56 protein-coding genes (1 of these 56 running past the window's edge) are annotated in these 57,671 nt (G+C 47.5%); 20 read left to right on the top strand and 36 right to left on the bottom strand.

Going from position 1 to position 57,671, the window contains the following annotated elements; all coding sequences use genetic code 11:
• The 12 genes from mazG to thiS all read right to left on the bottom strand — a co-directional run.
• Nucleotides 1-698: the 5' portion of a nucleoside triphosphate pyrophosphohydrolase gene (gene mazG, locus ACN0VA_RS08375; protein ID WP_417820705.1), read on the bottom strand. It extends 133 nt beyond the left edge of the window; the window shows 698 of its 831 coding nt (coding positions 1-698); the start codon lies at nucleotides 696-698; its stop codon lies beyond the left edge, outside the window.
• A gap of 635 nt (nucleotides 699-1,333) precedes the next feature.
• Nucleotides 1,334-2,107 (bottom strand): MBL fold metallo-hydrolase, encoded by a 774-nt coding sequence (locus tag ACN0VA_RS08370; RefSeq protein WP_417820704.1) that lies wholly within the window; start codon nucleotides 2,105-2,107, stop codon nucleotides 1,334-1,336.
• Nucleotide 2,108: 1 nt separating this feature from the next.
• Nucleotides 2,109-2,888 carry a TatD family hydrolase gene (locus tag ACN0VA_RS08365; RefSeq protein ID WP_417820703.1) on the bottom strand — a complete coding sequence of 260 codons (780 nt, stop codon included), beginning with the start codon at nucleotides 2,886-2,888 and terminating at the stop codon, nucleotides 2,109-2,111.
• A gap of 17 nt (nucleotides 2,889-2,905) precedes the next feature.
• Complete coding sequence (gene metG / locus ACN0VA_RS08360; RefSeq protein ID WP_417820702.1) at nucleotides 2,906-4,633, bottom strand: methionine--tRNA ligase; 1,728 nt, start codon at nucleotides 4,631-4,633, stop codon at nucleotides 2,906-2,908.
• Between the two features lie 41 nt (nucleotides 4,634-4,674).
• Nucleotides 4,675-5,790, bottom strand: coding sequence for a DNA polymerase III subunit delta' (locus tag ACN0VA_RS08355; protein WP_417820701.1), 1,116 nt, complete (start codon nucleotides 5,788-5,790; stop codon nucleotides 4,675-4,677).
• Nucleotides 5,787-6,425, bottom strand: a complete 639-nt coding sequence (gene tmk, locus ACN0VA_RS08350) for a dTMP kinase (protein ID WP_417820700.1) — start codon at nucleotides 6,423-6,425, stop codon at nucleotides 5,787-5,789. Before tmk ends, ACN0VA_RS08355 begins: the two co-directional genes overlap by 4 nt.
• The gene (locus ACN0VA_RS08345; protein ID WP_417820699.1) at nucleotides 6,425-7,573 is read right to left on the bottom strand and encodes a D-alanyl-D-alanine carboxypeptidase family protein; all 1,149 of its coding nucleotides are present in this window, start codon (nucleotides 7,571-7,573) and stop codon (nucleotides 6,425-6,427) included. Before ACN0VA_RS08345 ends, tmk begins: the two co-directional genes overlap by 1 nt.
• A gap of 1 nt (nucleotide 7,574) precedes the next feature.
• On the bottom strand, nucleotides 7,575-8,552 hold the full coding sequence (locus ACN0VA_RS08340; protein WP_417820698.1) for a septal ring lytic transglycosylase RlpA family protein: 978 nt from the start codon (nucleotides 8,550-8,552) through the stop codon (nucleotides 7,575-7,577).
• Between the two features lie 66 nt (nucleotides 8,553-8,618).
• Nucleotides 8,619-9,812, bottom strand: coding sequence for a lytic murein transglycosylase (locus ACN0VA_RS08335; protein WP_417820697.1), 1,194 nt, complete (start codon nucleotides 9,810-9,812; stop codon nucleotides 8,619-8,621).
• A 99-nt stretch (nucleotides 9,813-9,911) separates the two neighbouring features.
• Nucleotides 9,912-10,640, bottom strand: a complete 729-nt coding sequence (locus tag ACN0VA_RS08330) for a type 1 glutamine amidotransferase (protein WP_417820696.1) — start codon at nucleotides 10,638-10,640, stop codon at nucleotides 9,912-9,914.
• A 24-nt stretch (nucleotides 10,641-10,664) separates the two neighbouring features.
• Nucleotides 10,665-11,444 carry a bifunctional sulfur carrier protein/thiazole synthase protein gene (locus ACN0VA_RS08325; protein ID WP_417820695.1) on the bottom strand — a complete coding sequence of 260 codons (780 nt, stop codon included), beginning with the start codon at nucleotides 11,442-11,444 and terminating at the stop codon, nucleotides 10,665-10,667.
• 3 nt (nucleotides 11,445-11,447) lie between these two features.
• Nucleotides 11,448-11,651 (bottom strand): sulfur carrier protein ThiS, encoded by a 204-nt coding sequence (gene thiS, locus ACN0VA_RS08320; RefSeq protein ID WP_188664037.1) that lies wholly within the window; start codon nucleotides 11,649-11,651, stop codon nucleotides 11,448-11,450.
• Nucleotides 11,652-11,789: 138 nt separating this feature from the next.
• On the opposite strand from thiS, the gene aroQ reads away from it, so the two are divergent.
• The 4 genes from aroQ (at nucleotide 11,790) to aat (ending at nucleotide 14,843) form a co-directional block, all read left to right on the top strand.
• Complete coding sequence (gene aroQ / locus ACN0VA_RS08315; protein WP_417820694.1) at nucleotides 11,790-12,233, top strand: type II 3-dehydroquinate dehydratase; 444 nt, start codon at nucleotides 11,790-11,792, stop codon at nucleotides 12,231-12,233.
• Between the two features lie 18 nt (nucleotides 12,234-12,251).
• Nucleotides 12,252-12,707: an acetyl-CoA carboxylase biotin carboxyl carrier protein gene (locus ACN0VA_RS08310; RefSeq protein WP_417820692.1), complete on the top strand. Its 456-nt coding sequence runs from the start codon at nucleotides 12,252-12,254 to the stop codon at nucleotides 12,705-12,707.
• Nucleotides 12,708-12,719: 12 nt separating this feature from the next.
• Nucleotides 12,720-14,063 carry an acetyl-CoA carboxylase biotin carboxylase subunit gene (gene accC / locus ACN0VA_RS08305; protein WP_417820691.1) on the top strand — a complete coding sequence of 448 codons (1,344 nt, stop codon included), beginning with the start codon at nucleotides 12,720-12,722 and terminating at the stop codon, nucleotides 14,061-14,063.
• Nucleotides 14,064-14,162: 99 nt separating this feature from the next.
• Nucleotides 14,163-14,843, top strand: a complete 681-nt coding sequence (aat, locus tag ACN0VA_RS08300) for a leucyl/phenylalanyl-tRNA--protein transferase (RefSeq protein ID WP_417820690.1) — start codon at nucleotides 14,163-14,165, stop codon at nucleotides 14,841-14,843.
• Here the strand turns inward: aat and ACN0VA_RS08295 are convergent.
• The 5 genes from ACN0VA_RS08295 to ACN0VA_RS08275 all read right to left on the bottom strand — a co-directional run bounded on the left by ACN0VA_RS08295 (nucleotide 14,765) and on the right by ACN0VA_RS08275 (nucleotide 18,493).
• Nucleotides 14,765-15,184, bottom strand: coding sequence for a DUF2155 domain-containing protein (locus ACN0VA_RS08295; protein WP_417820689.1), 420 nt, complete (start codon nucleotides 15,182-15,184; stop codon nucleotides 14,765-14,767). The genes aat and ACN0VA_RS08295 overlap by 79 nt on opposite strands.
• Nucleotides 15,181-15,645, bottom strand: a complete 465-nt coding sequence (locus ACN0VA_RS08290) for an outer membrane lipid asymmetry maintenance protein MlaD (protein ID WP_308419095.1) — start codon at nucleotides 15,643-15,645, stop codon at nucleotides 15,181-15,183. Before ACN0VA_RS08290 ends, ACN0VA_RS08295 begins: the two co-directional genes overlap by 4 nt.
• A gap of 18 nt (nucleotides 15,646-15,663) precedes the next feature.
• On the bottom strand, nucleotides 15,664-16,131 hold the full coding sequence (locus tag ACN0VA_RS08285) for an MlaD family protein (RefSeq protein ID WP_417820688.1): 468 nt from the start codon (nucleotides 16,129-16,131) through the stop codon (nucleotides 15,664-15,666).
• 100 nt (nucleotides 16,132-16,231) lie between these two features.
• Nucleotides 16,232-16,585: an NADH:ubiquinone oxidoreductase subunit NDUFA12 gene (locus ACN0VA_RS08280; RefSeq protein WP_188664023.1), complete on the bottom strand. Its 354-nt coding sequence runs from the start codon at nucleotides 16,583-16,585 to the stop codon at nucleotides 16,232-16,234.
• Between the two features lie 96 nt (nucleotides 16,586-16,681).
• Nucleotides 16,682-18,493 (bottom strand): putative bifunctional diguanylate cyclase/phosphodiesterase, encoded by a 1,812-nt coding sequence (locus tag ACN0VA_RS08275; RefSeq protein ID WP_417820687.1) that lies wholly within the window; start codon nucleotides 18,491-18,493, stop codon nucleotides 16,682-16,684.
• Nucleotides 18,494-19,145: 652 nt separating this feature from the next.
• On the opposite strand from ACN0VA_RS08275, the gene ACN0VA_RS08270 reads away from it, so the two are divergent.
• From ACN0VA_RS08270 to ACN0VA_RS08260, 3 genes are all read left to right on the top strand, one after another.
• Nucleotides 19,146-22,808 carry a vitamin B12-dependent ribonucleotide reductase gene (locus ACN0VA_RS08270; RefSeq protein WP_417820686.1) on the top strand — a complete coding sequence of 1,221 codons (3,663 nt, stop codon included), beginning with the start codon at nucleotides 19,146-19,148 and terminating at the stop codon, nucleotides 22,806-22,808.
• Between the two features lie 151 nt (nucleotides 22,809-22,959).
• On the top strand, nucleotides 22,960-23,430 hold the full coding sequence (locus tag ACN0VA_RS08265) for a RidA family protein (protein WP_417820685.1): 471 nt from the start codon (nucleotides 22,960-22,962) through the stop codon (nucleotides 23,428-23,430).
• Complete coding sequence (locus tag ACN0VA_RS08260) at nucleotides 23,351-24,568, top strand: GNAT family N-acetyltransferase (protein ID WP_417820684.1); 1,218 nt, start codon at nucleotides 23,351-23,353, stop codon at nucleotides 24,566-24,568. The genes ACN0VA_RS08265 and ACN0VA_RS08260 overlap by 80 nt, the downstream gene beginning before the upstream one ends.
• 4 nt (nucleotides 24,569-24,572) lie before the next feature.
• Here the strand turns inward: ACN0VA_RS08260 and ACN0VA_RS08255 are convergent, their stop codons facing one another.
• The 5 genes from ACN0VA_RS08255 to ACN0VA_RS08235 form a co-directional block, all read right to left on the bottom strand.
• Entirely contained in the window at nucleotides 24,573-25,667 is a 1,095-nt protein-coding gene (locus tag ACN0VA_RS08255; RefSeq protein ID WP_417820683.1) for a CaiB/BaiF CoA transferase family protein, read from the bottom strand.
• A 98-nt stretch (nucleotides 25,668-25,765) separates the two neighbouring features.
• Nucleotides 25,766-28,090 (bottom strand): ATP-dependent Clp protease ATP-binding subunit ClpA, encoded by a 2,325-nt coding sequence (gene clpA, locus ACN0VA_RS08250; RefSeq protein WP_417820682.1) that lies wholly within the window; start codon nucleotides 28,088-28,090, stop codon nucleotides 25,766-25,768.
• Nucleotides 28,091-28,119: 29 nt separating this feature from the next.
• Nucleotides 28,120-28,449, bottom strand: coding sequence for an ATP-dependent Clp protease adapter ClpS (gene clpS, locus ACN0VA_RS08245; protein WP_188664008.1), 330 nt, complete (start codon nucleotides 28,447-28,449; stop codon nucleotides 28,120-28,122).
• A gap of 173 nt (nucleotides 28,450-28,622) precedes the next feature.
• A complete protein-coding gene (locus ACN0VA_RS08240) occupies nucleotides 28,623-29,348 on the bottom strand; it encodes a phasin family protein (protein WP_417820681.1) in 726 nt (241 codons plus the stop codon).
• A gap of 141 nt (nucleotides 29,349-29,489) precedes the next feature.
• Nucleotides 29,490-30,158, bottom strand: coding sequence for a hypothetical protein (locus tag ACN0VA_RS08235; RefSeq protein ID WP_417820680.1), 669 nt, complete (start codon nucleotides 30,156-30,158; stop codon nucleotides 29,490-29,492).
• Nucleotides 30,159-30,278: 120 nt separating this feature from the next.
• On the opposite strand from ACN0VA_RS08235, the gene ACN0VA_RS08230 reads away from it, so the two are divergent.
• A complete protein-coding gene (locus tag ACN0VA_RS08230) occupies nucleotides 30,279-31,469 on the top strand; it encodes a serine hydrolase (RefSeq protein ID WP_417820679.1) in 1,191 nt (396 codons plus the stop codon).
• Between the two features lie 68 nt (nucleotides 31,470-31,537).
• Here ACN0VA_RS08230 and pgmG read toward each other — a convergent pair whose 3' ends face one another.
• The 7 genes from pgmG to ACN0VA_RS08195 all read right to left on the bottom strand — a co-directional run bounded on the left by pgmG (nucleotide 31,538) and on the right by ACN0VA_RS08195 (nucleotide 40,004).
• On the bottom strand, nucleotides 31,538-32,917 hold the full coding sequence (gene pgmG, locus ACN0VA_RS08225; protein WP_417820678.1) for a phosphoglucomutase/phosphomannomutase PgmG: 1,380 nt from the start codon (nucleotides 32,915-32,917) through the stop codon (nucleotides 31,538-31,540).
• A 66-nt stretch (nucleotides 32,918-32,983) separates the two neighbouring features.
• Nucleotides 32,984-34,300 (bottom strand): UDP-glucose dehydrogenase family protein, encoded by a 1,317-nt coding sequence (locus ACN0VA_RS08220; protein WP_417820677.1) that lies wholly within the window; start codon nucleotides 34,298-34,300, stop codon nucleotides 32,984-32,986.
• A gap of 21 nt (nucleotides 34,301-34,321) precedes the next feature.
• Entirely contained in the window at nucleotides 34,322-35,197 is an 876-nt protein-coding gene (gene galU, locus ACN0VA_RS08215) for a UTP--glucose-1-phosphate uridylyltransferase GalU (RefSeq protein WP_417820676.1), read from the bottom strand.
• A gap of 87 nt (nucleotides 35,198-35,284) precedes the next feature.
• Nucleotides 35,285-36,724, bottom strand: coding sequence for a hypothetical protein (locus ACN0VA_RS08210; RefSeq protein WP_417820675.1), 1,440 nt, complete (start codon nucleotides 36,722-36,724; stop codon nucleotides 35,285-35,287).
• Entirely contained in the window at nucleotides 36,717-37,190 is a 474-nt protein-coding gene (locus tag ACN0VA_RS08205) for a DnaJ domain-containing protein (RefSeq protein ID WP_417820674.1), read from the bottom strand. The genes ACN0VA_RS08210 and ACN0VA_RS08205 overlap by 8 nt, the downstream gene beginning before the upstream one ends.
• Before the next feature lie 7 nt (nucleotides 37,191-37,197).
• Nucleotides 37,198-37,950: a division plane positioning ATPase MipZ gene (locus ACN0VA_RS08200; protein WP_417820673.1), complete on the bottom strand. Its 753-nt coding sequence runs from the start codon at nucleotides 37,948-37,950 to the stop codon at nucleotides 37,198-37,200.
• Complete coding sequence (locus tag ACN0VA_RS08195; RefSeq protein WP_417820672.1) at nucleotides 37,947-40,004, bottom strand: molybdopterin-dependent oxidoreductase; 2,058 nt, start codon at nucleotides 40,002-40,004, stop codon at nucleotides 37,947-37,949. Before ACN0VA_RS08195 ends, ACN0VA_RS08200 begins: the two co-directional genes overlap by 4 nt.
• A 104-nt stretch (nucleotides 40,005-40,108) precedes the next feature.
• Between ACN0VA_RS08195 and ACN0VA_RS08190 the strand changes: the two genes are divergently transcribed.
• From ACN0VA_RS08190 to ACN0VA_RS08175, 4 genes are all read left to right on the top strand, one after another.
• Nucleotides 40,109-40,519, top strand: a complete 411-nt coding sequence (locus tag ACN0VA_RS08190) for a hypothetical protein (RefSeq protein WP_417820671.1) — start codon at nucleotides 40,109-40,111, stop codon at nucleotides 40,517-40,519.
• A gap of 21 nt (nucleotides 40,520-40,540) precedes the next feature.
• The gene (locus tag ACN0VA_RS08185; RefSeq protein ID WP_417820670.1) at nucleotides 40,541-41,659 is read left to right on the top strand and encodes an NAD(P)/FAD-dependent oxidoreductase; all 1,119 of its coding nucleotides are present in this window, start codon (nucleotides 40,541-40,543) and stop codon (nucleotides 41,657-41,659) included.
• A gap of 11 nt (nucleotides 41,660-41,670) precedes the next feature.
• A complete protein-coding gene (locus ACN0VA_RS08180) occupies nucleotides 41,671-42,738 on the top strand; it encodes a hypothetical protein (RefSeq protein WP_417820669.1) in 1,068 nt (355 codons plus the stop codon).
• 89 nt (nucleotides 42,739-42,827) lie between these two features.
• Nucleotides 42,828-44,459 (top strand): acyl-CoA synthetase, encoded by a 1,632-nt coding sequence (locus tag ACN0VA_RS08175; protein WP_417820668.1) that lies wholly within the window; start codon nucleotides 42,828-42,830, stop codon nucleotides 44,457-44,459.
• A gap of 18 nt (nucleotides 44,460-44,477) precedes the next feature.
• On the opposite strand, the gene ACN0VA_RS08170 is transcribed toward ACN0VA_RS08175, so the two are convergent.
• The 3 genes from ACN0VA_RS08170 to cobD form a co-directional block, all read right to left on the bottom strand.
• On the bottom strand, nucleotides 44,478-44,720 hold the full coding sequence (locus ACN0VA_RS08170) for a hypothetical protein (protein ID WP_417820667.1): 243 nt from the start codon (nucleotides 44,718-44,720) through the stop codon (nucleotides 44,478-44,480).
• A 68-nt stretch (nucleotides 44,721-44,788) separates the two neighbouring features.
• Nucleotides 44,789-44,992, bottom strand: a complete 204-nt coding sequence (locus ACN0VA_RS08165; RefSeq protein ID WP_188663977.1) for a hypothetical protein — start codon at nucleotides 44,990-44,992, stop codon at nucleotides 44,789-44,791.
• A gap of 73 nt (nucleotides 44,993-45,065) precedes the next feature.
• The gene (gene cobD, locus ACN0VA_RS08160) at nucleotides 45,066-46,067 is read right to left on the bottom strand and encodes a threonine-phosphate decarboxylase CobD (protein WP_417820666.1); all 1,002 of its coding nucleotides are present in this window, start codon (nucleotides 46,065-46,067) and stop codon (nucleotides 45,066-45,068) included.
• Nucleotides 46,068-46,368: 301 nt separating this feature from the next.
• Between cobD and ACN0VA_RS08155 the strand changes: the two genes are divergently transcribed.
• The 3 genes from ACN0VA_RS08155 to ACN0VA_RS08145 all read left to right on the top strand — a co-directional run bounded on the left by ACN0VA_RS08155 (nucleotide 46,369) and on the right by ACN0VA_RS08145 (nucleotide 49,205).
• Complete coding sequence (locus ACN0VA_RS08155; RefSeq protein WP_417820665.1) at nucleotides 46,369-47,418, top strand: Glu/Leu/Phe/Val family dehydrogenase; 1,050 nt, start codon at nucleotides 46,369-46,371, stop codon at nucleotides 47,416-47,418.
• Between the two features lie 159 nt (nucleotides 47,419-47,577).
• Nucleotides 47,578-48,618 carry a Fe(3+) ABC transporter substrate-binding protein gene (locus ACN0VA_RS08150; RefSeq protein ID WP_417820664.1) on the top strand — a complete coding sequence of 347 codons (1,041 nt, stop codon included), beginning with the start codon at nucleotides 47,578-47,580 and terminating at the stop codon, nucleotides 48,616-48,618.
• A gap of 206 nt (nucleotides 48,619-48,824) precedes the next feature.
• Nucleotides 48,825-49,205 (top strand): PilZ domain-containing protein, encoded by a 381-nt coding sequence (locus tag ACN0VA_RS08145; RefSeq protein WP_417820663.1) that lies wholly within the window; start codon nucleotides 48,825-48,827, stop codon nucleotides 49,203-49,205.
• Here the strand turns inward: ACN0VA_RS08145 and ACN0VA_RS08140 are convergent.
• On the bottom strand, nucleotides 49,141-49,575 hold the full coding sequence (locus ACN0VA_RS08140) for an Lrp/AsnC family transcriptional regulator (protein ID WP_417820662.1): 435 nt from the start codon (nucleotides 49,573-49,575) through the stop codon (nucleotides 49,141-49,143). The two genes, ACN0VA_RS08145 and ACN0VA_RS08140, sit on opposite strands and share 65 nt — an antisense overlap.
• A gap of 94 nt (nucleotides 49,576-49,669) precedes the next feature.
• Between ACN0VA_RS08140 and ACN0VA_RS08135 the strand changes: the two genes are divergently transcribed.
• The 3 genes from ACN0VA_RS08135 (at nucleotide 49,670) to ACN0VA_RS08125 (ending at nucleotide 52,816) form a co-directional block, all read left to right on the top strand.
• Nucleotides 49,670-50,632, top strand: coding sequence for a nucleoside recognition protein (locus ACN0VA_RS08135; protein WP_417820661.1), 963 nt, complete (start codon nucleotides 49,670-49,672; stop codon nucleotides 50,630-50,632).
• Nucleotides 50,633-50,695: 63 nt separating this feature from the next.
• The gene (locus ACN0VA_RS08130; RefSeq protein ID WP_417820660.1) at nucleotides 50,696-51,628 is read left to right on the top strand and encodes a response regulator; all 933 of its coding nucleotides are present in this window, start codon (nucleotides 50,696-50,698) and stop codon (nucleotides 51,626-51,628) included.
• A 60-nt stretch (nucleotides 51,629-51,688) separates the two neighbouring features.
• Nucleotides 51,689-52,816, top strand: a complete 1,128-nt coding sequence (locus tag ACN0VA_RS08125) for a THUMP domain-containing class I SAM-dependent RNA methyltransferase (protein ID WP_417820659.1) — start codon at nucleotides 51,689-51,691, stop codon at nucleotides 52,814-52,816.
• A 4-nt stretch (nucleotides 52,817-52,820) separates the two neighbouring features.
• Here ACN0VA_RS08125 and ACN0VA_RS08120 read toward each other — a convergent pair whose 3' ends face one another.
• A complete protein-coding gene (locus ACN0VA_RS08120) occupies nucleotides 52,821-53,240 on the bottom strand; it encodes a DUF1489 family protein (RefSeq protein WP_417820658.1) in 420 nt (139 codons plus the stop codon).
• Between the two features lie 153 nt (nucleotides 53,241-53,393).
• Between ACN0VA_RS08120 and ACN0VA_RS08115 the strand changes: the two genes are divergently transcribed.
• Together ACN0VA_RS08115 and ACN0VA_RS08110 are read left to right on the top strand one after the other, a co-directional pair.
• Nucleotides 53,394-54,167 (top strand): substrate-binding periplasmic protein, encoded by a 774-nt coding sequence (locus ACN0VA_RS08115; protein ID WP_417820657.1) that lies wholly within the window; start codon nucleotides 53,394-53,396, stop codon nucleotides 54,165-54,167.
• A 179-nt stretch (nucleotides 54,168-54,346) separates the two neighbouring features.
• Nucleotides 54,347-55,993: a SulP family inorganic anion transporter gene (locus tag ACN0VA_RS08110; protein WP_417820656.1), complete on the top strand. Its 1,647-nt coding sequence runs from the start codon at nucleotides 54,347-54,349 to the stop codon at nucleotides 55,991-55,993.
• On the opposite strand, the gene ACN0VA_RS08105 is transcribed toward ACN0VA_RS08110, so the two are convergent.
• Nucleotides 55,977-56,654 carry a DUF445 domain-containing protein gene (locus ACN0VA_RS08105; RefSeq protein WP_417820655.1) on the bottom strand — a complete coding sequence of 226 codons (678 nt, stop codon included), beginning with the start codon at nucleotides 56,652-56,654 and terminating at the stop codon, nucleotides 55,977-55,979. The genes ACN0VA_RS08110 and ACN0VA_RS08105 overlap by 17 nt on opposite strands.
• 46 nt (nucleotides 56,655-56,700) lie before the next feature.
• A complete protein-coding gene (locus tag ACN0VA_RS08100) occupies nucleotides 56,701-57,603 on the bottom strand; it encodes a hydroxymethylglutaryl-CoA lyase (RefSeq protein ID WP_417820654.1) in 903 nt (300 codons plus the stop codon).
• Between the last annotated feature and the right edge of the window lie 68 nt (nucleotides 57,604-57,671).

The following is a 57,671-nucleotide window of genomic DNA, read 5'->3' as shown; positions in this document are numbered from 1 at the left end:
GACCGCAACGCACTGTCCGGGTCCACATCTGCCCAACGCGCCAAATTGACGACTGTAAACAGCAAGTCACCGATCTCATCCTTGATCCGATCTTTGGACGGTTGGACGTGATGAACCTCCTCTTCGACCTCTTGCAATTCTTCCCGGATCTTATCCAGAACCCCATCTACGTCTGGCCAATCAAAGCCAACCCGAATGGCACGTTTTTGTAATTTCAACGAACGGGTGAGGGCGGGTAAACCACCCGCAACACCATCCAACGCAGACGGAATATCCTGTCCGGCCTGCATCGCTTTTTCTTTGCGTTCACGTTCTTTCTGCTGTTCCCATGCAACGGTTTGCGCATCCGCTGTTTCAATGACTTCATCCCCAAAAACATGCGGATGACGCGATACCATTTTGTCCGCAATGGATTTTGCAACATCATTGAAATCAAAAAGATTTTCATCCTTTGCCATCTGCGCATGAAACACCACCTGCAACAGTAAGTCACCCAATTCTTCTTGCAGGTGAGGCCAATCCTTATGCTCAATCGCATCAGCAACTTCATAAGCTTCTTCAATTGTGTGCGGGGCAATTGTTTCAAAGGACTGCTCAATATCCCAAGGGCATCCGTCTTTTGGGTCACGCAATTTTGCCATGATCGCCAACAGGCGAGACATCTCGCTCTCAAAAGAAGAGGAATCAAATTTTGTCACTTTTAAGCTCCCGACACAAAAAGACTGAGGAAATTTGAATAGGCACCATGCCTGAGAACGTCCTCGCAAGAAAGTCGAAAATAGCAAAAATCAAACAGATCAAGCACGGAGCCAAGCCACAAACAAATTAAAGCTAAGCGCAGAAAATTGCGTCTATTTGAAGCACAACCAGCAAATGAGCACGAAGTTAAAGTAACTTATCCGCAGGGGAGCTATCATCAGAATTTCTCGAACCTCATCTTTCCCCACATATCTTTTGTCGCATAATATATATTATGTATTATTTTAATACATAATATTTTTCATATGGTTAGTTGGTATTAGCAGCATTCTTACCGTCAGTTAAATCTTGGATATCTTTTTAATATTTTTTGGCGTTTTGTCGTCAGGACGTGCTTTAAGATTTCTACTCTTGCGCTGTCTTGCCTTGCATGCGCGCTGATAAAACAAACGGACCTGAAGACAAATATCGCGCCTTTTGAAACAAACACACTCAATAAAACTTAGGGAGATTGACTCAATTTCATGAGTCTGTCGTAGATATAAAACACAACAAAAAACGCCCCTATTTTCACAGGGGCGTTAAATAGAATCAGTTTGTTGATTCTAATGATTTCGGATTCAGTTCCTTGAATCTAGACGTCGATAACCAACCCATCAAAACAAGGCTGGATATGTTTAGGCAACGTCTCTGACAGCGCGTTATAGTCCAACCCGCTGCCTAAATGCGTCAAAAACGCCTTCTCAGGCGCAATGTCTTTAACCCAACGCACCGCCTTTTCGACGTCCGCATGGGTCGGATGTGGTGCATCAACCAGCGTCCCAATCACCCAAACCTTGATCCCACGCAGTAAATCAAAACTTTCCGGTGGCATATTCACCACGTCCGTCGAATAAGCAAAATCCCCGATCCGATAGCCGATCGTCTCGCAATATCCATGATCCTGCACGATCGGCATAATCGATTGCCCGTTGATCTCAAACGCAACGCCACTTTCCACCACATGCGGCTTCAGGACCGGCTTATAAAAAACATCCGCCCCCGGTGCCAATGGTTCCAGAACATAGCCAAATCGTTGTTGAATATGATCCAGCGTTTCCTGATTAAGATAGATATCCAGCACTTCGTTCTGCGTGCGGTTTACGCTGCGCAGGTCATCAATGCCATGTAAATGATCCGCGTGACCGTGGGTATAAAGAACCCCGTCAATACGCGTGTAATCCTTATTTAAAAGCTGCTGGCGTAGATCAGGAGATGTATCTACTAGTAGAGATAGGGACTCATTTTCCACAAAAATAGATGGCCTAAGCCGCCTGTTTTTCGGATTATCAGGATCACACTTGCCCCAATAAGGCCCGATCCCGGGAACACCGCCTGAAGGGCCACATCCAAGGATCGTTACACGCATATCAGCCTCGTTTCGCTTTGGAAAAGAGTGTGAAGTAATTGTCCGTACTCTGTTTGGCAAACTCTTCTTCGCTTAGCCCTTTGATCTCGGCAACCTTGGCCGCTGTAAAGGCCGTATAAGCCGGTTCGTTTCGTTTTCCTCGCTTGGGGATCGGGGCAAGATACGGTGCATCCGTTTCCACCAACAAGCGGTCCACAGGAACGTTCTTAATTGCCTCTCGTAGTTCTTCTGCCTTCTTAAACGTCACGATGCCGGAAATAGAGATATAAAACCCCATCGAGACAACACGTTGGGCAAACGCATCCGATGCCGAAAAACAATGGATTAAACCACGAAACGGTGCCTTGTTATATTCTTCTTCAATAATGGCAAGCGTGTCTTCTTCGGCATCGCGGGTATGAACAATGACCGGCAGGTCCAACTTTCGCGCAGCCTCAATATGCGTGCGAAACTGTCTTTGCTGGATCTCGCGTGGACTATGTTCATAAAAATAATCCAGCCCGGTTTCGCCAAAACCAACAACCTTTGGATCACTTGCCCAGTGAACCAACTGGTCGACCGTCACTTCCGGTTCGCTATCGGCGTTATGAGGGTGAATACCAACCGTACAAAAGATATTGTCATGCGCCTTGGCAATCGCATGGACCTGATCAAATTTCGTCACATGGGTGCAGATCGTCATCATGGTTTTGACACCAGCCTCTTCAGCACGTGCTAAAACCGCTTCAAAATCTTCCTGAAATTCAGGGAAATCCAAATGACAATGGCTATCAACTAACATCTTTTTCGGTTGCAGGCTCAGACTTGCGTCAAAGCCCCCTTCTCTTTCGCTTTTTCCAGATCGGCGGAATTCAGCTCATCCAGCTTGCCGTCTTTAAATTCAATTTCAAAAACAGTTTCTTTATTTTTCGGGTTCTGACGAAGTGCCCGTTTGATAAAGAACGTACCGTCCTTGCCCTCATAGGTCTTTTCCAATTCTTCATGGTCAATGAAGCGTGGGAAAACGCCTTCGGGTTTTTCAAGCTTGGTTCCGGCCATTAAGGCCCCTGCCTCACCACACGCTTCAAAATTGCGGTTTTCAGGGGCAATTTCCAGCAAGCCTAACATTTTGTCCATGCTGGTCGGCATAAAGGGTTGCAAAACCAAAGCGACGTTGCGGATCGTTTCCGCCAAGACATATAAGACCGTCGCCATACGATCCGGGTCTTCTTTTTTCAATTTCCACGGTGCTTGCTTATCCACATAAGCATTCGCGGCACGGATCACCAGCCAAATGGTTTCAATCGCATCATTAAAGGCTTGCACATCAATTTTTTCGCGCACACCAGACACCAGATTATAGGCCTGAGCAATCATCACCTGATCCTCTTCGCTATAAGCCCCCGGTGTGGGAATGGCCTCGTCACAATTTTTGACAATCATGGACAAAACACGCTGGGACAAATTGCCCAGATCGTTGGCCAATTCGCTGTTCATGCGTGTAACCATTGCAGAATGGGCAAAATCCCCATCATTGCCAAACGGAACTTCGCGCAGCATGAAATAACGCACTTGATCCAAACCGTATTTATTGACCAGATCGATCGGATCAATCACATTGCCAAGCGATTTGGAAATTTTCTGACCTTCGTTGGTCCACCAGCCATGCGCAAACACACGCTTTGGCAAGGGCAAATCTGCCGCCATCAGGAATGCAGGCCAATAAACTGCGTGGAAGCGCAAGATATCTTTACCCACCATATGCACATCTGCCGGCCAGTATTTTTTATACTGTTCTGCTTCTTCATCGGGATAGCCAACCGCCGTCATATAGTTGGTCAGCGCGTCCATCCAGACATACATGATATGATCATCATCACCGGGCACCGGAACGCCCCATTTAAAGGTCGTTCTGGAAACGGAAAGGTCTTGAAGCCCTCCTTTTACAAAACTAATCACTTCGTTGCGACGCGATTTCGGCAGAATAAAATTCGGGTTTTCGTCATAAAACTTCAGAAGCTGGTCTTCATAGGCGGATAATTTGAAGAAATAACTCGGTTCTTCCACCCATTCCACTTCTGCACCGGATGCTTTGGCAACACGGGTGCCGTCCGGTTTCTTTTCCAATTCGTCTTCGGTATAGAACGCTTCATCGCGCACCGCATACCAACCTTCATAACCGCCAAGATAAATATCCCCGCGTTCCTGAAGGCGGGTCCACAAGGCCTGACAGGCTTTCTTGTGACGTTCTTCTGTTGTGCGGATAAAATCATCATTGCTGTAGCCCATAAAGGCCGCCAAATCGCGGAAGTTTTGCGAAACGCCATCAGTGAAAGATTTAGGGTCTACGCCTTTTGCATTGGCAGATTTTTCGACCTTTTGACCGTGTTCGTCCGTACCGGTCAGAAACTTTACATCAAAACCATCCAAACGTTTGAAACGAGCCATCACATCGCAAGCCAACGACGTATAGGCGTGACCAATATGCGGTTTATCATTCACATAATAAATCGGCGTTGTAATGTAAAACGGTTTAGATCCCGACATGGGGTTCTCCTGATTATAAAGTCAAACGTTTGAATAGGCGTTTATCTTTTCATTGCCCCTTCAAGAGCAAGAAAAGATGTCAGCAGGGCTTGCTTGCGATCCAGATTACCGCTTTGTGCCTGATCGAAGTTGGTGGATATTTTTTCCCACACATCCATCAATTGGGTTAAATCCGCACTTTGCAGGACACGGATCATCAAAGCGTCTTCGCTGTCACTCAGGCCCAGCCCTGAGGTCTTACCCCGTGCCCCTTGCGAGATCAAGCGTCCTAACCACCAGCACAACAAGTCCCCCATCGTGCGAAAGGCATCATCAGCCCCCGCGCGTGCCATCTTGTCCCCCAGCTTATGCAAGGCTTCCACGTCCAATTGCGGCAAGGTTGAAAGCAGTTTCAACAGCTCTGAATGTAGTTCCAAACCGCCTTCTTCATATAAAGAAAGTGCCCGACCAAAGCTGCCTTCTGCCAGTTTTGCCAAGCCTTGCGCATCTTCACGTGACGAATCGGGGGCATGCTTGCCCAACAGATCAATCAAAATATCATCACTTAGGGGATTAAGGTGTAACGTACGACACCGCGAACGAATGGTCGGCAACAAACGTCCGGGATTGTGGGCCAACAACAATAACACGGCCTGTTCCGGCGGTTCTTCCAGAACTTTCAAAACAGCATTGGCTGAATTTCGGTTCATTTCATCAGCGGCGTCAATAATGACGACCCGCCAGCCGCCTTCAGCAGATGTTTTCCCCAAAAAGGAACCGACACCGCGCACACGATCCACACCAATCACACCCTTGAAACGATTTTTCTTTTCATCAAATTCGCGTTCAATCGTCATGACATCGCCATGTGCGCCAACCGCAATCCGGCGAAACACCGGATCTTGCGGATCGACATACAGGCTTTCAGGTTCCGTCGTCGCTAATTCCTCACCAAACAGCCCTGCCCCTTGGTCATCGCCGCCCGGGCGACCATATTTCAGCAAAAAGCGGGCAAAGCGATAGGCCAGCGTTGCTTTACCAATCCCGCGCGGCCCGGTCATTAACCATGCGTGATGCATACGACCGGAATTATAGCTTTCCAGCAATGTCTGTTCCGCCTCGAAATGGCCTAACAAATCCGGGGTGCTGCGCGGGGTGAGCTTTTCCGGCTCACTCATGGCAAGGTCACTCCAAGGCGTGTTTGAACATCACGACGGATATCGGACTGAATTTCATTAATGGATTGTGTCGCATCAACGACGCAACAACGGTTTTGTTCTGCCTTGGCAATTTCCAGAAAACCTGTTTTCAATTTTTCGTGAAAATCCAAAGCCATTTTTTCATAACGGTCTTCTGCATCACCTCGTCCAAGGGCACGTTGCAACCCTGTTTTTACAGGCAGATCCAAAATAAAAGTCAGATCAGGACGATACCCGTCAATCGCTATATCCCAAAGGTCATATAGAGATTTTAAAGGCAAGCCATGTGCATATCCCTGATAGGCAATGGTCGAGTCTGCAAAACGATCCGAAATCACCCAAGCCCCACGTTCAATCGCAGGCCAAACGGTTTTACATAAATGATCTCGTCGTGCGGCAAAGTTAAGCAAGGCCTCACTCATCCCGTCCCAACGTCCCGCATCACCCGTCACCAGTAACTTACGGATTTCTTCCGCACCCTGACTGCCACCGGGTTCGCGCGTCAACACGACTTCAAGGCCAGCTTGTTCAAGGGATTCTTTCAGCAGGCGGACCTGTGTACTTTTGCCCGCCCCTTCGCCACCTTCCAGGGTGATGAAACGCCCTTTGGTCATCAGCCGGTTACGCCCCAGATGATGGATTTAAGTGCAGCGCCCAAACGTCCAACAAAGCCGAGACGCCCCGCGTCTTCTGCGGCATAAAGCGGAATTTCAATGTTTTTTGTATCCGGTGCGCTAATCACGACCTTTGCCAGTTGCTGACCCTTTTTAATCGGTGCCGGAATGGGGCCGTCATATTTAACCGAGACTTTCATCTCGCGTCGGCTTTTGCGGGGCAAAGTCACTTCCACATCCTGATCAATGACCAACCCAATCGTTTGCTTTTCAGATAGCCAAAGTTCAGCCTGCGTTACTTCTTCGCCTTTTTTAAACAAAGAGTAATTATTGAATTCGCGAAACCCCCACTCCATCAACCGTTCAGACTCGCTGGATCGGGCGCGCACACTGTTCAAGCCATTAACAACCAGAACAAGACGGCGATCATCGCGAATGGCAGAAGACGTCAAACCATACCCAGCTTCTGAGGTATGTCCGGTTTTCAAACCATCGGCACCCATTGTTTTATAAAGTAACGGGTTACGGTTGCTTTGACGAATACCGTTATATTTGAAATTCTTTTCGGCAAAAAATTTATAATATTCGGGGAACTCGCGAATTAAGGCACGCGCCAGAACGGATAAATCACGTGCCGTCATACGTTGACCAGGGTCCGGCCAGCCCGTTGCGTTGGCAAAGGACGAATTCATCATGCCGAGTTCATGCGCTTTTTCGGTCATTTCAACAGCGAAATTCTTTTCAGATCCCGAGATCGCTTCAGCAACGACAATGCAAGCATCGTTGCCCGACTGGATAATAATTCCTTTAATCAGGTCTTCCACACGTACTTTTTGGCGTGGCTCCAAAAACATTGTGGAACTGCCTGATGCAGCCCCACCCTTGCGCCATGCGTTTTCAGATACGCTAAACTGATCATCCAACGACAAACGCCCGTCTTTTAAACGATCAAAAACAAGATAAAGCGTCATTAGTTTGCTCATGGATGCCGGTGGCATACTGACATCAGCATCCTTTTCAAGCAAAACATGACCGGTTTTGACATCAACCATAAAGGCTTCGCGCGCGATCGTATCAATCGCAAAAGATGATGTTGCAAAGAGTGAAGCGGCGAGTGCCGTTGACAGAAAGGTAGTGCGCAACCTCATTTTAGCCTTTTCCTTTTTCTACAATAATTTTCGCAGACGGGAAGCCTGCATTGATAACGTTATTTAAAAGCTGATCGGCTTGATCGACATTTTGAAACGGTCCGACCCGAACACGATAAAAATCGCGTCCATTTACCAGAACTTGCGAAATCTGGACATCGCCGACATCCATCAATTGCGCCTTGACCCGGTTAGCATTGTCAAATCGCGAAAACGCGCCAGCCTGTATATACATGCGTGTCGGCGAAACCGGATATGTACGAACGGCTGTATCTGTTTTTTGCATAACCGGTTCACTTAAAGCCGATTGTGCAGGTTGAGGTGCCGCCATCGCTGTTTGTACAGGCTTGGGTGTCGGCGCCACGTCTGCCCCGTTGGGGGCGTCCAGACTTTGCGCACTGACCATCGGTTTTTGAATGGCACCGGATTTAATTGGTGCCTGATTGCCCGCAACCTGATTAACCAGCGAATTTTTCAGAGCGAGACTTTGATCTTTCAAAATCTCAACCTTTACCCGTGCGGTTCCTTGTTTCTCATACCCCAATAATTGGGCACCACGTCGTGACATATCTAAAATACGTCCATGTGCAAAAGGACCACGGTCATTTACACGGACAACCAACGAACGCCCGTTTTCAAGGTTTGTCACACGTACCAAAGACGGCAAGGGCAATGTACGGTGCGCTGCACTGACCTGATTCATGTCAAAAACTTCGCCATTGGCTGTCGGCTTTCCATGAAACTTCGGCCCATACCAAGAGGCAATGCCTGTTTCCACATAATCAAAATCTTCCGCCGGATAATACCAAACGCTTTGAATTTGATAAGGGTTCCCGATTTTATATTTGCCACTTACCCCGGATGAACCACCCGCATGTTTGACGGAACTGGAAAGAAATTGCGTTTCCGCACACCCACTCAGCAGAATACCGGCCATCAGGGCCAATGCAATCTTTCCGGGGCCAAAGAATGTCTTCATTTTATAAACCTTGCTTGCCTTGGTATGCCTACCATACTGCCCAATTGCCATCCCATCAACCCCGCCTTATTTCAAAAGGTCTAAAAGTTCAATACTGGGATATCCATCCGCCGGAATTCCTTTAGACTTTTGAAAGGCCTTAATGGCTTTGCGCGTACGCGACCCGGCAATCCCGTCAGGCTTACCAACATCGTGTCCCAGATCATTCAGACGTGCTTGAATTTGCAACATTTGCGCACGGCTAAGCGGTGTTTCCTCAATCTGCGTCGTTTGTAACGGACCGCCCCAAACCAATCGATCTGCCAAATGACCAACGGCAACGGCATAAAAGTTTGACCGGTTCCAATCCAAAATGGTTCGGAAATTTTCATAAACCAAAAATGCAGGCCCGCGATATCCCCCCGGCAAAATCACAGAGGCCTGCATATCCGCAACGGGTAAAGCGCCCCCATCAATTTTTACAACCCCTAACTTAGCCCATTCAGACAGGTTCTTTTTTGTCCCCAATCCGGTTAAATCCAAATTAAACCCGTCCGGTAACTTGACTTCACGTCCCCATGTTTCGCCCGCTTGCCAACCGGATTGAGACAAAAAATTAGCTGCAGAATAAAACACATCCGGCAAGCTTTTCCACATATCACGCTTGCCGTCCCCATCCCCATCAACGGCATAGGCCTGATAGGTTGTCGGCATAAACTGACAAAATCCCATCGCGCCTGCCCAAGAGGCCTTTACATCAAAAGGAATATCGCCCCGATCCATAACTTGTAGAGCCGACATCAACTGTTTGGTAAAAAATTCTGAACGGCGTTCATCATGCGCCAATGTTGTCAGAGACTGGATCAACGGAAAGACCCCCGTATAATCACCAAAATTGGTTTCCAGCCCCCAAAACGCGACCAGAAAACGCGGCTGCACACCGTATTTGTCATGCACTTTTTGAAACAAAGCCGCGTGTTTCTTTAAAAGGTCGCGACCACGCTGAATACGCTTTTCAGAAATCCGTCCATTCAAGTATTTCCAGAAGGTCAAGGAAAACTCGGGCTGACGACGATCCAGTTCCAGCACTCGCTTATTGGGCACCAAACCATTCAAGGTATTATCCAGAGTATTTTTAGAAATTCCGGCACGGGCCGCGGTATTTCTGAAATCATTCAGCCATGATTGATAATCCACCTCGGCCTGCGCCGGTAAAGTGGCACCGACCCAAAGAGATGCAGCCAATGCCCCTACTTTTAAAAAGCTTTTCTTATCAATCATGTATGCCTCTTCATATGATGGTTTGGAAAAGGATTTCCGTTTTTCTATTATCAGAATAGGCAAAAAGCCCTAACCATTCGTGAAGAGAATTATGAAAAATCAGTCACATTCGCACAAGTTTTCACCTGTGATAAAATCACCAATTATCTGCATAACCTGTGCGTTGTGAACATTCGTGGACTGCATGGAATCGATTGCCGCCCGCCCGATGGCAACATCCAGTTTTTCCCCCAGCAGACTTTCAATAAGGTCTGTTTCAAATTCCCGGCTAAATTCGGGGTGCGCCTGAAACGAAAGGGCGCGCCCTTCGTAACGCAACGCGGCAACCGGGCAATGTTCAGAACTGGCAAAAACAGTTGCGACAGGTGGAACTTCAACAACCTGATCCTGATGAATAGCATACAGGTCGAGAAAATCACTCTCAATACCGATCATATTGTCTTGCAGCTCGTATCGCTGAAATCCAAGCCCCCAGCCTTTTGGCGATTTGATAACTTTGCCGCCCAAGGCCTGTGCAATCAGTTGATGCCCAAAACAAATTCCAACCAACGGAATCTTTTTCTCATAAGCATCACGCGCAAATGCCAACAAACGGGTAATCCACGGCAAGTCTTCATAAACACCACTGACCGACTCCGTAATCAACCATGCATCGCACGCGTCAACGCTATCGGGAAAATCATTTTCAAATACGCGATAGGTTTGAAAAGATAACGACGCTTTTTGTGCCGATAGCCCCTGAATGAAAAAATCTTCATAAAGACCATCATATTTCCGCATGATTTTATCGGAAAAAGTCCCGCAGACCAGCAGCCCAAGCGTCGTCATTTATTGCCTACTTATATATAAAGTCTATTTTGCGTCGATGAGGCCGGAAGTCGGGGAACTCGGGTCCGCATATTGCTTTTTAGGCATACGCCCGGCCTTAAATGCCAAGCGACCCGATTCTACGGCCAGCTTCATGGCTTTCGCCATTGCAATCGGATCTTTTGCCCCGGCAATTGCCGTATTCATCAAAACACCGTCACAGCCCAGTTCCATTGCATAAGCGGCATCCGAGGCCGTCCCCACGCCCGCATCAACCAAAACAGGGACTTTGGCATTTTGTTTAATGATTTGAATATTGACCGGATTGAGAATCCCAAGGCCGGAACCAATGAGCGAACCCAATGGCATAATCGCAACACAGCCCATATCTTCCAGTATTTTGGCGGCAATGGGGTCATCCGAACAATAGACCATCACCTTGAAGCCTTCTTTAATCAGCATTTCTGCCGCTTTTAAGGTTTCTGGCATATTGGGATAAAGCGTTTGCTGATCACCTAAGACTTCCAATTTAACAAGATCCCAGCCACCGGCTTCACGGGCCAAACGCAAGGTCCGTACGGCATCGTCGCAGGTGAAACAGCCCGCCGTATTGGGTAAATAAGTGTATTTTTTGGGATCGACATAATCAACCAGCATCGGCTGACTTGGATCGCTGACATTCACACGACGTACAGCAACGGTTACAATTTCGGCCCCACTGGCTTCAATCGCTACCTTAGTTTCTTCGAAATCCTTATATTTACCGGTCCCAACCAACAATCGGGAAGAAAAACTCTGTCCGGCAATTTCAAATGTGTCGCTCACGTCTTAACATCCTCCGCCAATAAAATGTACGATTTCCAACTTGTCGCCGTCTTCCAGCAGAACAGTGTCGAATTGTGATTTAGGCACAATTTCACGGTTGCGTTCAACCGCAACTTTTTTAGGGTCAAGACCGATATCCAGCAGAAGTTTTTCTACGGATTGCGCCGTTTCCAGCGTTCTTTCTTCACCGTTTACAATGACAATCATGGTTACTCTCAGGCTTTAAAAACGGCCCGAGTATGGACGAGGGTTTCTCGATGTGCAAGAGGGCGATTAAAGAAAGATTGCATGCTGTGTAAGGCATGCTATAACGCTAGGACTACTTCGCAACATTAATAGCAAAAAATGTCGAAAAGAATTCTCATATTAAACGGACCAAACCTGAACATGCTGGGCACGCGTGAGCCGAAAGTATACGGACACGAAACCCTTAAGGATGTTGAAGACATGTGCGAAACTTGCGCATCCGATCTTGGTTTGGACATCGACTTCCGTCAATCCAATCACGAAGGCAATCTTGTCGACTGGATTCAAGAAGCAAAAGAGTCCTTTGACGCCATTGTTATTAACCCGGCAGCTTACACCCATACCTCTGTCGCCATCCTTGATGCGTTGCAAGCGGTGGATAAGCCGGTCATCGAAGTACACCTATCCAACATTCACAAACGTGAAGCCTTTCGTCATACATCCTATGTTTCCAAGATGGCCACAGGCGTTATCTGCGGGTTGGGACCACAGGGTTACATACTGGCGTTACAGGCGATCTCACGTCTCCTTTCAAGTCGCTGATGAAGAGAATCAATTATAATGGCTAAGGATAAATTCAATAGCGAACTGGTTCGCGAACTGGCTGAATTGCTGAACGATACCGGTCTTACTGAAATCGAATACGGTCAGGATGACTGGCACATTCGTGTTGCTAAAAACATTACTGTAACGGCAGCTGCTGCCCCGGTCGCAGCGGTCGGTGCTGCTGCCCCTGTCGGCGGCCCTGCACCAGAAGGCGATGCCGGTGATCCGGCCAATCATCCTGGTGCGGTCACATCCCCGATGGTTGGTGTTGCTTACCTTTCACCGGACCCCGATTCACCGCAGTTTGCCTCTGTCGGCGACACGGTTACTGAAGGCCAAACCCTCTGTCTGATTGAAGCTATGAAAGTCTTCAACCCCATCCATGCGCCGAAAGCCGGAAAAGTGACGCGCGTGCTGATTAGTTCCGGTTCACCCGTCGAATTCGGCGATCCGCTTTTCATTATCGAATAATAGGGCTTGCCCATGTTTGAAAAAGTCCTGATTGCCAACCGTGGCGAAATTGCCCTGCGCATCCATCGCGCCTGTAAAGAAATGGGTATTTCCACGGTTGCCATTCATTCCACGGCTGACGCCGATGCCATGCATGTGCGTCTCGCCGACGAGGCTGTCTGTATCGGTCCGCCGCCCAGTAAAGATAGCTATTTGAATATTCAAGCTATTTTATCTGCGGCAACCATTACAGGCGCCGATGCCATCCATCCCGGTTATGGTTTCCTGTCAGAAAATGCCAACTTCGCCGAAATGGTTGAAGAACACGGCTTTACCTTTATCGGTCCGACACCGGAACACATCCGTATGATGGGCGATAAAATCACAGCCAAACGAATTGCCGAAGAAACAGGTATGCCTGTTGTTCCCGGCTCCAAGGGATCTGTCGATAGCGTCGCGGACGCTTTGGCAATCGGTGAAGAATTCGGGTATCCCGTGATCGTCAAAGCCACTGCTGGCGGGGGCGGTCGTGGTATGCAACTGGTCCGCAATCCCGATGAAATGGAAGTCAATTGGAAAACAGCACGTACCGAAGCCCTTGCGGCATTTGGGAACGCAGATGTTTACATTGAAAAATTCCTGACAAAACCACGTCATATTGAAATTCAGGTTTTGTGTGACACGCACGGCAATGCCGTTCACGTGGGGGAACGTGATTGTTCATTGCAACGTCGTAATCAGAAAGTTCTGGAAGAAGCCCCTTCCCCGGCATTAAATGAAGCACAACGCAAGGAAATCGGTGAAACCGTTGCCGATGCGATGCGCAAAATGAAATACCGTGGTGTTGGAACGGTCGAATTCCTCTATGAAGATGGCGAGTTCTTCTTTATCGAGATGAACACGCGTTTGCAGGTGGAACACCCAATTTCAGAAATGATCTCCGGTCTTGATCTTGCCCGTGAACAAATTCGTGTCGCCTCTGGTGCACCATTGGGTTACACACAGGATGACATCAAATTTCAGGGCCATTCCATCGAATGCCGTATTAATGCAGAAGACCCGGAAAACTTCATGCCGTGCCCCGGTAAAATCACTGACTATCATGCCCCGGGCGGTTTGAGTGTCCGTGTTGATTCGGCCCTTTATTCCGGCTACAGCGTGCCACCGCATTATGACAGTATGATTGCTAAACTGATCGTGCATGGCAACAACCGGAACGAATGCCTGATGCGTTTGCGTCGTGCCCTTGGCGAATATGTCATTGGCGGGATTAAAACGTCTATTCCTCTCCATCAGAAACTTCTGGAAAACCCGGATTTCATTAATGGGGATTACGATATCAAATGGCTGGAAAAATTCGTCGGCCTGACTGATTAAAAAACAAAAAGCCGTCACTTGAAGAAAATTCAAGCTGACGGCTTTCTTGTATTTAAATTCCATCTCCTTATATATAAATCAATGAGATAAGGAGTTCACATGGACAGAAGCGAACGATATGTCATTACGCCCGAAACATTACTACGGGCTTATGGTGCCGGTGTGTTTCCAATGGCAGAAACACGAGAATCACGGGATTTGTTCTGGGTTGATCCGGAAATGCGCGGTATTTTCCCACTGGACGGATTAAAGATATCACGCTCTTTGCGCAAAACATTACGCCAAGGGAAATTTAAGGTTACCTGCGATACGGCCTTCGACAAGGTTATGGAAAAATGTGCAGAAAGTACCGAAGACCGTCCCGACACATGGATGAATGAAGATATTTTTCGCCTTTATAACGAACTTTTCCGCATGAACTGCGCGCACAGTATCGAATGTTGGCAAGACGGGGAATTGGTTGGCGGCCTTTATGGCGTTAGCCTCGGTACTGCTTTTTTTGGTGAAAGTATGTTTTCACGACGCTCCAATGCCTCAAAAGTCGCCTTGGTACATCTGGTCGCACGCTTGCGATTATCGGATTACCAACTTCTGGACAGTCAATTTATTACCGATCATCTCGCCTCAATGGGCGCGATTGAAGTGCCGCGTCAAAGTTATCATTTGATGCTGGATGAAGCCATGCAGACAATTTCGGCCTTTTATTCAGATCCAACAGAAACAGAATTATCTGAAGAATTAGAAGCCATGTTCGTGCAATCCAGAACCCATACATCATAAACAGGATGTTCCATCGGGTTTAGTGCCGGACTGGATGCAAACATCCATCCGCGAAACACAGGGGAAGCAGCTTCGCCCGGTTTGACCTCTGCAATATCTAAAAAGGCCGCACTTTCCGGCGTTTCTGTCGGCGGACGCTTATCACACTTGCGTGCGACAATTTCTAAATTTCCAAATTTAATAAACTGGCCGACCGGGGCCTCCAGACGCGATACCCTTGCCGTCACCTTATCAAGACCTTGTAAAATCACCGTATCATAAGGTTCAGCGTAACCAACCTGACTGATTGTCAAGGAAGCAGACAGCCCCAAAATGCCCCATAAGGTACGTGACAAAATCACTGTTGCCCCTCCCCGCCGGTTGCAAGGAATATAATTTCACCGACTTGATCTTCCAGTGATTTAAAATCTTTAGTGTTCTCGATGGAGCCCCCCGCTTCAACAAAGTTTTCGCGATCGGCCCCCGGTTCCAGACGTACATATTTTCCACCAATCAAGCCGCCACTCACAATCGAGGCCACCGTATCAGCAGGCAATTTCAAATCCGGGCGAATGGTCATGGAAATAACCGCATCGTAGGTTTCATTATCCAAAGTACTATCCAGTACGGAACCGACCTTAATACCGTTCATGCGCACATCGCTGCCCTTTTGTAATCCGCCAATCTTCAGGAAAGCTGCCTTTACCGTATATCCTTCAACCGATTTAACCTGTGCTTCGTTCAGCGCAATATAAAGAAAGCCCGCAGCAACCAGCAACACAACACCGCCCATCACTGTTTCAACGATATTTTTACCCATCATTTCTTCGTTACCTTCCCTTTATTCTTCTTTTTGTGCACGTTTGGATTTACCTTCGGCAATGATCAATTCCAAAAGTTCCTCAACAACAACAGAGCTTTGCGCCATATCTATCCGGCCGCCGTCATCAATATAATTTTCATCCCCACCGGGTTCCAGTTCGATAAACTTGTTGCCAAACAAACCGTCCGTATGAATGGCGGCCGAGGTATCAAGCGGCAAGCGTACATTTCCGTCGATTGCCATCGTCACAACGGCACGGTAATTCGCATTAAGATCAGCCCCTAAGACATAACCGATGCGAACACCGCCCATGCGTACGTCCGACTCTTCCATCAAGCCATCAATACGGCTGAACGTCGCTGATACTTTATATAACTGCTCATTACCGGTTTCATCCGGTTTGCCATAAGAAATGAGAATAGCCAGAACCAAAGCCAAAAAAGTCAGGCCACCAACGGTTTTCTCTCTACGCGCAGAATACTTCACGTCAATCTCTCCCTAGCCCACCCCGTACCAGTCAGGCACGAAAACGGGCGCCTAAAAGCGCCCGCAAATCTTAGAGGTCTACAGCCATAAATTCAATGGCTTATTCGGGTTGCCACGCTTCATAGTCACCTGTCGCACGAGCGCGCTGCCCGCCATGACGCGCGTCCCCTTGCGGGAAGTAAGCGTTTGTCGTCCCTGTCAGGTTGGGCAGGTGTTCTTTTTGCCACTGTTTCGCTTGCGTTGCTTCTTCCGTCAGCGGTTCAGAAACAGTGTGATGCAACCATGCATGCCATTCTGCCGGTACTTTGGAGGCTTCGCTCACCCCACGGTAAACGACCCAGCGACGCTCACGGCCCTGAAGCTTCTTTTTGTTGCGATAGTATTTGTTACCGAATTCGTCAGTACCAACCAACGTGCCGTTAAGCCAAGTGTAAACACGTGTTCCGATTGTCATATCAATTCAACTCCGAAGCCCCGAGCAGGGTACCATTGTCAATCGCGCGATCTACGCACATAAAATTCCTAGGCCATGTTTAGTCGATTAAGCGGTTTACTGCAAGACTCTGAAATCAGAAAATCCACCCTCTTGTAGTATTTTTTCCATATCTTCAGCAGGAACCGGACGGCTGAACAAAAACCCCTGCCCCAAATCACAGCCTTTTTCTTTCAAAAATTCAAACTGTTCTTGCGTTTCAATCCCTTCTGCCACCGTCTTCAACCCCAAGGCTTGCGCCAACCTGATAATCGCATCCACAATTGCAGCATCACGTTCGTTATGTGCTACCTCATTAATAAAGGCACGGTCGATTTTCAATTTGGAAATGGGCAGACGTTTCAAATAGGATAAAGAAGAATACCCCGTTCCGAAGTCATCAATGGATGCCATCACACCAAATTCTCGTAGATCATTCAGGGTCCGAATGGCAGAATCGGGTTCTTCCATCACCGAACTTTCCGTCAATTCGAGCTCAATCAATTCCGGCGGAGTACCGGTTTCTTTCAAAACATCACTCATCAACTGTAAAAGACGTTCCGGTTGAGCAAATTGTCGCCACGATATATTCACCGCCATTGGAATGGCCCCGTAACCGGCCTCCAGCCATCGTTTTGCCGTCATACAGGTTTCATAGAGAACCTGATGACAAATATCACCGATTAAGCCAGCTTCTTCAGCAACCGGAATAAATTCCCCCGGCCAAACCAATCCCAGACGAGGGTGGCGCCAACGTACCAAGGCTTCCATTGCTGCGATTTCACCGGTTTTCACATCAATAAGCGGCTGGAAAAAGGGGATAAATTCTTTACGCAGAATCGCTTTGCGCAGTCGGTTTTCATAGGCCAGGACCCGCAACGCCCGCGTATTCATTTCCTCGACATAAAAACGATAGCCTCCCGGCGAGGTCAAATGGGCACGGCGCAAAGCCGTATCCGCATTCATCATCAGACTTTCTGCATTTTCTCCATCACGATGGGCCAAGCTGATCCCCATGCTGACACTGACATCAAGGCGACGTGTACCAACATCAAACGGAATTTTCATACGATCCAAAATACACTCGGCAATCTCGGCGACACTCGTATCGCCATCAATATCGCGCAAGACAATCGAGAAGCTTTCAGCCCGCGGATGAGCTAAAAAGGTCCCTTTGGGCAAATATTCTGCCAATTCGCTTGCCACGGTTACAACCAATCGATTGGCCGTTTCCTGACCTAAGGTATCATTAACCAGATCCAAGCGATCAATCGCCAAAGCCAAAATGGCGAATTTCTCGTCTTTTTTCTCAAACAAAATATTGAGATGCTCTTCCAAAGCCATCCTGTTGGGCAATTGGGTCATCTCATCATGGTAAGCGAGATATCGCAGGCGTTCATCCAGCAAGTGCTGCCCGGTGATGTCCATCGCCGCCCCGTCCCAAATCGTTCCCTCTTTATTATGGGCGGCGACATTGGCAAAAACGCGGATGCACAATTTGCCAAGACTTTCATCCTGCAAACGCACCTCTTCATCAAAAGGCGTATTGCTGCGTGCGGAACGTCGTAAGCGGCGAAACAGCCTTTCGCGTGATCTTTGATCCAACAAATTCAGAAAATTATCAGCATCCTGCATGATTGTTTCTTCATCAGCCCCCAGCAAAGAACTGATCGTAGAACTAATATAAGGAAAGGAAATTTTTCCGCATGCGTCCATTTCCAGTCGAAACAAGGTCACCGGCAAGTTACCGATCATTTTCCCCAGACGATTTTCTGATTCGCGCAACGCATTCCTGAGTTTGCCAATTTCCGCTTTCAATTCTTGCGGTGTTTCATCGTCGAGGGATTTCATTTTTTGTTCGAGCGCCGTTTTTTTGTGTTCTTCAGTCAATTTAATTGGTCCCACCCCAAATTCTCGCTGGGGATCATAGCACAAGTTTCCCGATCTTTCCTGACTTCTGATCGTTTCTTAAATATTGCCGCAAGATTTGTTTCATCTTTGTGCAACATATAGCGCAAAAAGAATTCTGGAACAATTCTACCTTTTGAGGTGTATTTTCACAAAGGATTGCGATTCTTTTATCCGTTTGCAGTAAAAAACTGGCATATTTACCATCAATCAAGCAAGCAAAATTCGATTCTCATCAGAGTTTCTCTAGCTTTTTGACCTTCCCCATCCGTCACACCATACCTAGTGCCTTTGATCGCAAGCAAACACAAGGGGTTGCGAGATTTTGCCTAAAAATGAAACAGTTCAAGAGGTTTTTTTGTGATTTTTTTTTTGATTTTTTTTCCACAGGGAAAAGGTATGCGGAATCGGCAGTGTCGCTAACGTTCTGATTATTTCGGGTTGGTAACGGTGAATAACTATACTTTGGTAGTACCTTGAAATCCATTTCATAAAATGTTCTACATCTTGTGCCCATGACGGAAGAAGGCACCCACAATATAGGTGTGCACAACGTTCTGGGACGGGATAACCACAAAATTTTGTTTAACGATTTAAGCCATTCTTTTAAAAGTAAGAGGCATCAGGGGCATCAATGCGTATTCAACGTCATTTCACGCACGAAGATAAATCACCTTACGACGGTCTTGTCTTTCGTAAAGCAAGTAGCGAAATCCGTAACCCGGACGGTTCTATCGTCTTTCAGGCAAGCGATCTGGAAGTCCCGGAAAGTTGGTCACAGGTTGCCTGCGATGTACTGGCTCAAAAGTATTTCCGTAAAGCTGGCATTCCCGCTGTTTTAAAAGCTGTTAAAGAGAAGGACGTCCCGCAGTGGTTATGGGCAAGTGTTCCTGATCAGGACGCGATGAAATCCATGCCTGCCGAAGACCAATTTGGTGGGGAACATTCAGCCAAGCAGGTTTTTGACCGTTTAGCCGGAACTTGGACCTATTGGGGTTGGAAAGGCGGCTATTTCGATAGCGAAGCTGACGCGCGCGCCTATTTCGACGAAATGCGTTATCAATTGTGTGCGCAAATGGGTGCACCGAACTCTCCACAGTGGTTTAACACGGGCCTGCACTGGGCTTATGGTATTGACGGTCCGGCCCAAGGCCACCATTACGTCGATTTCAAGACCGGTAAACTGGTGCGCTCCAAATCCTCTTATGAACATCCCCAGCCTCACGCCTGTTTCATCCAGTCTATTCAGGATGATCTGGTCAATGAAGGCGGCATTATGGATCTGTGGGTTCGTGAAGCCCGTCTCTTTAAATATGGTTCAGGGACCGGTTCCAACTTCTCCAACGTACGCGGAGAAGGCGAACCCCTATCCGGTGGCGGTAAATCCTCCGGCTTGATGAGCTTCCTGAAAATTGGTGACCGCGCAGCTGGTGCGATTAAATCCGGTGGCACCACCCGTCGCGCAGCCAAAATGGTTGTCGTCGATGTCGATCACCCCGACGTTGAAGAATTCATCTCTTGGAAAGTTAAAGAAGAGCAAAAAGTCGCTGCCCTTGTTGCAGGTTCCAAACTCGCCCAAAAACATATGGGTGCCATTATGGAAGCTTGCTGCACGGCAGGCGACAGCGAAGATGCGTTTGATCCCAAGCAGAACAAGCCGCTGAAAAAAGCCATCATTGCCGCGCGTAAATCCATGATCCCTGAAAACTATATTCAGCGTGTTATTGAATTTGCCAAACAAGGCTACACCGATATTGAATTCCCGGCTTACAATACGGATTGGGATTCCGAAGCCTACACAACAGTTGCGGGTCAAAACTCCAACAACACAGTTCGTGTTTCCAACGAATTTCTGCAAAAGGTATTGGATGACGGCGAATGGGAACTGATCAACCGCAAAGACGGCAGCGTTGCCAAACGCATCAAGGCCAAGGAACTTTGGGAAAATATCGGTTATGCCGCATGGGCCTGTGCCGATCCGGGGATCCAGTTTGACAGCACCATCAACGAATGGCACACCTGCCCAAGCGATGGTCGCATCAACGCGTCCAACCCTTGTTCGGAATATATGTTCCTTGATGATACCGCCTGTAACCTTGCCTCCTTGAACCTGCTGCAATTCACCAAAGAAGACGGCACGTTTGATGTTGCCTCTTTCTCCCATGCGGTTCGCATCTGGACAGTGACATTGGAAATCGCGGTTATGATGGCGCAATTCCCGTCCAAGGAGATTGCACAACGATCTTATGACTACCGGACGCTGGGGCTTGGTTTTGCCAATATCGGCGGCCTGTTGATGGCCTCTGGCCTGCCGTATGACAGTGCAGAAGGCCGCGCTTTATGTGGCGCGATCACCGCCCTGATGACAGGCGAAGCTTACGCAACATCTGCAGAAATGGCACAAAACTTGGGGGCTTTCCCGGGGTATGCCAATAACGCAGATCATATGTTACGCGTTATTCGCAATCACCGTCGTGCCGCACAAGGCCTGAAAGACGATTACGAAAACCTTGCTGTTCTACCGGTTCCGCTGGATGCTTCCAATTGCCCGGAAAGCAGCCTTGTGGAAGCCGCCCGCAAATCATGGGATCGCGCTTTGGAACTTGGCAACGAACATGGTTTCCGCAACGCGCAAGTGTCTGTGATTGCCCCGACGGGGACAATCGGTCTGGTTATGGATTGTGATACCACAGGGATTGAACCGGACTTCGCCCTTGTGAAGTTCAAAAAACTCGCCGGTGGTGGTTATTTCAAAATCATCAACCGCATTGTCCCACAAGCCCTGATCAAACTCGGCTATACGGAACAACAAGCCAACGACATGATCCGCTATGCTGTCGGTCATGGCACGTTGAAAGGGTCCACTTTCCTGACTCACGAACAACTGCGTGAAAAAGGTTTTGATGACGAATCTTTGGAAGCTTTGGAAAAAGCACTTGCTGATGCGTTCGATATCAAATTCGCCTTCAACAAATGGTCGCTTGGTGAGAAATTCTGTATCGACAAACTGGGCATCAGCGCGGATAAGCTGAACGATCCTTCTTTCGATATGCTGATAGAACTCGGCTTTGACAAAAAAGAAATCGATAATGCCAACACATATGTTTGCGGCTCCATGACATTGGAAGGTGCCCCGCACCTGAAAGACGAACATTTGCCCGTCTTTGATTGTGCCACACCTTGTGGACGCAAAGGGACACGCTTCTTGTCTGTTGAAAGCCACATTCGCATGATGGCGGCTTCTCAGTCCTTTATTTCCGGGGCTATTTCCAAAACCATCAATATGGCCCACAACGCCACGGTTAAGGATTGCAAGGAAGCCTACCTGTTGTCATGGCGTCTGGGCTTGAAAGCCAATGCGCTTTATCGTGATGGTTCCAAACTGTCACAACCGCTACAGGCACAGGTTCTGGAAGACGAAGATGCGGACGAAACATTCGCAGAAGCCGTTGCAGACCAACCGTCTGCGAAACGTGCGGAACTGGTTGCCGAACGCATCGTTGAACGCGTTGTCGCCCAACGTCGTAAACTGCCGAACCGTCGTAAAGGCTATACACAAAAGGCGTCTGTCGGCGGTCACAAAGTTTACCTGCGTACCGGGGAATATGAAGACGGTCAATTGGGTGAGCTTTTCATCGATATGCACAAAGAAGGCGCAGCCTTCCGCTCTTTGATGAACAACTTCGCCATTGCCATTTCCTTGGGCCTGCAATATGGCGTCCCGCTGGATGAATTTGTGGAAGCCTTCACATTCACACGCTTTGAGCCAAGCGGTATGGTGGAAGGTAACGACACCATCAAAATGGCATCTTCCGTTCTTGACTACATCTTCCGCGAGCTTGCGGTATCTTATATGGATCGTTCCGACCTTGCCCACATTAAACCGGACGATTTACACCATGATACTGTTGGTGGGGGTGAAGCCCAATCCGAACTTCCGCAAGAAGATAAGGATAAGGCAAACCAGATGATTGAACGCGTGGCCTCCCAAGGTTACATGCGTGGTCGCTTCCTGGTTTTTAAGGGTAAGCCGGGCGAAGGTTCTGAAGGTTCGCCCAGTGGCGGTTCCGTCAGCGGTTCTGCCGCAAGCGGTGCAGCCGATCTGGCAGCAGCAGCAACCATCGACGGCGAACCTGATATTTTTGAAGAAACCGACCAAAAATTGGAACAAATCCGCGAAGCCCGTATGAAAGGGTATGAAGGCGATGCGTGCCCCGAATGTGGCAACTTCACCTTGGTGCGTAACGGCACCTGCCTAAAATGCGTGACTTGCGGTTCAACATCTGGTTGTTCCTAATCACCACCAAATAAGACGAAGCGAAGACTGAATAAAGGGGAAAGCGTGCCATTTCGGCAACTTTCCCCTTTATTTTCATAAAATAGCACTTGTTCTTTCCCCCTCTTCACCTAAATTCAAATTATTGATATTCCAAATAAAAGGATAAAAAATGGCTGGTAAAATCGAAGCACGCCTGCAAGAGTTAGGGATCACCTTACCCAAAGCCAATAAAGCAGTTGCCAACTATGTACCCTATGTCATAACCGGCAACCTTATTTTCGTTTCCGGCCAGATCACCATGCTGGATGGTGAATTAAAATACATCGGGCGCTATGGTGAAAATTTAAGTGTGGAGGATGGTATGGCGGCCTCCCGTTTATGTGGCCTTCACCTGATTTCCCAAGTTAAAGAAGCTGTTGGCGGCGACCTTGATCGTATTACACGGGTTGTCAAACTGGGTGGTTTTGTCGCCAGCATGCCGGAATTTACCGACCAGCCTAAAATCGTTAACGGGGCCTCTGACCTGATGGTCGAAGTTTTCGGCGAACCCGTTGGGCAACATGCCCGCGCCGCCGTGGGTGTTGCCGCTCTGCCCCTTGGTGTTTCTGTTGAAATTGATGGTGTCTTTGAATTTGCCTGAAATCGCACAATTTGAAAGTATAAATCAAATTGATCCACAGATGTGGGATGCATGTGTGGGCGAAGACAACCCCTTCGCCACACATGCTTTTCTGTCCGCATTGGAAGACAGTAAATGCGTTCATCCTGACAATGGATGGTTGCCACAACATCTTGTTTTAACCGACGATACAAAGCGAATTATCGCCTGTACTCCCCTTTATTTAAAAAGCCATTCCTATGGCGAATATGTGTTCGACTGGTCATGGGCCGAAGCTTACGAACGTGCTGGTGGACGTTATTACCCCAAGCTTCTTTGCGCTATTCCGTTCACGCCGGTCAGCGGGCAACGCCTGTTAACACACCCTGATTGCAACCTCGAAGATAAACAACGACTTCTTACCCACTTGCTTGCCCATGCGGATAAAATCGGCGTTTCCTCCCTTCACATCAATTTCACTGAAAAAGCAGAATGGGAAGTGATGCAGGATTTGGGAATGCTGGGTCGGATTGGGCATCAATATCATTGGACCAATAATCATTATGAGAGTTTTGATGACTTTCTAAATGCCTTGTCGTCACGCAAAAGAAAATCAATCCGCAAGGAACGAAAATCTGTTGTTGAAAGCGGTATCACGCTTACAACACTCAGCGGACCTGAAATTCAGGAACATCACTGGGACGCTTTCTACGATTTTTACCTTGATACATCGGGACGTAAATGGGGGCACCCTTATCTCAATCGGGATTTTTTCTCACTCTTGGGACAGCGCCTTGGTGATCAAACCGTCTTAGTCCTTGCCCTGCAAGATCAGTGTATCGTCGCAGGCGCCTTAAATTTAAAAGGCAATGACACCTTGTTCGGACGATATTGGGGCTGTCTGGAAGATTATCGTTTTTTGCATTTCGAAGCCTGCTACTATCAAGCGATCGATTATGCCATTGCCAATCAGTTAAAGCGCGTTGAGGCCGGTGCCCAAGGGCAACATAAAATTCAACGCGGATATCTGCCCGTTGAAACTTACAGCGCACACTGGATTGCAACCCCCTCTTTTCGCAACGCCGTTGACGATTTTCTCAAGCACGACCAAAAAGTCAATCGTCTGGAAATGCAAGAGCTTATGAAGCTATCTCCCTACAAAAGTGACCTGCAAGAGTAATTGCTTACAGCGCTCCCAGAAGGCTTTCAATTGTAACTTCTTTCATAGCCGGGCGCGCTTTGGGCGGTTGATTATCAACCCATGCCGGATAGCGAATTTCATCCCCAAACGCAATTTGACGCGCCTGAACATGTGGATGTTTCAAAACCGCATCCGGGCTATGGATCGGTTCCATACAACAATCAGCAGGCAATAACAGGGCGGCCCATTCGTCCAATGTACGTGTCTTAAACAAATCACGTAAAGTCGCAATCAAATCGTCTTGGGGTTGCGGTTCGTTTTGACGTGCGCTCAGATCCTCCCGCTCGACTGCCTTGCAGAAATTCTGCCAAAATTTGGGTTCAATCGGCGCAAAGGCAAAATGGCGATTATCTTTTGTTTCATAAATGCCATACCACGCAGCTGCGCCACCGGTCAGTTCCCCCTGTCCACAGTCATCAACTTTGCCTTGGGCGGCGGGTGTCAAACTCAGATAATTCCAGCTTAAGGCGGCCTCAAACAAGCTTACGTCAATAAAAGCCCCCTGCCCTGTACGTTCACGTCTAAACAAGGCTGCCAGAATAGAACTCACAGCCTGCATTGCCCCGCTATGATCCGCCAGTGGGGGGAAAATCGGTACCGGCCCACAGTCTTTGTGCCCGGTCTGTGACAAGGCCCCTGTCAAGGCAACGTATGTCATATCATGGCCTGCAACTTGTGCATAAGGTCCGTTTTGTCCATAACCAGACAACGCACAATGCACCAGTTTCGGGTTCATTTTTTTCAAGGTGTCATGGTCAAATCCCAAACGCGCCATCACACCGGGTCGAAAAGATTCCAAAAGGACATCGGCTTTCTCCACCAACTTAGTAAAATCCGCCTTGCCCTCTGTCGATTTTAAATCAATTTTGACAACGGATTTCCCCGCATTCAATTGTTTGTAAAGGGGAGAAATACCATCATCACCTTCCATAAAGGCAAAACGCATCGGATCGCCAACAGGCGGTTCCACCTTAATGACATCGGCACCCAGATCACGCAACGTCATCGTCGCAAACGGACCGGGAATATATTGGGAGAGATCCAGAACTAAAATATTTTCCAAACAATTGTCGAACATAGGTGCCTCTTCTCATCAAGATAAGGTCATTCCTCCCGACAGGGGAAGAATGACCCGTTTCCTTAATCTAGGCACAAGATTGTTTGGAAGGCAAACATTTATTTAACCGTTGCCGGCACCTTGCTTGCTTTTTTATCCGTGTTGCGTTTCGGTTTGGCGGCTAATTCCTCTTGCGGGAATTCAAACACCACTTTGTTACTGTCAATCTTGACCTTAACCAATCCGCCCGTCACCAGTTTGCCAAATAGCAATTCTTCGGCCAACGGCTTCTTGATATGTTCTTGAATAACGCGGCTTAATGGACGGGCACCATAATGTTTGTCATAGCCTTTTTTACCCAACCATTTGCGCGCTGCCGGTGTCAGTTGGAATTCAACGCCCCGATCGGCAAGCTGACCTTCCAGTTCCATGATAAACTTATCGACGACTTTACCAACCACATCTTCGGACAGATTGGCAAAAGGAACAATCGCGTCCAAACGGTTGCGAAATTCCGGTGTGAACAGTTTTTCAATCGCTTCCTGATCCTCACCCTCGCGGCTTTCGCGACCAAAGCCAATGGCATTTTTCGCTAAATCGGCTGCCCCGGCATTGGTAGTCATAATCAGAATGACATTGCGAAAATCAATGGTCTTGCCATTGTTATCCGTCAACTTGCCATGATCCATCACCTGCAACAAAATATTAAACAGGTCGGGGTGTGCTTTTTCAATTTCATCCAACAAGACAACGCAATGCGGATGTTGGTCTACTCCATCGGTTAATAACCCGCCTTGGTCAAATCCAACATAACCCGGCGGTGCACCGATCAATCGGGATACGCTGTGACGTTCCATATATTCAGACATATCAAAGCGTAACAGTTCCACCCCTAAGGTGCGGGATAATTGGCGGGCCACTTCGGTTTTACCGACCCCGGTGGGACCAGAAAACAGATAGCTACCAATCGGTTTATCCGGTTCGCGCAACCCGGCCCGTGACAGTTTAATCGCCGTCGATAACTTATCGATGGCCAAATCTTGCCCGAACACCATGCGCTTGAGGTCGTTATCCAGACTTTTCAGCGTTTCTTTATCATCTGTCGAAACGGACTTCGGCGGGATCCGGGCAATTTTTGCAACCGTATCTTCCACATCTTTCACCGTTACCGTTTTGCGGCGTTTACTTTCCGGCAGCAACATACGCGATGCACCGACTTCGTCAATCACGTCAATTGCTTTATCAGGTAACTTGCGATCCCCGATATATCGGGCAGAGAGTTCAACCGCCGCACTCAGCGCATCATTGGTATAGCGGACCTTATGATGTGCTTCGTAATAGGGTTTCAAGCCGCGCAAAATCTTGATGGTATCTTCGATAGAAGGTTCTGCGACATCAATTTTCTGGAAACGACGCACAAGGGCACGATCTTTTTCAAAATGCCCCCGATATTCCTTATAAGTTGTCGAACCGATACAACGCAACGACCCGCTCGCCAAAGAAGGCTTCAGCAGGTTCGAGGCATCCATCGCCCCGCCACTAGTTGCCCCGGCCCCAATGACCGTGTGAATTTCATCAATAAACAGAACCGCATGCGGGCGTGCTTCCAATTCTTTAACAACGGCTTTCAAGCGTTCTTCAAAATCGCCACGATAGCGGGTTCCTGCCAGAAGCGCCCCCATATCAAGGGCATAAATGATCGCTTCATCCAGAACTTCCGGCACCTGTTTTTCAACAATGCGCAGGGCCAAGCCTTCGGCAATTGCCGTTTTCCCCACACCGGGATCACCGACATACAGGGGATTATTTTTACTGCGGCGGCACAAAACCTGAATGGTACGGTCCAATTCGGCCTGACGACCGATTAACGGATCAATCTTTCCTTCTTTTGCCTTTTCATTCAGATTGACGCAATAGGTATCCAAGGCCTTGGCGCGGTCTTCTTCGCTTTCGTCATCCTGTTCCCCGTCACTGTCAGCCCCATGAACAGGACGATCTTCAGAAAGTCCCGGTACTTTGGCAATCCCATGAGAGATATAATTGACCGCATCAAGGCGGCTCATATCCTGAATTTGCAGGAAATAAACGGCATGTGATTCTCGTTCGGAAAACAGGGCAACCAAAACATTCGCGCCTGTGACCTCTTCGCGCCCCGAAGATTGAACATGAATGGCCGCACGTTGCACAACACGTTGAAACCCACTTGTCGGGGAAGGTTCAATGGGCGTGTCATGGCGTAAATCGTTGAGTTCTTCATCTAGAAAAACGACCAAGTCTTCGCGCAGTTGATCAATTGATACATCACACGCACGCATCACGGCAACCGCATCCGGGTCCTCAATCAAGGACAAGAGCAAATGTTCCAGTGTGGCCATTTCATGTCTATGTTCCGTCGCGAGGGCCAAAGCGCGATGAAGGGTTTGTTCCAAGTTTCTCGATAGCATTTTTATATCCCTTCTTTGCCGTTACGTTATTAATCTTTTTCGATCGAACACTGCAATGGATGCTGATGTTGACGGGCCAGATCCATCACCTGTGCGGCTTTGGTTTCAGCAACTTCATAGGTAAACACCCCGCACAGACCCACGCCTTTGGTATGGACATGCAACATGATCTGTGTGGCCTCTTCCTGATTTTTACCAAAGAAACGTTCCAGAATATGGACAACAAATTCCATGGGGGTGTAATCGTCATTCAACAACAACACCTTATACATAGACGGGCGCTTGGTTTTTGATCGCGTTTTTACCGCAATCCCAACATCACCATCGTCGTCATTGTCTCTATGATCTTCGTTACTCATTTTCATTCATCAATCGTTTATACAATCCATTGGTCCGGTTCGTATCCGGTTCCTTTAATATTAGTCCGTTTTATGCGTGATGAAACCCCCTAGGTGAAAATAGCGCATAAAAAAACACCCGATCATCAAAACCGGGTGTTTTTTCAAAGCAAGGCTTCTAAAACAAAAGTGTTTTAGGCAGCTGTTGTCACGTTGAGTTTTTCAACGCTAGCTTCAACGCGCTGTTGCAGCGGCTTTGAAGCTTCTTCAGCGATTTTGGTAGAGGCTTCTGAAATGCGTGTCGCATTTGCCATCATTTTATCGTAACCGGATTTCAACAACTCGGCTTGAAGCTCAGCGATTTCCTGCGGTGTTTTGCATTCAAATACTTTTTTAGAAGCAACCATGTTTTCTTCGATAGACGTGCGTGCCATTTCAGCAAACAAAGAAGCAACATCCTGAACGCCTTTTGCAGCGATTGAGGAAGATTTGACAAATGCGTCAACATTGCCTTTAGAGAAAGCCATCGCATCTTCAACAGCTTTGAACGTATCAACACCGTCTACTTTAAAGAATTTTTCCATTTGCTCTTTAGAAAATTCGAACATTTCGTTGTAACCTTCCTGAATTTGGGTAGAGAGAAGTTCAAGTTTAGCTTCCAAAACAGGTTTTTCATCTGTTGCAGAAGTTTTCTTAACGGTACTTGCAGCCTTCGCAGGCGCGGCTGTAACCGTTTCAGTTTTTACATCGGTTTTCGCTTCCACAGCAGGTGCTGCTTTGGGAGTTGTTTCTGCAACAGGTTCAGCCTTCACAGGTGCATCTGCTTTTTTTGCAGCAGCGACTTTTCTGGCTGGCGCTTTGCGCGTCGTTGCTGTGGACTTCGTGGCAGGAGCCGGAGCTTTCTTGTCAGTGCTAGTCATCTTCAACCTCATCAGCGAAAACTTGGGATTTTGTCAACGTCTGCACTGCTAAAATCTTGCACTGCAGCATTTAACACAAGATACCATAAAATTGTGTTTCGTCAACTATTTTTTTGCACCGCAACAAAAGTTTAAATTGTCTTACCCGCCTTCAAATCCAATAAGTCCATTTTCACCAACCTGCAACAAAAACGGGTTCACATCCCTCATGCTCCCCCAAATATCCAGTGGTGACAAACGTTTAGGCTCTTCCACCTTAACGCCTGTGTTATCAAGGGATAGAAGCAAATCATCAAAGACCATATCGTCCCATCTTTTAGAAGGCCACAAGTATGCGTTAAAGTAAAAAGCACCATCCACACAAGCCGCTACCGTCCAGTAAAATTTATCGGAATAGAGGCGTAAGCCATGCGGAACCGGTTGCAGCGCAGCACTCGAAATAAGGGAATTTTTAATATCTTTCAACACCTTATCGGTTACAAGAATTTCAGAGGAAACACCTCTCCACGGGCCTAAAAGATCCTGCACAGACGTTTGGCGCAAATTTGCTTCACCCGTGACTAAAGTCTTTATTTTACCCGCATGAAAAAAAACATCATAGGTGCGCGTTTGGCGTTGATAAATCCCGTTATAGACAAAGCGGTAGCGATCAGCACCTAAACCGGCACAAACTTTGCGTATATCATCCCCGTTTACATAACTAAACCAGGTGAACTTTCTCGTCACCGGATTTTCCAATCCCCCTTGATAGGTACAGGAGGCAACGACAATGACCAGCATCAATGCAAAAAAGGCGCGAAGAATAGACATTTCTTTAAGAATCCTTCATGTTGTTTAACTCTTTCTTATCAAACTGCAGGCATACTGACCATGAAGCATTTCACATGATGGAATTTATTGGGCACACTGAACGGGACAGGTTGCGAAAAAATGAACGCTAGAGCACACTATCGAACATTTCAAACAACAAAACACACAGCAGTAAAATGGGGGTTGATTGCATTTTTTGCCTGCTTGCCCTTCCTAATCGTACCTGCTCAGGCAAAATATGCCACCTTTGTGATGGATGCCGAGACAGGTAAAGTTCTGCAGAACACCAACGCTGACACGCGCAATTACCCTGCCTCCCTGACGAAAATGATGACCCTTTTCATGTTGTTTGAAGCCCTTGAAAGCAAAAAGGTCACGCTGGATACAAAAATGCGTGTTTCACGCCGCGCCACATGGCAACCCCCTTCTCGGTTGGGTTTGAAACGCGGCAGCCACATCCGGGTGGAAGATGCAATTTATGCACTTGTCACCAAATCTGCCAATGATGTCGCCACCGTCGTTGCCGAACATTTGGGCGGCACGGAATGGGAATTTGCCAAAGAAATGACCAAGAAGGCCAAAGAGATCGGCATGACGCGTACAACATTTCGCAATGCCTCCGGCCTGCCTCATCGTCGCCAACTCAGTACAGCGCGCGATATGGCAAAACTGGGCAATACGTTATGGAAACGTTTCCCGCAATATTACAGCTATTTCAAAACAGAACGTTGGACCTACAAGGGACGTACCTACGGCAACCACAATAAGCTGATGAAAAAATACGACGGTATGGACGGCATTAAAACCGGCTATATCCGTGCCTCCGGCTTTAATCTCGTGTCCTCGGTCAACCGAGAGGGGCACCGCCTGATCGGTGTTGTCTTTGGCGGCAAAACAGCCACACAACGCAACAACATCATGGCGCGTATTCTCGATCAATCATTCACAAAAGTTGATCCTCAGATGATGGCCGCCTACCAGAAAAAAACGAAAGCCAAAGAACAACAACGTGTTCAGGAAGTCGCCTCCAAGCGCCGCTCTACAGGCTGGGGCGTTCAAGTTGGGGCTTATGGTACGTATTCCAAGGCAGAACGTCAGGCCATCGCAGCCGTAAAACGCGCCCCGAGCTATTTAAGCGGCGCAAAGACCCTTGTCGTGCCATTGAAAAACGGGCGGAAATCAGTTTATCGCGCCCGTGTTGTCGGCGTGGAAAAACGCGAAGCCTACCGCGCCTGTCGTGCCTTGAAAAAAATGCGTCAACCCTGCATGGTCTTTCGCGCAAAATCGACACAAGTCGCCTTGAATAAATAAAACGATCTAAAACAAAAAAACGCCCTCATTTTTGAGGGCGTTTTTTTCTGTGTATTTTAGAGGAGGCTCTAAAAATCCGGTGCTGCAATTTGGCTGGCTTCCAGTTGTTCCACCAAGTTTGCTTTCAAACGGTTCAATCCAGCCTCATCCTTTGCTTCACAACGTGCCACAAGAACCGGTTGCGTGTTAGAGGCCCGTAATAGCCACCAGCCATCCTCAGTGACAACACGCACCCCATCCACATCAATCACCTTAAGGGTCGCATCCCCGGCCAAGCGTGCCTTGACTTCTTCTGCAACAGCAAATTTGCGATCTTCAGGGCAGTCAAAACGTAATTCCGGTGTATTGATCATTTTCGGCATGCCATCCAGCATGCTATCCAGCGTTTCATCCGTTTGCGTCAAAATCGAGATCAACCGGATTGCCGCATAAAGTGCATCATCAAAACCGTAATAGCCATCCTTAAAGAAAATATGGCCGCTCATCTCACCGGCAAACGGGGACTCAAGCTCTTTCATCTTAGATTTAATCAGGGAATGCCCGGTTTTCCACATCATCGGCTGACCGCCCATACGTGCAATTTCATCAAACAAAACCTGAGATGCTTTGACATCTGCGATAATGGTCGAACCGGGTTGACGCGACAAAATCTCCTTTGCCCAAATGACCATAAGCTGATCCCCCCAAAGCACGCGGCCTTGACTATCAACCACCCCAATGCGATCCCCATCCCCATCAAAAGCAATACCAAGGTCACAAGCTTGATCGGCAACACACTTTTTTAAATCCACAAGGTTTTTTTCAACGGTTGGATCGGGGTGATGGTTCGGGAATGTCCCGTCAATATCTTCAAACAATAAAGAATGCTGACCGGGGAGTTTGTCACAGATCATGCGCATGGCTTCACCTGCCACACCATTCCCCGCATCCCATGCAATTTTCAAATCTCGCCCGGGTTTAAAATCGGACAGAATGCGTTCTACATACCCATTCAGCAGAGGGCGCTGTGCACTCTCCCCTTCCCCGTTCTCAAAATCCTGAGCTTCAATCAGACGCCCAAGGTCTTGGATATCGGCACCGAAGAAGGACAAGCCGGACAGCATTAGTTTCATACCGTTATAATCCGGCGGATTATGCGAGCCTGTAATCATCAGCCCCGCATCACTGTTCAACGCATAGGTCGCATAATAAAGCATCGGCGTAGGACCACGGCCTACTTCGAAAACCTGAAGCCCACAGGCTGTCAAACCTCTGACGGCTGCGGCTGCCAGTGCAGGTGAACTCAGTCGCCCATCATATCCGACAGCAACGGATTTGCCGCCAGCACGCACAACGCGTGTCCCAAAGGCGCGCCCCAATTGTTCAACAGCTTCTTCGGTAAAAGTATCACCCACAATGCCGCGAATATCGTACTCGCGCAAAATATTGGGATTGATGGAGACCGTCATATCTATTTCCCCTTTATAACCTACGTACAAAAACCCCCGCTGAAAGCGGGGATTTTATGGATAAATTTAAACTTCCAGTTTGGGTCGGCCAATACAGCTATACTCAAATCCGGCTTCTTTCATTTCCTGACGATTATAGATATTGCGCAAATCAACCATCACCGGAGCTTTCAACAGCTCTTTGACCCGTTTTAAATCCAACAGACGGAATTCATTCCATTCCGTAATAATGACAAGTGCGTCTGCGCCTTCCATCGTGTCATAAGAATTTTCTTTCCATTCCACATTGGGTAGTAATTCCTTGGCTTCCGTCATGGCTTCGGGATCAAAGGCAACAATATCCGCGCCGGCAGACTGCAATGCCGGGATGATATCAAGACTTGGTGAATCGCGCATATCGTCCGTATTGGGTTTAAAGGCAACGCCAAGAACAGCAACGCGTTTCCCGTCAACAGACCCGCCGCAGGCTTCAATCACCTTCTGCGCCATTTTCTTTTTACGCTCGGCATTTACTTCGACAACCGTCTCGATAATCTTTAAAGGGCTGTCAAACTGTTGGGCAGTACGCACCAAAGCCAATGTATCTTTTGGGAAACAGGACCCGCCATAACCGGGACCGGCATGCAGGAATTTTTTACCAATCCGTCCATCCAGACCAATCCCTTTGGAAACCGCCTGAACGTCTGCGCCAACCTTTTCACACAAATCTGCAATTTCATTGATGAAGGTAATTTTTGCCGCCAAAAACGTATTCGCTGCATATTTGATCAATTCCGACGTGCGGCGTTGTGTAAACAGGATCGGTGTTTCAATCAGGTGCAACGGACGATAGAGTTGGCGCATCACTTCTTGCGCACGCTCACTTTCCGTACCGATCACCACCCGGTCCGGGCGCATAAAGTCTTCGATCGCGGAACCTTCACGCAGAAACTCCGGATTTGAGACCACATCAAATTCGGCATCAGGGCGTGTTTCACGGATAATTTTTTCAACTTCATCTCCGGTACCTACCGGAACCGTGGATTTATTGACAATAACCGTATAGCCATCCATCGCTTCTGCAATTTCTTTGGCAGCCGCATAAACATAAGACAAATCCGCATGACCATCACCACGGCGTGTCGGTGTCCCAACAGCGATAAAAACCGCATCGGCTGCCTTCACGGCCTCTGTCAGGTCCGTTGTAAATTCCAAACGTCCGCCACTGACATTATTTTCCACCAACTTATCAAGCCCCGGCTCAAAAATCGGCATAATATTTTCATGCAGCTTGGCAATCTTTGTTTCGTCTTTATCGACGCAGGTGACGTTGGTCCCAAATTCCGAAAAACATGCACCGGAAACAAGGCCAACATACCCGGTACCAATCATTGCAATACGCATTGGATTTCCTAATACTTAAATCTATTGTGTGAGTTCGCTCAAAATGTGCTGCACACCATCGCGCAGATCATCACGAGCTAAGGCAAAGGCTAGGTTGGCTTCGATAAAACCCAACTTCGAGCCACAATCATAACGTCGACCTTCAAAACGCAACCCTCTAAATTCAACATCAGGGATTGTCTTGGCCATCGCATCGGTTAATTGAATTTCATTCCCGGCGCCCGTTTCCTGTTTATCCAACTGTGCGAACACTTCCGGCTGCAGGATATAACGACCAATAATGGATAGGTTTGACGGTGCATCTTGTGGATCAGGCTTTTCAACAAGGCCATTTGCCTGTGCAATACGACCATCATCTTCTACCACATTCAGCACACCGTATTTATAAGTTTCTTCGCGTGGTACTTCTTCGATCGCAACCACGTTTCCACCAGTTTGATTGTAAACATCAATCATCTGGGCAAGGCAGCATTTATTCTGCGCCAAGACCAAATCATCAGCCAACAAAACTGCAAAAGGTTCATCACCGATCAGTTCTTTGGCGCACCAAACGGCATGACCAAGGCCTTTCGGCTTCATTTGCCGTGTGTAAAACACTTTACCGGGTTCGGGCAAAATGTCCAAAACCGCTTTGTGGATGTCTGTTTTACCCTTTTCGACCAATGTATCTTCTAGTTCGTAAGAATGGTCAAAATGATCTTCCAGCGCCGTTTTTCCGCGCCCTGTTACAAAGATGAACTGTTCAATACCGGCAGCAATTGCTTCTTCAACCGCATATTGAATAAGAGGTTTATCCACAACAGGCAGCATCTCCTTTGGCAAGGCTTTGGTCGCAGGTAAGAAACGTGTCCCCAACCCGCCAACCGGGAAGATAGCTTTCCTGACTGGTTTTGTCATATTCATCCCCTAGATTACATCAATTCTGGACACGGCTTTGTGCCACAGCATGCTGTGTAACGCAAGCAAACGCGCACTCAAATTACACTATTTTTTTGTTTCACCGCTGCGATAATCCCGCCATACCTTTCTCGCTTTTGCACAATTACGGAATTTGATCGTTTGACTGGCGGAAATCGCATCCATCTTCAAGGCAATGGCCGCTTTTACCTGTGCATAAACAGACTCGCAATAAACCTTGGTAACAGCATCCGGGCCGTTGGCCTCCCATGCCGTTACACTTTCTTGTTTTTTGGCGGTTTGTCCGGTGAAGGCTTCTTCCATTTTTTTCAGGTTTCCCTGCAACGCCTGCAAAATGGCATCTTCGCGTTTTTTGCTATTCACCTGCCCTTTCATACCTTCAATACGCACATGCTGTTGGGCAAGTTCACCGACTCTAACCAATTCCAGAATGAGTTCTTCAACCGTTTGAAAGGCTATTTCGTGTGTCACAACCATCATGCGTTTTTCTGGGTGACTGCGTCGATAATCATACGTCGCAAACAACTTGCTATCGGGAAAACGTCTATCGTGGTAGCGTGATGGCGGCATATAATGGATCTCATCCAGAAAATTTACCTTATCACGCAAGATGACAGGAAGCTCACGTGCTCGCTTGATCGCTTCACTCATTTGCGAAAGAAACTCTTTCGTTTTGACATCCCCATAAAGCGACCCATAAATCTTTATTTTCCCGTACCGAGTGGCTATCTGATCCTGAAATTCAGCGTCATCCAGTTTTGCAAACAAATGACGCTGTGCGACCAGTACAAGACTGTACGCCAATTGTCGCGGTGATTGATCATGTAAGAAACCGGCAGAAACCTGCACCCATTCATTTTCCTCACCCCATTGAATGAAACGATCACTTCCTTCACCCGATGGTAAAATTTCCAAGGCAGGTATAAGCTGCACCAATGGTGCAAAATAAGGGGCAACGGCTTCTACTTCACTGAACGCTTCGCCCAAACGAGTTGCAAAAGCAGCAAAAATATCTTCATCTAATTTTTCGTGGCGGATAATGGGAAAACGTCCGACAACCTGAAAATCATCCCCTTTTTGTTGTTCACCTGCCCCCAAACCACAATCGGCTTTTGATGGCCGCCAATCTTTCGCCCACGCCAATCCTGTATTCGCAACCTGATGCCTTGCAGAATCAACCGCGCGCTTAACGATATCCTGTGCGGCCGCATCTCCACCCCATGTCGCCAATTGTGACCACATAATCGCCTTTTCCAGCGCCATATCACCGCGGGCTTCTTCTAGAAAATATTCAGCGACATGCCGCTGCGCCGGGGCAACCGCCGCATGGGCCAGCTTCAGAAAGGTCTTGTGTGCGCTTTCTACATCCCCATATTTTTTCCGATGAAGCGCTGCTTTATAAGTCGCAACAACGCTTTGCATATCGCAAAATTCAACCGCCAACGCGCGATTAGGGGAAAACGCAAGAAGTCCCCCAAGCAGCATATACCAAAAACATTTAATCATTCAGCAAGATATCCTTTGCCTGATTGATTTGAGACGCCAAATAATCCGATCCTCCTTTATCTGGATGTACTTGTGCAATCAAGCGATGGTAAGCAGCTTTTATTTCCTCAGGCCTCGCGCCTTCTTCCAAACCCAAAATGGCCAATGCTTCCTGTCGTGTCATCCCGTCACGTGGTGGCGTTGTTTTTTGTTCTTTTTGTCCTTGGCCATACCATGATCGGGCCGTTTTTCCGATATTAAACAAACTATGGAAACGGCGAAACCAGACATATAAAGCCGGAAGCCCCGCCAGCGCCCAGCCCAACCGACCACTGACAAGCAAAAATACGATAAGTAACAGAAGTAAAAGACCGATCCCCCATTTCAATACCCGGATCACGTCTTTTGGGTTTGCTTCAATAAACCAACGCCCCAAAAGGTACAGGCACAATAAAAGGGCAAATCCAAGTACGAGATAGGCGATCATAATCCTCTCATCCTTTTAAACAAGGCAAGTTCATCGCCTCGACCAAGTTTCGGACTTCTTGACGGGCGGCGACATGTGACATGGAAAGTTCGTCCCCTTTCATATCCATCATCGTTAGGCCTTTTAGAAAAAGTTCGCGATAAATCACCCGTTCACCGAAACCACTGACGACACGACAACCAATCCGTTTTGACAAAGCATCCAGCAATCCTTCCATATCGCGTTTATTACGTGCGTCCAAATGGCTGAGGCGGTTGCGAAGAACAATCCAATCAACCACGGCACCCGGATTTTTATGCATTTTCAGTTGCCGTTGCTTCCAGACGGTTTCCGCATAATGGCTGGGTCGTTCGATTTTCAAGCTTTCCCCGTTCACACGCGCCAAGACATCGAGATCAATAAAGCTGTCATTTAAGGGGGTTACCAACGTATCGGCAAAACTATGGGCCAGACGCCCCAATGGACTGTCATGTCCTGGGGTATCAATTACGATTACATCTTCTGCTTCGCTCAATCGTTGAAACGCATCCTCAAAATGACCGTTGTCTTCCACAATTCGCACATGGTCCGGTGCCTTTAACAAACGTTGTGCCTTGGTCCGATTTTCCACATATCGCGATAATGTGCCCTGACGTAAATCCAGATCAAGGGACCCGACCTGAAGTCCATGATCCAAAAGGGCGGCAATCACATGCATGGCGACAGTGGATTTCCCACTGCCGCCTTTTTCATTCCCGAAAACGATGACATGCGCGGTCATGCGTTTGGCACCTCCAACCAAACAGAGGTATCGTGAAAAACTGCACCATTGTTGGGATATCCCGGTTGTGATGACACCAACGTATTAATTCCCTTACCTTCGATAAAGCTTTCGTTCGGCCAGATCCCTTCCACAACAAGCGTGTCTTCATGTTGGCCTTTTACCGCAACGGCATTCAACAGAACATTGCCGCGTTCATTCCCGATCCGCACAAGTTCCCCTTCTGCAATACCAAGGCGGCGCATGACACGTTCATTCACCTTAACCTCAGGACAGCGTTCTTTAATGCGTGACGTTTTGGTTTCACTAAAGGTACTGTTCAAAAAGTTTTGCGACGGCGGTGTGATCAAACGATAAGGGCGTTCCTCTGATTTTTCATCAATCACATTCCAATGATCCGGCAATTCCGGCATTTCAGCCCCCAACGGTCCCAGCGCAGGCCAATCCGGTTTAAAACGGAACTTACCATCAGGATGTGCAAAACCGTTCAAGAAATGAGCCTTTTCAAATGAAGGGGTTAAATCATGTCCGGTTTTTTCGATAATGTCATCCATCGGCGGATAACCTGAGGCCTGTAACGTTTCTTCCACGATTTCTCGGTCACTCAGATCAAAGCTTTGATGTGTTGCGCCCAAGCGTTTTGCAAGGGTACTTACGACTTCATGGTTGGATTTACATTCCCCGGCCGGTTCCAAAACAGCCTTGGCAACCTGCAATGTGCAATGACCGCTGGCGGTATATAGATCATCATGTTCCAAAAACATCGTAGCCGGTAAAACAATGTCGGCCATTTTTGCCGTTTCGGTCATAAACTGTTCATGCACGCAGGTAAACAAATCATCCCGCATAAATCCAGCGCGCACCGCCTCAGTATCCGGGGCAACGGCAACCGGATTGGTATTTTGGATAAATAAGGCCTTAACTGCGGATCCACCTTTCAAAGCCTCAGGGCTGCCATTCAGAATTTCCCCAATACGTGATTGGTCCAGAATACGGGCACCGCGTTTGCCCCCGTCTTTGGCTTCAATCAGGTTTAAGTTCAGTTTTGCCAATCCGCTTTGCCCATATAAGGCGCCGCCGCCTTCATACTGCCATGCCCCCGTGACGGCAGGCAAACAGGAGACCGCATGCATATTATGCGCCCCATTGCGCGAACGGGTCATGCCATGACCAACACGTAGGAAGCTTTTTTTTGTACTTCCATAAAGACGGGCAAAACTTTCAATCGTATGAACTGGTAATCCGGTAATTTCAGCGGCCCATTGCGGTGTCTTATCCTTTAAATGTTCTTCCAGTTCTTGCGGTACGTCAGTATATTTTGCCAAGTATTCCCGATCAGCATATCCTTCTTTAAACAGCAAATGCATCACGGCACAGGCAAGCGCCCCATCGGTACCGGGGCGCAAAGCAATATGCATATGGGCTTTATCAGCTGTTTTATTTTTATAAGGATCAACAACAATCAGTTTTGCCCCATTGCGCACCCCGGCAAGGGCGTGGGTCATTAAATGGATTTGACTGGAAACCGCATTCAGCCCCCAAATCACAATCAGTTCTGATTTTTTCATTTCCTGTACATCTGGGCCATATTGCGCCCCGACACCGGATAGCCAGCCCGGACCGCTTAAGGCCACACAATAGGTCCCCTGCATGGCACTGAACCCCAATGTATGGGATAACCGATTGATGCCATTGCGCATCAAATATCCCATTGTGCCTGCATAGTAAAACGGCCAAATGGCTTCTGCACCGTCTTCCTTCTGGATCCGGGTTAAATTGGAACAGATTTCATCATAGGCTTGATCCCATGAAATGCGTTCAAATTGTCCGCTTCCCTTGGCCCCTGTTCGTTTTAAGGGGTAAAGCAAGCGATCAGGGTGATGAATACGTTCTTGATATCTGGAAACTTTTCCACACAGAAGGCCGCCCGTAAACGGGTTTTCAGAACTGCCTTTTACCTTTCCGATCCGTTGTGCGCCCAATTTTTCCACTTCCAGCGGGCAAACGCTGGGACAATCGTGAGGACAGACGGATTTCACTATTTCAGAGCACATAGCACCAATCTCATTTATTTTCGTTGCCCTAATGTAGTTCGATCTCTTGTCTTTTTGCAAGGAACACAGTAGCGTGGGCGCAATCTTATATTTGGACGAATAAAATGAAAAACGCACTGATTATTGTCGCCGGTTTTTTGGCACTCTTTATTTCCGTTTCTGTTTTTATCCTCTATGAAAGCGGAGATGTCAGTCAGGAAGAAGGCTTTCTCTACAGTGCAATCGGCTGCACAAGCCTTTATAAAAAGCTGGAAGAACCTGAAAAGGTCAATCATCTGTTAAACCTGATTCACAATTTCAGTGAAAAACAAGGTATCACGGAAATTCAGCCGGGCTATATCTCACGCTTTATCAAACTGGTTGAAAAAAAGTGGGAAAAAGAAAACGAAGTAGCCAACAAAAATTGCAGCGGCATCTACAATATGGCCCTCAATGAAAAACAACCCGCTCAGTATAATCCGGTGACCGAAAGCGTTATTGCATACCTGCACGAACTGGAAAGCAAAAAGCACTAATATTATTTGAGGTCTCTTGCAATGAGCGAACATGTAAATGCTATTGTCATTGGGGCGGGTGTTGTCGGACTGGCCGTTGCCCGTGAATTGGCCCAATGTGGTAAAGAAGTCATTATCCTTGAAGCCAATCAAGCCATTGGTATGGGCACCAGTTCGCGCAACAGTGAAGTGATCCATGCCGGGATTTATTATCCCAAAGACAGCTTAAAAGCCCGTTTATGTGTTGAAGGTAAACATCTGATCTATGACTTCTGCGATAGTCATGGTGTCCCTTACAAACGGCTTGGAAAATTGATTGTGGCAACGTCTGACGCACAAGTCGACGCCCTTCATGCCATTCGTGAAAAAGCTGCTCATAACGGCGTAGACGATCTTGTCTGGCTTGATCAGGATAGCGTTCTCAAAAAAGAACCAAACCTGAATGCGAAAGCGGCTTTGCTGTCACCATCAACGGGCATTTTGGACACCCATGCCTTTATGCTGGCCTTACAGGGCGATGCGGAAGATCATGGGGCCATGCTCGCCCTGAACAGTCCCGTTCTGCGTGGTGAGGTCACACAAAACGGCATGACACTTGAAGTCGGGGGCGATATGCCCATGACAATCAGTGCTGATATTGTCGTTAACTCTGCCGGGCTCAATGCCATTTCATTGGCACGTGAAATCAATGGTATCGATGAAAAGCTGATCCCCAACGATTATTACTGCAAAGGGAATTATTTTTCACTGGGATGTAAGGCCCCCTTTAACCATCTGATTTATCCGGTCCCTGAAAATGCGGGTCTGGGCGTTCATTTGACATTGGATATGGGGGGACAAGCCCGTTTTGGCCCCGATGTTCAATGGTTGGATAACGGTGATAACATTGACTATAATGTCGATCCAACACGCGGTGAAAAATTCTATGATGCGATCCGGCGCTATTGGCCCGATTTAAAAGACGGCGACTTGCATGCCGATTATTCAGGCGTGCGCCCCAAAATACAACGCCCTGATGAAGAAGCGCGTGATTTCCTTATTCAAGGGCCACAAGATCATGGTATTTTAGGTTTTATAAACTTATTCGGCATAGAATCACCGGGATTGACCTCAAGTCTCGCCATCGCACAAGAGGTCCGCAAGCAGTTGAAATTAAATTGAACGTGAACCCTATGAAACGAACATTGACAAGTTTTTGCTTTTCCTTAGCTGTCGGGTTGTCGCTTCTGGCAACACCAGCACACGCCCAGCTCCGTTCCCAAGGGAAAGTACTGACCGATCAACCAACGCAAGAACCTGATTTATTTCTTGCTGATCCCTTGGTCGATTATGCAGAAGAAATGCGCAAATTCGTTCAGGGTATCGCCAAATATGGGCGCCAATTCAAACGCGACTTCCTTGTTATTGTAAACGATGGAACAGGGCTTTTGACGCAAATCGTCGATATTGACCAGCAAATCAGCGCTCCGAGTTCCGTTTTTATGAAATCTCTGGACGGTATTATCCAACCTTCCCTGTCCTATGGTAAAGAAGGTTTCGGTGTACCAACCGATAAAAAAGAACAGGAAGAAATGCTCGCGGACCTCAAAGTTGCCCGTGATGCCGGTCTTCGAATTTTCACGCTTGATTATGCCTCCAAACCCGTGGATATCGACAAAGCCTTACGTTTTTCCATGAAACATAACTTTGTGCCTTATGTTGCACCGGGTATGGGGTTTAACAATAACAAGCTACCGAATTGGCCAAAACGCCCTTTGCATGAAAACTCCCATACCATCAGTAATGCCGGTCTGGTGAAAAACTATCTTCTTGTAAACGATTCCTCCCGCATCGGCAGTGCAGAGGAATACGCCATGAAAATTCATAACACCAATTACGACATGGTGGTCACTAACGTTTTCCATCATCGCGCACAGGTCTTTGGTCCCCATAACGTACGCACGATGCAGTATAAAAAACTCGGGGCGCGTCGCCCTGTCCTTGCCCAGATGGATATTGGAACAGCTTACGCCGGGGCCTATTACTGGAAACCGGACTGGAAAATGGGTAACCCGCCCTGGCTACTGGACCTTGCCCCCAACAGTTCGGATCGTTATCTGGTGAAATACTGGCACCCTAGCTGGCAACAAATCATCTATGGTAACAACATGTCCTTTATGTATGGCATTATAAAAGAAGGCTATGATGGCGTTGTCCTAAATGGTGTCAATGTCTATGATCTGTTTGCCAACCCTGAATAATTTATACAAATAGCCCCTCCCCTACGCAGTTATGGGGATTGCCAAACTGTTTACTCCCCCTACAATCATAAAAAATATGGGAGAGTGGAATGCTGGAAAAGAAATCAAACTACAACGACGTTTGCACCGCTTTTAAGTGGGATATACCGTCTCATTTCAATATGGGCGTCGCCGTTTGTGACCGCCATGCCGAACGTGATTCTGCCGCCACTGCCTTGATCGTGGATCAAGGCGAGGAAGGCGTGACACGATATAGCTTTGGTGATATTCGCTCTTTTTCCAACCGGATTGCCAACCTGTTTCAAGACAAAGGCATGCAAGCCGGTGATCGTGTCGCTATTTTGCTGACCCAATCTATCGAAACAGCTTCAACACACGTTGCCGCATGGAAAAGCGGTTTGATCTCCATCCCTCTCTTCACCCTGTTTCGAGAGGAAGCCTTGGAATTCCGCCTTGCCAACAGCAAAACACGCGCCCTTGTCACAGATCGTGAAAATTATAAAAAAATTGCCCCCTTGCGTGACAAACTCCCGGCGCTTGAGTTCATCTTTATTGTCGATGGATCAGTGGAAGGTTGTGAAGATTTTCAACATCAAACCCAACAGTGCAGCGATCAATTCACCGCGCTTAACACACGTGCAGAAGACCCGGCACTCATCATCTATACATCAGGGACGACCGGCAATCCAAAAGGTGCCCTTCATGCCCATCGTACCCTGTTGGGCCACGTCCCCGGCGTTGGTATGCCGCAAGAATTCCCCCCTCAATCCGGTGATTTATTCTGGACACCTGCTGACTGGGCCTGGATCGGTGGCTTGATGAATATCCTTATGGGGGCATGGTATTTGGGCATCCCCGTCCTTGCCCATCGTGCAAAGAAATTTGATCCGGTCGATGCCTTAAAATTGATGGAGAAACATAAAGTCCGTAATATCTTTATGCCGCCAACAGCGCTTAAACTTATGCGTCAGGTTGATAACATCGCGGAAAATTTTGATTTGCATTTACGCACCGTGACTGTTGCTGGCGAACCGATGGGCGAAGAACTTCTGGCATGGGGACGACGGGCGTTTGGTCTGACATTAAACGAATATTACGGACAAACCGAATGCAACCTTGTCGTTGCCAATTGCTCTGTCCTTATGCAAACAAAACCCGGCTCAATGGGTCGCCCGGTCCCAGGACATGATGTGCGCATTATTGATGCCGACGGGAACGAGGTTGAACGCGGTCAGATCGGTGATATCGCTGTGCGCGCAGGCGATCCGGTTATGATGCTTCACTATTGGGATAACCCGCAAGCCAACGAGAAAAAATACCGTAACGGTTGGCTGATTATGGGGGATCTCGGTTATATGGATGAAGATGGCTATATCTTCTTTGTCGGACGAGACGATGATTTGATTACATCGGCAGGCTATCGGATCGGCCCCTCTGAAATTGAAGACTGCCTGACAAAACACCAAAGTGTCGCCTTGGCGGCTGTTATCGGTGTCCCCGACCCAATTCGCACCGAAGCTGTCAAAGCCTTCATCGTCCTGAAAGACGGTTTTCAAGCCACAGATACACTGGAAGAAGAATTAAGGGTATTTGTGAAAGACAAACTGTCTCCGCACGAATACCCTCGCCATATTGAATTTTGCGACCAGCTTCCCCTGACAGCAACAGGGAAAATTCGTCGTAAAGATTTACGAGACGCAGAAATCGCCAAGCAACGCTAACTTGTTGCTTGGTGCATCTTAATATCTGCGTGTACCGATTTCACACGACTCAATCACAAAGCCCTGTTCGGGTGGATAACGGTCGTTGATCATTGTCAGTGCTTCGGCTTTGTCCTGAGCCACGACGTTCTGATAGTGAACATCGGCCCATTCATCGCCATAATCCAGATGCGTATTGTTTTCTTTTACGCATGCACGGACTTCTCTGTTGTAAATACCAACTTCAAACGTTTTTTGATTTCCGGTCGCAACGGCAAACATGATGCTGCCTCCCTATTCATGTTCATAACTAGAATAATGGTAGGACCAGTTTGTTAACATTTACTTTATCAGGCAGGACTAATTCCTTTTATGATAAAGCCACGGTCTTTGGGATATTTCGTCAAAATCTTACGACGTGCATCGGCTTCATCGCGTGCGCTGATCTCAATATAATGAACATCCGCCCATTCATCACTATAACTGGCCCGTTCGCCATTTTCGACCGCACGTTTCACCAGCTCGTTATAAATTGCGACTTCGTAGAGCGCCATAATTACCTTCCTCAAGATTTGTTCTTCTACTGAAGCTATACTATTTTTTTCGCATTTCTTACTGTGACAAACATCACAAGTTAATAACTTCCATGAGGTCGTTCAACCTTTGCCACTCTTTTTCTTCACCGGGAAGACCGACGCGCAAATACTGTGGGCGTTCAGGAAAGGGGCGCACGAGAACACCATTTTTGGCCAAAACCTCATAAACCCCTGTTGCATTTTCGTGAAAACAATATCGAAAAAGGGATGTTCCCCCAACAACCTGCAAACCACCTTTGCTTAAAATATCATCTAAACGAAATGCACAACGGGCCAGAGTCTCGCGTGTATGTTTAATCCAGTGAATATCGCGAAAAGCATGTCTGGCAATTTCCATCGCCGGGCCATTCACCGCCCAAGGGCCAATTCCTTCTTTCAGGCGTTCTGCCAACCCACCACTGGCCAGCACAAAACCCAACCGAATACCCGCCAGACCAAAAAACTTACCGAACGAACGCAAAACAACCAACCCCGGTTGTCCAACATGACCAGATAAATCCAGTGTTGGTGTGCAGTCGCTAAAGGCTGCATCGACAATCAACAAACCACCTTTTTGATGCAATTCATCCGCCATCTTTACCAATGTGTCAGGGGCATGTACATCCCCTGTTGGATTGTTAGGGTTTACCACAATCACGATTTCCCCGTCGCTCATGGCTTCGAATACATCTTCAACTTCACGAACATCATGTCCTGCCAAGCGCCAACAGAATTCGTGTTCCTTATAAGTTGGTCCAACAATACGAACGGCTTTGGGCTTTTCAAATAAATGCGGGAAAATTTGCAATAAGGTCTGCGTACCGGAAACAGGGATAACGTCCGAGGGGGCATCCACCCCGTAATATTGCGCCGCCGCGACCTTTAAATCATCCAACACTTCCTGATCGGGTAAACGCGTCCACAAACCTTTTTCAATATCGGGAATCGGATAGGGCGCGGGGTTAATTCCGGTCGATAAATCCAGCCAGCCCTGTGACGGCACCCCAAAAGCCTGTGCTGCACCTGCTAAATTGCCCCCATGAAAGACTGCCACGCGCCTACTCCTTGGTAATTTTATTATTTAGAAAACCATTTCGACGCAATGGTTAGCACGCTGTCGCCTTGCACTCAAGCACGTCGATTCGAGAAAAAGTAATAAAGTTTCAAACGCAATTTTTCAACGTAAGAAAGCTACCTTGTTTTAACATAAAGCAGAAAGATTCGAAACGATTGCTGCATTGCCAAAAATTACCTATAAAAACAATGATTTAAGCTATATTTACTCTTGAATTCACATCAGGATTACACACATAAAAGGAAACGAGATGAAAAGAATTTTTTAACAGGAGAAGATCATGTCTGTCTTTACGGCCCCCGATTTCGATGGGCACGAAAATGTTGTGTTTGGTTGCGATGAATTAACCGGTTTGAAATGCATTATTGCAATCCACAACACCAATCTGGGTCCTGCACTTGGCGGTTCCCGATTCTGGAATTATGAAAACGAACAAGCCGCCCTGACAGACGTGTTACGTCTTTCCAAAGGGATGACTTACAAAGCCGCCGTTGCCGGTCTGGAACTGGGCGGCGGTAAATCCGTAATTATTGGCGATGCCAAAAAAATCAAAACGCCGGATTTGATGCGTGCGTTCGGTCGCGTCATTGAAAGCCTGAACGGTAAATACATCACCGCCGAAGATGTCGGCACCACCGTACAGGACATGGACTATATTCGCGAAAGCACAGCCCATGTCCGTGGTAAATCCAGCGGCAGCGGCAATCCCTCCCCCTTGACTGCGCTGGGGACTTTTTTAGGTGTCAAAGCCGCCGTGCAACATACACACGAGACCGATGACCTGAAAGACATGCGCGTCGCCGTTCAAGGCGTTGGCAATGTCGGATACTATCTGTGTAAATACCTGCACGAAGCGGGCGCAAAACTGGTCGCTTGCGATATCAATCAAGATAGCCTCAACCGTGTCGTTGCAGAATTTGGGGCAGAGGTTGTCGCACTGGATGATATCTACGGGCAAGACGTGGATGTTTATGCCCCTTGTGCCTTGGGGTCGACGCTTAATGACACCACCATCCCCCAGCTAAAAACCAAAATTGTTGCAGGGGCAGCCAACAATCAATTGGCCGAAGCCCGTCATGGCGAAATTCTGATGGAAAAAGGGATTCTCTACGCCCCTGATTACGTCATCAACGCAGGCGGTCTCATCAACGTGGCCCACGAAACCGACGATTATGATTTGGAAGTCGTAAAAGCAAAGACACACAAGATCTACGACACGCTTTTAAAAATCTTCCAACGATCAGATGCGCGCAACCTGCCTACCTCCGTCATTGCCGACCATATGGCTGAAGAAATATTTAAAGGTCATGTCAGCGCCGCCGCAGAATAGAACTAAGCTTTAAAACAATAAGATAGATAAAACTTAAGCAGCTCTTAATCATATTGAGGGCTGCTTTTTTACTTGCAAGTCGTTCTCACTTGCGATATCAACCATTCAGAAATGAAAATCATTCGCATATTCAACCTTCTGACCTTAATGGGACTGAACATGAAGAAAATATCACTGAGCAAAACCGCACTTTCACTTGTGGCTGGTATCGTTGGTTTGACCTCTTTCAATATGAACGCAAATGCGGCGGAAGAAGTAAATATCTACTCTTACCGCAAAGAGGTTCTCATCCGTCCTTTGCTGGATCGCTTTACAGAAAACACAGGGATTAAAGTCAATCTGGTGAATGGGAAAGCAGACGTTCTTCTGGAGCGCTTGAAAAGCGAAGGCATGAACAGCCCTGCCGATATCCTGATCACTGCCGATGTTGGCCGTTTGATCCGTGCGGAAGATGCAGGTGTTCTTCAATCCGTTGAATCTGACACCTTGTCCAAATTGATCCCGGCACAATATCGTGACCCGAAAGGTCAATGGTTTGGCCTCTCTTTGCGCTCACGTGTTATCTTCACCGCAAAAGACCGTGTCAAGCCGGGCGAAATCACCACATACGAAGATTTGGCCGACCCGAAATGGGCCAGTCGCATTTGCATTCGTTCCTCCGGTAACATCTATAACCAATCCTTGCTCGGTTCATTAATCGAACATAACGGTAAAGAAAAAGCCGCAGCATGGACCAAAGCTGTTGTCGATAATCTGGCCCGTAAACCTCAGGGCGGGGATCGTGACCAAATCAAAGCTGTTGCCGCTGGTGAATGCGATGTTGCTGTTGGAAACACGTATTATTTTGGCCGCATGCAAGCCGGCAAAGATGCCGCCCAAAAAGCTGCAGCAGACAAAGTAGAGCTTGTCTGGCCGAACCAAGATGGACGGGGCGCTCATGTTAACATCTCCGGCGCCGGTGTGACAAAATCTGCAAAAAACAAAGAAAATGCGGTTAAACTGATCGAGTTCCTCGCATCTGACGAAGCACAGGCTATCTATGCCAAAGATGTCTTCGAATATCCGTTACGTGATGGAATCGAGCTTTCACCAACCGTTGCTGCTTGGGGCAAATTTAAGGCCGACGATATTGAACTGGCAAAATTTGCAACTCATCAGAAAGAAGCCGTTAAAATGTTTGATCAGGCTGGTTGGCGTTAAGCGCAAGCTGTCTCCTAATACCTATGTATCAGCACCCTCCTAACCCCGTGTTTCGAGGGTGTTTTTTTATCTCGATTCCAATTTATCCAGCAACTCACCACAATCCCTGCGTTTATTAACAAAACATAAGAAAACAATAAATGACTTTGAATTAATACAATTTTATGCCAGACTACTTCAAAAGGATAAGAAGGGGCGGAATAGAAATGGTAACTGAGAATAGAAAAAACAGAAGACAACGTATTGATTTTCTCGCATCTGTACGCATTCAGGACCGTGAATATGAAATTCTGGTCAAAGACATTTCCATCAAAGGCATGAAGCTACAAACCCGGTATAAGGGACTATATTTGCCAATTGGTCAAAAAGTGACCATTCACATCCCCTTTATCGCGGATGTCGACGCCATTGTAAGCTGGCATGATGAAGAAACACATGGTTTGATTTTCAACAACTGCCCACCAGTTATGCGCCAGTTTGTTGAAAGCATCCTCCCCGTTGGGGATCATATTGAGAAGACGTTCAAGACTGAATCACATTCATTACAAACGACGTCCGAAAACGAATTACATTTTTATCGTGATTGAATAGTCGTTCACAAACCTGACGATATTCATCCATATCCATAAGCTTCAGGATCAGCAGGCAATCGCTTTCCCCTGTAATACCATAAGCTTGCGTCACAGAAATTTCCTGTCTTAATCTTTCGTGTAAAACGGCCTGTGCCTGTGCACCGTGTCGATCCAAATCGACCTCAACCACCGCAATCAGATTGCGCCCCAAGACTTTATCATCAATTATCGCCACCGTTTTCTTAATCACGCCTGTGCGTTTAAGCCTCTGAACCCGGCGCAAACAACTGCTGGGCGACAGGTTCACCTGTTCCGCCAATGCTGCATTTGTCACATCTGCATTCTTTTGCAAAATCGTGACAATATTTCGATCAATCTTATCCATGCAACATTATTGCATAAATTTGCAATATTTGACCACATATTGATTCAATTTTATTCTAAGGTCAGAGCCTTCTTATTGATCTAAGGATAAAATTATGAAAGCACTGTTCAACTGGGTCAAAAAACCATTTTGTGACAGCCTCACCCTTTATTGGGAGCTGCTAAAAGTCATGGTGCCGATTATGATACTGGTCCGTATCGCCGTTGAATTCGGCCTGATTGAGTATGTGAGCATCGTTTTCACCCCATTTATGGACCTTGTTGGCTTGCCACCGGAAGCGGGCATCGTCTGGACAACAGCCATGCTCGTCAATATTTATGCCGGTATGGTCGCCCTTGTCGCCCTGTTGCCCGAAGCCCCCATGAGCGTTGCCCAAATTACGGTCTTGGGAACCATGATCCTGATTGCACACAGCCTGCCGATCGAACAACGTATTGTCCAAAAATCTGGACCCAGCCTAATTGCCACCACAGCACTACGCATTGTCGGCGCCATGACACTGGGGGCCATTTTAAACATCGTCTATACATCCTTTGACATGTTACAGGAAAATGGTGTGATTTCATGGTTGCCAAGCACCCAAGCTGATGCCAGTTGGCAACAATGGGCCGTAGACAGTGTTATCTCCCTCTTCTCCATCTTCTGGATCATCTTTGCCCTTGTCCTCTTATTAAAAATACTGGACCTATTGAAAGTAACGGATCTGATTTCCAAGGCGCTTTCCCCTCTTCTCGGATTAATGGGGATCAGTTCCAATGCTATTCCTGTAACGATGATTGGTGTTATGTTGGGCCTTGGATATGGGGGGGCGTTAATCCTGCGCGAAGCCAAGGAAGGCAAAATGTCTTCACAAGATATCTTCCTTTCCCTCAGCTTCATGTGCCTGTTTCACAGCGCGTTGGAAGATACTATACTCATCCTTGCCCTTGGGGCGGACCTGAGCGGTATTCTCTTTGCCCGCCTGTTATTTGCCTTCCTCGTTTTGCTCGTTTTGAGCAAGTTAATCAAAAGCCTTCCCCAACCTGTATTTGAGAGATTTTTATTTTCAAAAAGCTAGGGTATGCATCCGTTCAGTGTTATGTTCCTCGAAGTGGGCGCATATAAAAACAAAGGATCGGGTGTGAAAAAGTACGAGTTTCAGGATATCGATATTCTGATTGCGGACCAGAACCAACTGGTCCGCAGTGGATTAAAAGGTATTTTGAATCAATCCGGTTTTCGCAAAATACATAATGCGGGCGACCTTGATCAAATGATCGAACACATTGTGGTCAAATGCCCGGATTTACTGCTCTGTGATATCAGCCTGCCCGGCGGTGATGTCTGTGAATCCGTACGGGAATTGCGTCACAATCAGTGCGGGAACAACCCCTTTTGCTCCATCATTCTGTTTATTGACGAAGCCAATGAAAGCACCGTGCGGGCAGCCTCGCAAGCAGGACTGGACGATCTGCAAATCAAACCCGTTGTTGCCCAAAAAGTTCTGGATCGCATTCATTATCTGGTTGCCAAACGCAAACCCTTTGTTGTGACCACAGATTACATCGGCCCGGACAGACGTTCTAGCAAACGCCCCGGCACACAAGACATTCCAACAATGGATGTGCCCAACAGTATTGCTTTAAAAGCAGAAGGCAAGTTTGATCCCCGCAAATTCCAAAAGGATGTGGAAAGCTCATTTTGGAATATCAATGCACAAAAAATAGAACGACATGCCTTCCAAATCGGCTATCTGGTCAATCATATTGTCCCAGCCTATCAGGCCGGGCAATTCAACAAAGAAAGCCTCGGTATGGCGCAACGCCTTGTTGTTGTTTCAGAAGATATTGCCAAAAGACTGGAAGAAAGTGATTTCGACCATCTGTCTCACTTGGTCGCCACCTTACAAAAAGTTGCCAAATCGTTGTGGGAAAGCGGCACCCTTCCCAAGCGCAAGGATCTGGAACTTTTACCCGAGCTTTCCGCCGCAATCTCAGCAACATTTCATGCGACAAACAACAGTACCGATTTTGCCAGCCAAATCGTCTCCTCTGTGCAAAAGAACTACAAATAAACATGGCCATCGGACTATAAATCTATCGACGCTTGCCCCTTTACAGGATAAGTATGCGCCATGAACACACAAACAGACCTCGAAATATTCCTCGTCACGGTTCCGGGCCTTGAACCCGCCCTGAAATCAGAAGCCGTGGAAAAAGGATTTAAAAAACCGGTAAGTGCCAAAGGCGGCGTCACTGTCAAAGGAAGCTGGCTTGACGTTTGGCGCGCCAATCTGGATTTGCGCGGGGCGAGCAAGATTTTAGTACGCCTCGGTACATTTCGCGCCATGCATTTGGCACAACTGGACAAACGCGCCCGGCGCTTTCCTTGGCAAGATACCTTGCGCAAAGATATCCCGGTCCGCATCGAGGTGACCTGCAAAAAATCAAAAATTTACCATCAAGGCGCGGCGAAACAACGCATTGAAACCGCAATCACAGAAGAACTCGGCGCCCCGATTTCAGACGATGCTGATTTGTGTATCAAAGTCCGCATCATCGAAGATTTATGTACAATCAGCCTTGATACCTCTGGCACCGGTTTGCATAAACGTGGGCACAAAGAAGCCGTCAATAAAGCTCCCATGCGCGAAACTTTAGCGGCCCTTTTATTGCGCCAATGTCAATTCACCGCCGAAGAACCCGTCCTCGACCCCATGTGCGGGTCCGGTACATTTGTGATAGAGGCAGGTGAAATTGCCGCCAACCTCGCACCGGGGCGCAGCCGCAGTTTTGCCTTTGAACAGTTTGCAAGTTTTGATGAAACACGTTGGGAAAAGTTAAAAGAAGCACGCGCACAAACATCCCAGAAACCCAAATCTGATATTCGTTTTTACGGGTTCGATCGGGATGGCGGTGCGATAAAAATCAGTCGCGCCAATGCACAACGTTCAGGTATTGACGCATTATGTCATTTTGAAAAACAGGCCATCAGCCATTTAACCGCACCGGATGGACCAACCGGGCTTGTTATTGTCAATCCACCTTACGGTGGGCGCATTGGGGAAACAAAAAAACTGTTTCCGCTTTATAGTGCCTTGGGAAAAACCTTGGCAGACAAATTTAAAGGCTGGCGTGTCGCGATCATTACCAATAACGATGCCTTGGCGAAGGCAACGGACCTACCGTTTAAAAAGAGTAAAACATCCTTTTCACATGGCGGCATTCGGGTGACCCTTTTTCAAACCGACCCTTTGGCATAATCCGCTAAAGCAAGCCAAGTTCGCGTAATTCAGACTGCATATCTTCGGGTAACTGATCACCTTCAGAACTGCGTTCATCAATATCGCGTGGGATATCTTTGTCTTCAAAGTAACGCCACCCCTGAAAAGGCTTTTGTGCCTTTAATTGAGTTCTAATCAAGCCGGGTTTTAAAAAGATGAGGCAATACTTTCGCCCTTCGTCATCCATCCTTTCTTCAAAACCAATAATTTCTTGGCGCACACGAAACTGTCCTTTAATCACCCAATATAATGATCCCCCGTCCATGAGTTCCTCTTTGCGTTTGGGAGTATTGCGCGTATCGGTAAAAACCATTCCGTAATCTCGCAATTTACGTGCCTGAATACTTTCCAGTTCTTCTATATCTTCCACACGGGCGGCAAGTTTTCGCATATGAATAGTCATTGTTCATTGTCTCTTGTCTGAAGGTTGCCCTTTGTCGCATGTCTGACCCAAAAGGTCCAGACCGAGAACCCGCCACTCACCCCAGGATAGATAAAATAAGTTTGAACAAAACCTGTCACTATATTAAAGTTATTCCAACATGGGAGAGCGCTAGTGAATTTACGCCTATTTTTATCAATCCTGTCGCTGTGCTTTATTTCCATAATTTTCCCGGAAAACACATTGGCAAAAGAGCCGCTAAAAGTCGTTTTTGGTATTTCCCGACCTCCCTTTATCGACAATGATCCTCCCCGTGGTATTTCGTGGGAATTAGCCAATGCCGTATTCAAAAAAATGCAGGTTGAGATCATTCCCTCGTTTTATCCAAACAAACGCATGGAACGTGCTTTAATACAAGGTGATGTTGACATTGCGGTTGAGGTTCAACCCACCCATCCAGCCCTTTATTATTCCAATCCTTTTATTTCCTATCGCAACTTTGTCGTTACACGAAAAAGAGAAGATATAACATTTCGCAATTGGCAGGACTTAACGGGATATCGCGTCAATGCATGGCAAGGCGCCTTGTTTCATTTAGGGACTGGTTTTCGCAAAGTTATGAGGGGTTTTAAGCTCTATAAGGAATTTCCCCTGCAAAAAGCTCAAGTGCAACGTTGGCTTCTAGGATCCTTTGACGCCATCATTATTGATGAAACTCTGCTCGCATGGTGGATACAAACAATTCTCCCTTCCTTAAATGAGGCAGAACGTAATCAATTGGACCTTAATTTTACCTATGCCCCTGTCCCTCAAAACAATGAGCTTTGGTGGTACGTGGGTTTTCGCGATCCCAAACTGCGCGATACATTCAACATTCACTTGCAATCTATCCAGCAGAACGGTGATTACGCCCGCATAAGGGAACAGTACAAGCTCCCGACTCATTGATCAGAATGCTTATCTTCAAGAACCATAAGCACATGACAAAATAGTTGCCTAGTCAATTATTCCTATGGCATGCTGAGAGACAGTGAAAATAATAAAATTTCAGACGTCACGTCCACCTGAAGTGGAACTCATCCCCCCGCCTTTTCAGGTTGGCCCGACAAAGCATTACAGGGCAATCTATGAATATTTTTTCAAATATTAAAGGCGATTTTTATGGTGGTATAACCGCTGCTGTTGTTGCGCTGCCTCTGGCTCTTGCTTTTGGCGTGGCCTCCGGTGCCGGACCGCTTGCCGGATTATGGGGGGCCATCCTCGTTGGTTTTTTTGCCTCTGTGTTTGGTGGAACGCCGTCTCAAGTCTCCGGTCCTACAGGCCCCATGACTGTTGTGATGGCCGCCGTGATTATGCAATATGCAAACGATCCGGTTATGGCCTTTAGCGTTGTCATCATGGGTGGGATTTTGCAAATTTTGTTTGGCATATTCCGGTTGGGAAGCCTTATCTCGCTTGTGCCTTATACGGTTATTTCCGGTTTTATGTCCGGTATCGGGTGTATCATTATTATTTTGCAAACCGCCCCTTTGTTGGGGCACGATATTCCCAAGGGCGGTACCGTCGGCGCCTTAAGCGCCTTGTCCGACATGCTTTCGCATATAAACAACGATGCTTTAATCGTCGGTTTATTATCTTTGGCCTTAATGGTTATTTGGCCAAAACGGCTTAGTCACTTTTTACCCGCCCCTTTGCTATCCCTTATTGTTGGCACCCTATGTGTTTTAACAGTCCTGCCCAATGCGCCCATCATTGGGGATATCCCCACCGGATTTCCTGAAATCCACATCCCGACAATATCATATGGCGACTTAAGCGATATGTTGGGGTCCGCCCTCATTCTTGCCTTGCTCGGATCCATCGACAGCTTGCTAACATCACTTATTGCCGATAGCCTGACAAAAAAGCCGCATAATTCCAATCGTGAATTAATCGGTCAAGGTATCGGCAATGCAATCGCCGGACTGTTCGGTGCCATTCCCGGTGCCGGGGCAACCATGCGAACGGTCATCAATATCCGAGCCGGCGGCATGACCCCATTATCCGGGATTGTCCACGCCCTTATCCTGTTTGCGATGGTTATGGGACTTGGCCCACTGGCGGAAAAAATACCACATGCCGTTCTTGCCGGAATTTTGATGAAAGTTGGTTGGGATATTATCGACTGGAATTACCTGCAATTGATTAGGACAGCACCACGCAAGGGGGTTGTCCATATGTTGCTGGTCTTGTTCCTGACCGTTTTTGTCGATCTGATTATTGCTGTCGGTGCCGGGTTGGTTTTGGCCAGCTTAACATTCGTCAAACATATGGCTGACCTTCAAGCCAAAGGGGTGCAACGGTTTCAGGGGGGGAATAATGACGAAGACCAGTCTATGATCCGCCTGAGTACGGAAGAAAAAACAGCCTTGCAAAACCTATCGCATTTCTTGGTGTTTTATCACTTTGACGGCCCGCTGAGCTTCGCTGCAGCCAAAACCGCTTTTGCCAAACTCAATGGTGATCATAAATCGAAAATCATACTCTTTGATTTTTCCAGCACGACTTATATCGATACAACCGCCGCCCTGACTTTAAAAGAAGCCATACAGACTCTCTCTCAAGACGACAGCGAAGTCGCCATTTGCGGATTATTGCCCGATATTGCAATCTCGCTTAACGGATTAAACGTACTTAAATCAGTAAAGAGTCAGAATATTTTTCAAGACAGAAAGACCGCCTTACTGGAATTCGCCCAAAGAGATTTAAATACAGAAGCTAAATCAAACCAATAACAAGACCGATAAGGCCACCGAATACGCCGCCCCAAACAACCAGCCACCCCAGGTGTTTACGGATCATATCCTGTACAATGTCTTTCACATTTTGCGGTGTCAGTTCGTTTAAACGGTTGTCGATAATAACTTCGACCTTTGCCACCAACGCCGCTGTTACATCTTGTGTGCTGGTCCCTTTGGTTGAATTTTCAGCAAGTTCGCCGACAATATTTTGAAGCTTCTGGGTTACAGGTTCACGCAAAGGTTCCAAGGCTTTGCGCCCCCCCACCATTGATAACATCCCACCCAGTGATGAACCTTCGATTGCCTCTGTCAAACCATTAAACACCCGGTCAAAGTCGATCTTTTCGACAATAGACGACCCCATAGACTCGCTGTTTTGCAGGAAAAACCGTTCAATATGTTCGTGGGAGAAAAATTCTTCAACAATAAGTTTTTTGATCCCGGCTTTGAAATCTTCAAACCGACTGGGGATCACACCTGAACCATACAAAAACGGGATTTTTTCAAACAGCATATGAACGGCAAGCCAGTTCGTAATCCCACCGGATAGCGCAAAAAGACCGACCGTGAAAAACAGATCACCATGTACGGGTAGAAAATAGCCGATCACACAGAATAACAATGCAACCAGATTGGTCATTGCGGATTTGTTCATGTACGCCCCATATGCTGTAACAGGCGCACATGAACTGTTTATCCGATTAACAGCGTGCGCCCAATGCCAATGATACCTTGGATGCAGGTGCGCGACCAATCACATTACTGATGAAGCGTCCTGCCTCGCACAATTTATCCAAATCGACGCCGGTTTCAATACCCAATCCGTTTAACATGTAAACAACATCTTCCGTCGCCACATTACCAGAGGCCCCTTTGGCATAAGGGCAGCCGCCCAATCCGGCAACAGACGAGTCCACGACCGACACACCCATTTCAAGGGCTGCGTAGATATTTGCCAACGCCTGCCCATACGTATCATGGAAGTGAACAGCCAGTTTTTCCATCGGGACAACCGCACTAACGGCCTTTAACATATCCTGAACCTTGCCCGGTGTCCCCACTCCAACCGTGTCGCCAAGCGAGATTTCATAGCAGCCCATTTCATAGAGCTTGGCCGCAACGTCTGCCACTTTTTCCGGGGCAATATCGCCTTCATACGGACAACCGACCACACAGGAAACATATCCCCGCACCGCAATGTTTTTTTCTTTTGCCGCAGCCATGATCGGTTCAAAACGGGCAAGGCTTTCTGCAATCGAACAATTAATGTTCTTTTGTGAAAAACTTTCAGATGCCGCCCCAAAAATGGCAACCTCTTGTGCGTTCACCGCCATCGCCCCTTCAAACCCCTTCATATTTGGGGTTAAAACCGGATAGGATACGCCCGCCTTGCGGGTAATCGTTTTCATAATTTCTGCACTATCGCCCATTTGGGGCACCCACTTGGGCGAGACAAAGCTGCCCGCCTCAACCACAGGAAGCCCCGCATCCGCAAGACGATGGATCAATTCGACCTTAGCATCCGTCGGTACAATTTCTTTTTCGTTTTGCAGACCGTCGCGTGGACCGACATCGACAATCTTGACTTTTTTGGGTAAAGCCATTGTTTTCTCCCTAAATAAAGGCCCCCTGCTGAGACACAGGGGGACACTTTACAGTTATTAGAGTAATT

Source organism: Terasakiella sp., from assembly GCF_048267425.1.
In the GTDB taxonomy this organism is placed as follows: domain Bacteria; phylum Pseudomonadota; class Alphaproteobacteria; order Rhodospirillales; family Terasakiellaceae; genus Terasakiella.
Note: the sequence above shows the minus strand (reverse complement) of the source record. Positions and strands in the feature narration are given on the sequence as shown.

Coding starts and splice junctions, on each gene's coding strand:
- ACN0VA_RS08210 (WP_417820675.1), bottom strand. CDS start 36,724: ATGATTAAATGTTTTTGGTATATGCTGCTTGGGGGACTTCTTGCGTTT.
- ACN0VA_RS08265 (WP_417820685.1), top strand. CDS start 22,960: ATGGCTGGTAAAATCGAAGCACGCCTGCAAGAGTTAGGGATCACCTTA.
- ACN0VA_RS08150 (WP_417820664.1), top strand. CDS start 47,578: ATGAAGAAAATATCACTGAGCAAAACCGCACTTTCACTTGTGGCTGGT.
- ACN0VA_RS08270 (WP_417820686.1), top strand. CDS start 19,146: ATGCGTATTCAACGTCATTTCACGCACGAAGATAAATCACCTTACGAC.
- ACN0VA_RS08370 (WP_417820704.1), bottom strand. CDS start 2,107: ATGCGTGTAACGATCCTTGGATGTGGCCCTTCAGGCGGTGTTCCCGGG.
- ACN0VA_RS08235 (WP_417820680.1), bottom strand. CDS start 30,158: ATGTCTATTCTTCGCGCCTTTTTTGCATTGATGCTGGTCATTGTCGTT.
- ACN0VA_RS08355 (WP_417820701.1), bottom strand. CDS start 5,790: ATGAGTGAGCCGGAAAAGCTCACCCCGCGCAGCACCCCGGATTTGTTA.
- ACN0VA_RS08180 (WP_417820669.1), top strand. CDS start 41,671: ATGAAACGAACATTGACAAGTTTTTGCTTTTCCTTAGCTGTCGGGTTG.
- ACN0VA_RS08310 (WP_417820692.1), top strand. CDS start 12,252: ATGGCTAAGGATAAATTCAATAGCGAACTGGTTCGCGAACTGGCTGAA.
- accC (WP_417820691.1), top strand. CDS start 12,720: ATGTTTGAAAAAGTCCTGATTGCCAACCGTGGCGAAATTGCCCTGCGC.
- ACN0VA_RS08280 (WP_188664023.1), bottom strand. CDS start 16,585: ATGACAATCGGAACACGTGTTTACACTTGGCTTAACGGCACGTTGGTT.
- aat (WP_417820690.1), top strand. CDS start 14,163: ATGGACAGAAGCGAACGATATGTCATTACGCCCGAAACATTACTACGG.
- galU (WP_417820676.1), bottom strand. CDS start 35,197: ATGACAAAACCAGTCAGGAAAGCTATCTTCCCGGTTGGCGGGTTGGGG.
- ACN0VA_RS08240 (WP_417820681.1), bottom strand. CDS start 29,348: ATGACTAGCACTGACAAGAAAGCTCCGGCTCCTGCCACGAAGTCCACA.
- ACN0VA_RS08220 (WP_417820677.1), bottom strand. CDS start 34,300: ATGCGTATTGCAATGATTGGTACCGGGTATGTTGGCCTTGTTTCCGGT.
- ACN0VA_RS08335 (WP_417820697.1), bottom strand. CDS start 9,812: ATGATTGATAAGAAAAGCTTTTTAAAAGTAGGGGCATTGGCTGCATCT.
- tmk (WP_417820700.1), bottom strand. CDS start 6,425: ATGACCAAAGGGCGTTTCATCACCCTGGAAGGTGGCGAAGGGGCGGGC.
- ACN0VA_RS08175 (WP_417820668.1), top strand. CDS start 42,828: ATGCTGGAAAAGAAATCAAACTACAACGACGTTTGCACCGCTTTTAAG.
- ACN0VA_RS08190 (WP_417820671.1), top strand. CDS start 40,109: ATGAAAAACGCACTGATTATTGTCGCCGGTTTTTTGGCACTCTTTATT.
- ACN0VA_RS08340 (WP_417820698.1), bottom strand. CDS start 8,552: ATGAAGACATTCTTTGGCCCCGGAAAGATTGCATTGGCCCTGATGGCC.
- ACN0VA_RS08195 (WP_417820672.1), bottom strand. CDS start 40,004: ATGTGCTCTGAAATAGTGAAATCCGTCTGTCCTCACGATTGTCCCAGC.
- ACN0VA_RS08290 (WP_308419095.1), bottom strand. CDS start 15,645: ATGATGGGTAAAAATATCGTTGAAACAGTGATGGGCGGTGTTGTGTTG.
- thiS (WP_188664037.1), bottom strand. CDS start 11,651: ATGATTGTCATTGTAAACGGTGAAGAAAGAACGCTGGAAACGGCGCAA.
- ACN0VA_RS08330 (WP_417820696.1), bottom strand. CDS start 10,640: ATGACGACGCTTGGGCTGCTGGTCTGCGGGACTTTTTCCGATAAAATC.
- ACN0VA_RS08165 (WP_188663977.1), bottom strand. CDS start 44,992: ATGGCGCTCTACGAAGTCGCAATTTATAACGAGCTGGTGAAACGTGCG.
- ACN0VA_RS08260 (WP_417820684.1), top strand. CDS start 23,351: ATGCCCGCGCCGCCGTGGGTGTTGCCGCTCTGCCCCTTGGTGTTTCTG.
- ACN0VA_RS08120 (WP_417820658.1), bottom strand. CDS start 53,240: ATGACTATTCATATGCGAAAACTTGCCGCCCGTGTGGAAGATATAGAA.
- ACN0VA_RS08105 (WP_417820655.1), bottom strand. CDS start 56,654: ATGAACAAATCCGCAATGACCAATCTGGTTGCATTGTTATTCTGTGTG.
- pgmG (WP_417820678.1), bottom strand. CDS start 32,917: ATGACGGTCTCCATCAATCCCAATATTTTGCGCGAGTACGATATTCGC.
- ACN0VA_RS08100 (WP_417820654.1), bottom strand. CDS start 57,603: ATGGCTTTACCCAAAAAAGTCAAGATTGTCGATGTCGGTCCACGCGAC.
- ACN0VA_RS08140 (WP_417820662.1), bottom strand. CDS start 49,575: ATGGATAAGATTGATCGAAATATTGTCACGATTTTGCAAAAGAATGCA.
- ACN0VA_RS08205 (WP_417820674.1), bottom strand. CDS start 37,190: ATGATCGCCTATCTCGTACTTGGATTTGCCCTTTTATTGTGCCTGTAC.
- ACN0VA_RS08155 (WP_417820665.1), top strand. CDS start 46,369: ATGTCTGTCTTTACGGCCCCCGATTTCGATGGGCACGAAAATGTTGTG.
- ACN0VA_RS08110 (WP_417820656.1), top strand. CDS start 54,347: ATGAATATTTTTTCAAATATTAAAGGCGATTTTTATGGTGGTATAACC.
- ACN0VA_RS08230 (WP_417820679.1), top strand. CDS start 30,279: ATGAACGCTAGAGCACACTATCGAACATTTCAAACAACAAAACACACA.
- ACN0VA_RS08125 (WP_417820659.1), top strand. CDS start 51,689: ATGAACACACAAACAGACCTCGAAATATTCCTCGTCACGGTTCCGGGC.
- ACN0VA_RS08185 (WP_417820670.1), top strand. CDS start 40,541: ATGAGCGAACATGTAAATGCTATTGTCATTGGGGCGGGTGTTGTCGGA.
- ACN0VA_RS08145 (WP_417820663.1), top strand. CDS start 48,825: ATGGTAACTGAGAATAGAAAAAACAGAAGACAACGTATTGATTTTCTC.
- clpS (WP_188664008.1), bottom strand. CDS start 28,449: ATGAGTAACGAAGATCATAGAGACAATGACGACGATGGTGATGTTGGG.
- clpA (WP_417820682.1), bottom strand. CDS start 28,090: ATGCTATCGAGAAACTTGGAACAAACCCTTCATCGCGCTTTGGCCCTC.
- ACN0VA_RS08255 (WP_417820683.1), bottom strand. CDS start 25,667: ATGTTCGACAATTGTTTGGAAAATATTTTAGTTCTGGATCTCTCCCAA.
- aroQ (WP_417820694.1), top strand. CDS start 11,790: ATGTCGAAAAGAATTCTCATATTAAACGGACCAAACCTGAACATGCTG.
- ACN0VA_RS08365 (WP_417820703.1), bottom strand. CDS start 2,888: ATGTTAGTTGATAGCCATTGTCATTTGGATTTCCCTGAATTTCAGGAA.
- ACN0VA_RS08345 (WP_417820699.1), bottom strand. CDS start 7,573: ATGAGGTTGCGCACTACCTTTCTGTCAACGGCACTCGCCGCTTCACTC.
- ACN0VA_RS08200 (WP_417820673.1), bottom strand. CDS start 37,950: ATGACCGCGCATGTCATCGTTTTCGGGAATGAAAAAGGCGGCAGTGGG.
- metG (WP_417820702.1), bottom strand. CDS start 4,633: ATGTCGGGATCTAAACCGTTTTACATTACAACGCCGATTTATTATGTG.
- ACN0VA_RS08135 (WP_417820661.1), top strand. CDS start 49,670: ATGAAAGCACTGTTCAACTGGGTCAAAAAACCATTTTGTGACAGCCTC.
- ACN0VA_RS08170 (WP_417820667.1), bottom strand. CDS start 44,720: ATGTTTGCCGTTGCGACCGGAAATCAAAAAACGTTTGAAGTTGGTATT.